We start from the raw sequence: 54,968 nt of genomic DNA on the forward strand, positions 1-54,968 counted from the left end.
CTGACGCAGCAGGTGCTCATTGGTGCGCAGTGCTTCCTCGGTCGCCTTGCGGGCCGTGATGTCCTGCACCACGGCGATGAGGTAGTCGGGCTCGCCGGCTTCGGTGCGCACCAGCGACAGCGTGAGGTGGACCCACACGGTGTGGCCGCGCTTGTGGATGTAGCGCTTCTCGAAGCTGTAGTGCGTGATCTCGCCATCCAGCGTGCGCTGGAGCTGATTCATGTCCAGTGCGAGATCTTGCGGGTGTGTGAAATCGCGGAAGTGCATGCCCAGCATTTCCGCCTTGGTGTAGCCCACGATGTCGCAATAAGTCTGGTTGACACGGATCCAGCGGCCGTCGATGTGGCTGTGGGTCATCCCGGTGGCGCCTTGCTCGAATGTGTCTTCCAGCTTGCGCTTGCTCTCTTCCAGCAGCTTCGAGGCACCGCGCAGGTCGCGGTTGCGGCGCTGCATGAGCGCAATGGAGCCCACCACCACGATCTGCGTGATCAGGTGCCACAGGTTGAGCCAGAAGGCCTCGACCGGGTTCTCAATGGAAAAACTGAAATAGGGCCGGACCAGCAGGAAGTTGATCAGCACCATGCCGACCGCGGTGCTGAACATGCCCACGCGGAACCCGCCATAGAGCGCGGAAACGGCAGCCGCCAGAGAAAGGGTGATGAAGCGCCCACCCGACTCGGCAGGTGCCAGTTCCATCCTCAGCCAGGCCGCCAGGAGGGTGACCAGCAGAGCGACCGTGTATCGGTTCAGTGCGCTGCGCCGCTCCGGCTGCCAGTCCACCAGCTTCTGCCAGTAGCGGTGAGCCGGGGACCCCGTAGGGGCAGAGGTGGTCATGGGGCGTGGACGGGGTGAGACAGATGGGTGGAGTTGGAAGACGTTATACCGGATGACCTCGTGGGCGTGTCAGGGCCTGCAACAGCGAGTCGATGGCGTTGGCTGTTTCCTGCGGTTTTTCCATCGGGAAGAGATGGCTGCCTTCGACCATGGCCAGCCGCTCGGGATGGTCGCGGCCCACGAGCCGCAGCGTCATGGCCATGCCCACCTGCTTCATTTCCAGCGAGCGCGTACCGCCAATGAAGCCCACCGGGCAGCCCAGTGGGTGGCGGCGCAGCAGGCTGTCCAGGTTGTGAGGCAGGGTGTTGTAGATCGAGGTCTCGATGTCGCGATCGAAACCCAGTACGCGCTGCGACTGGCCACTTGAATCGGTGTGGTCGTGCGTGCCGTGGTGGATGTAGTCGTGCAGCACCTGCGGGTCCCAGTCGGCAAATGCCCGTTTGGAGACGAAGTAAGCGTGCGCAGCGGCGCTGTCGGGCCAGGCATTGCGTCGGCGCCGGCTGACCTTGCCCGGGGTGATGGAGCCCACGAGCTGCGTGCGTTTGACGACTTCCAGCGCACGGGCACGCCAGCCACCCAGCACGGGAGAGTCGATCAGCACCACGCCGCGCACCGCGTGGCCACCCAGGCGAGGATGGCGCGCGGCACACATGAGGCTGAGAAAGCCACCGAGCGAATGCCCCACCAGCCAGGCTCCCTCGCCGTGGCGTTCGATCTCGGGCGCCGCGAAGTCGGCGAGCTGTTGCACCAGGAATGGCCAGTTGCTGGTGACGGGGTAGCGCGGGTCGTGGCCGAAGCGGTCCACTGCGCGAACGGCATGGCCCCGTGCGCGAAGCGACCTGAACAACACGCCGTACGTGCTGGCGGGAAAGCTGTTGGCGTGCGAGAAGACGATCAGGGACACGCGCGCGCCCTCAGATCAGCTTTTCGCGCGCATTCGTGATCTTCTTCAGCGGCTGGCTGCGCGGCGTGCTGCACAGCAGGGGCACTTCGGTGTGGGCGCCGTCCCAGGTCGGGTCTTCGATGCTGTCGAACACTTCGCGCAGCTTCTGGCCCCAGGTGCTGTGCACCATGCGGAAGTAGGGGTTGTTGTCGTCGATGCAGGTGATCTTGTCGGACTGCAGGCGGTTCACTTCATAGACCGCCATGTCCAGCGGAAGGCCCACCGAGAGGTTGGACTTGAGCGTGGAATCCATGGAGACCAGCACGCACTTGGCCGCTTCGTCCAGCGGCGTCTCGGGCGTGATGACGCGGTCGAGCACGGGTTTGCCATATTTGGATTCGCCAATCTGGAAGAACGGCGTCTCCGACGTGGCCTCGATGAAGTTGCCGGCCGAATACACCTGGAACAGCCGCATGCCTTCACCCTGCACCTGGCCGCCGAAGATCATGGACACGTTGAACTCCACGCCGGCACGCTGCAGCGAGTCTCCGTCGCGTTCGTACACGTGGCGCACCGCTGAGCCGAGCACGCGCGCGGCATCGAACATGCTCTTCGCGTTCCAGATCGTGATGGGTTCGCCGCCATCGGCATCTTCCAGCTGCTCGACCTGCAAGATCTCGCGCACCGATTGAGACACGCTCAGGTTGCCGGCCGAGAGCAGGCACATGAAACGGTCGCCCGGTTTTTCATAGACGATCATCTTGCGGAAGGTGCTGATCTGGTCGAGGCCCGCGTTGGTGCGGGAATCCGACAGGAAGACCATGCCGGCATTGAGTTTCACGGCGACGCAGTAGGTCATGATGGCTTGCTCAGTTTCTTGAGTGTGTAGAGCTGTTCCAGCGCCTCGCGCGGGGTCAGGGAGTCGGGGTCGATCGCCTGCAGGGCGGCCTGCAGCGGGTGTGTCTCGGGCTCCAGTGTGGCAGGTGGCGGCGCGAACAGGTCCACCTGGCTGCGGCTTTCCTCGCTCTGGGCCTCCAGCGCGGCCAGGGCGTGGCGCGCATGCTGCACCACGCCGGCCGGCACACCGGCCAGGCGCGCCACCTGGATGCCGTAGCTGCGGCTCGCGGGACCGGGTTCGATCTGGTGCAGGAACACAATACCGCCCGATCTGCCACCGGCCTCGGCCGCGCTCACGTGCACGTTCACCGCCGCGTGGTGGCTGGCGGGGAACTCGGTGAGTTCGAAGTAGTGGGTGGCGAACAGCGTGAAGGCGCGCGACTTGTCGTGCAGGTGCGTGGCGATGCCGCCGGCCAGCGCCAGGCCGTCGAAGGTGGAGGTGCCGCGTCCGATCTCGTCCATGAGCACCAGGCTCTCGGGCGTGGCGGCGTGCAGGATCTGCGCGGCCTCGGTCATCTCCACCATGAAGGTGGACTGCGCATTGGCCAGGTCGTCGGCCGCGCCGATGCGGGTGTGGATGGCGTCGATGGGACCCAGGCGGCACTCGGCGGCCGGGACACAACTGCCCATGCTGGCCAGCAGCACGATCACCGCGACCTGCCGCATGTAGGTGCTCTTGCCGCCCATGTTGGGGCCGGTGATCACCTGCATGCGCTGCCTGGGGCCGAGCACGGTGTCGTTGGCGATGAAGCTGCCACCGCTGGTCTCGTTCAGGCGCGCTTCCACCACCGGGTGGCGCCCGCCGCGAATGTGGATGCAGGGCTCGGGCACGAACTGGGGCTCGCACCAGTTCAGCGTGAGCGCGCGTTCGGTGAGGGCGCACAGCGCGTCCAGCGCGGCCATGGCCCGGGCCAGTTGCGTGAGCGGAGCCACGAAATCCTGCAAGCGATCGAGCAGTTGTTCGTACAGCCATTTCTCACGCGCCAGGGCGCGGTCCTGGGCCGAGAGCGCCTTGTCCTCGAACGCCTTGAGCTCGGGTGTGATGAAACGCTCGGCGTTCTTCAGCGTCTGGCGACGGCGGTAGTCGTCCGGCACCTTGGCCGCCTGGCCCTGCGTGACTTCGATGTAGAAGCCGTGCACCTTGTTGAACTGCACGCGCAGGTTGGCGATGCCGGTGCGCGCGCGCTCGCGCTGCTCCAGCTCCACCAGGAAACCGTCGCAGTTGTTCTGGATGCCGCGCAGCTCGTCGAGCTCGGCATCGAAGCCATCAGCAATCACGCCGCCGTCGCGCACCAGGGCAGCGGGTTCGGCCAGCAACGCGGCGCGCAACAGGTCGGCGCAGCCCGCAGGCGGCGTCAGGTGCTGGGCTATGCCTTGCAGCAACGCGCTGGCGGGTTGATCTCCCAGCTGCCGTGCCAGTTGCTGCGCGCGCTCCAGCGTCTGTCCCAGGCCCACCAGTTCGCGCGGTTTCACCTGGCGCAGCGCGGTGCGCGCGGTGATGCGTTCGACGTCGCTGGCGCCCTTGAGCGACTGGCGCAGGCTCTGCCAGAGGCCACCGCGCAGCGCGCCGATGGCGGCCAGCCGATCGCGCGCCTGGGCACGGTCGCGCCGGGGTTCCAGCAGCCACTGGCGCAGCGCGCGGCTGCCCATGCCGGTGCAGCACACATCCAGCAGCGAGAACAGCGTGGGGCTGGTCTCGCCGCGCAGCGTCTGGGTGAGTTCGAGGTTGCGCCGCGTGTTGGCCGGCAGATCGATGCGCTCGCCGCTGCGCGCCACCTGCAGGCTGCGAACGTGGGTGAGGGTGCGACCCTGGGTGTGCTCGGCGTACTGCAGCAGCGCAGCGGCGGCGGCATGGGCATCGGGCAGATCCTGCGCATCCCAACCAGCCAGGCTCGCGGCCTGAAGTTGTTCCAGCAGCTTGCGCTGGCCCAGGCCGGCGTCAAAGGCCCAGGCCGGGCGCAGCACCGCCACCAGTCGCACGCCGTTGCCGCTGCTCTGGCTGGCCAGCGTCTGCACCGCGCGCTCGAACGCGGGCGTGGCTTCGGCGCTGTAGAGCAGTTCGCCCGGGCCGATGCGTGCCACCCAGTCGGCCAGTTCGTCGCTCGCGCACTGCGCCAGAAACACAATGCCCTGCGTGACCGACATCCAGGCCAGGCCGCAACCGGTGCGCGCACCTGGGTGCACGGCCATCAGCAGCGCCTCGGTCTTGTCGGAGAGCAGCTCGCTGTCGGTCAGCGTGCCGGGCGTGACCACGCGCACGACCTTGCGCTCCACCGGTCCCTTGGCGGTGGCCACGTCGCCCACCTGTTCGCAGATGGCCACCGATTCGCCGAGCTTGATCAGGCGCGCGAGGTAGGTATCGACCGAGTGAAAGGGCACGCCGGCCATGACCACCGGCCGGCCGGCCGACTGGCCACGCTGCGTGAGCGTGATGTCGAGCAGGCGCGCCGCCTTTTCCGCATCGGCGTAGAACAGCTCGTAGAAATCGCCCATGCGGTAGAACAGCAGCGTGTCCGGGTGATCCGCCTTGAGGGCGTGATACTGCTGCATCATGGGCGTGTGCGGGGACAGGCCGGCGGCGGCGGCGCTGTCTGAAAAATCGTGTTTCATCAATGACTTGGGTGAAGCGCGATATCTTAGGTGAAGGACGTTCCGGTGATCGAAGACAAGGGTTCCGACGGCAACAGGCGGGTGCCGTCCAGCCAGCCATGACCGCGCCGTGCCGCCATCTGGTCGTGGTGCTGGGCGACCAGCTCAACCGCGACGCCAGCGCCTTCGATGGCTTCGACGCGGCCCTGGACCGCGTGTGGATGTGCGAGGCCAGCGAGGAGAGCACGCATGTGTGGAGCAGTCAGCAGCGCATCGTGCAGTTCCTCGCTGCCATGCGCCATTTCGCTGCGGCGCTGCGCACCGAGGGTGTTCCGGTCGACTACGAGGAACTGTGCGAAGGCGGTTTGGGGGACGCGCTCGCTCAGGCCATGGTGCGGTGGCGTCCACGGCGGGTGCGCCTCACACAGCCTGGCGACTGGCGCGTGCTGCAGGCGCTGCGTGCGGCGGTGGGCAGCACGCCGCTGGACCTGCTGGAGGACCGCCACTTTCTCTGCAGCAACGCGCGCTTCGCGGCCCACGTGCGCGGGAAGAGGTCGTTGCGCATGGAGTTCTTCTACCGGGAGATGCGGCGGGATCACGGCATCCTCATGGAAGGGCAGCAACCTTGCGGTGGCGCATGGAACTTCGACACCGACAACCGCGAGGCCTTCGGGCCGAACGGGCCGGGCTTTCTGCCGCCGCCCTCCCGCTTCGAACTCGACCACATCACTCAGCAGGTGATCGAGCTGGTGGGTGTGAGGTTCAACGCCCATCCGGGCCAGGCCTCGCCGTTTGGCTGGCCCGTCACGCGTGAGCAGGCCTTGCTGGCGCTGCAGGCCTTCATCGACGAGCGCCTGGAACATTTCGGTCGCTGGCAGGACGCCATGTGGACCGGTGAGCCCTGGCTCTACCACGCGCACCTGGCCTCGGCGATGAACCTGAAGCTGCTCGATCCGCGCGAGGTGATCGCTGCGGCCGAATCGGCGTGGCGCGAAGGGCGTGTGCCGCTGGCCTCGGCCGAAGGCTTCATTCGCCAGATCCTGGGGTGGCGCGAGTACGTTCATGGCATCTACTGGCTGAAGATGCCTGACTACGCCGAGGTGAACGCGCTGGACGCGCACCACGATCTGCCGGCGTGGTACTGGACGGGTGACACGCCCATGCGTTGCCTGGCGGATGCGATCGGACAGACGCTGCGGCACGGCTACGCGCACCACATCCAGCGCCTGATGGTGACGGGGCTGTTCGCCCTGATGTACGGGGTGGAGCCCCGGCAGGTGCATGGCTGGTACCTGAGCGTGTATGTCGACGCGGTGGAGTGGGTGGAGCTGCCCAACACGCTGGGCATGAGCCAGTACGCCGATGGTGGCCTGCTGGCGAGCAAGCCCTACATCGCCAGTGGGCGTTACATCGAGCGCATGAGCGACCACTGCAGGGGCTGCCGCTTTGATCCGGGCCAGCGCACGGGCGATCTTGCCTGCCCTTTCACCACGCTGTATTGGGATTTCCTCATTCGGCACGGTTCGCGTTTCGCCAACCACCCCAGACTGGCACTGCAGGTGAAGAACCTCGCGCGCATCGACCCGCAGGAGCGCAGCGCGATACTGGCGCGGGCCGTCGAGGTTCGAAGCGACCGGATTGTCTGAACTGAATTCAATCTGCCTTCAGGAACTCACGCAACACCCCGGCCGCCTGTTGCATCAGCAGGTAGTTCTCGGCTGACAGGTCGCGTTCGACCAGGTCGAAGTGACACAGCGTGCCCACGAGTTGTCCGCGCTCGTCGCTCACCGGAACGCCGTGGTAGGCCACCATCACGCCCTGGTAGGGATGGCCGTCGAGGCGGCCATCCTGGCCCGAATTCCGGGTGAGGAAACTGCCGTCTCGCAGCACGAACTGGCAGAGGCTCACGTCCAGGGGCACTTCGGCCAGGTACTCTGGCCGGACTTCACCAGCCTTGTCGTACAGACCGATGTTCTTCAATCGGGCGTCCTGAAGGCGGTACACGGCGGTGTAGCGGTGCTCGATGCGCTGGTTGAGATACTTCAGGCCACCGTCGATGCCGGCCTCGCTGAGCGCGGCGCGCAACTGGTCCAGGGGGGCGGTGAGCGTGGAAGAGGCCATGGTGTCGGGCTGGAGATTGGCGTGGGAAGCCCTGGAGAATACCCGTAGTGGCAGATTCCGGTGGACGCCGGCCGTGCCGCTGCATCTGCCCCTGGGGCCGGTTCGGCCCGCGGGCATTCAGTTCATGCGCAAGACGATGTTTCCGAGCAGCTTGCCCAGTTGCCGGGTGTCTTTTTCGCTGAGGCTCACGGCCAGGGCGTCGTGGAACTCGGAAGCCCGCTGGGAAAGGCGTCCGAACAGTTCGAGCCCGACGTCGGTGATGAACACCAGCACCCGGCGGCTGTCCTGCTCGTCGACGATGCGCTGAACCAGACCCGCCGCCACCATGCGGTCGATGAGCTTGGTCATCGTGGGGGGATTCATGCCCAGCAGCGTGGCCAGCTCTCCAATGGGCCTGCCGTTCTCGTCGGACAGCTTGTCCAGCACACGCCACTGCTCGGCGGACGCACCCACCTCCGACAAGGCCTTGTCCAGACCGCGGGCCAGGCGTCGGTGCGCCTGTTCAAGCAGCAGGGTGATGTCGATGGAGGACGGCATGGCGTTTCAGGGGCACAAGGGTTTTCCATATTCTAGATTTAGTTGCCGCGGAAATCAATTGAACCTACACTGACCCGGACATTCTTCAATGCCTCATGTTGAGCAGCCCTTCAATAACCGGAAGCTTTGCGGCCCCGTACCAGTTTGGCCAGCGCGTCAAAAGGGGAGGCCAGCAAAGGGCTTCGGCGTGGCGCGACGGTGACCGCACGTTCTCGGTGGGCCTGTTCGTGCCGATGTCGGGGGTGGCTGGTATCTGGGGGCCTTCGGCCATTGCGTGCGCCACGCTGGCGTCGGAAGAAATCAACCGGTTCGGTGGCCTGATCGGGCGCGAGATCTCGCTCAAGTGCTTCGATGCGTCCGACGAGGTGGAAGACATCTCGGACATGACCCGCGAGGTCGTGGAGAGCGGCAGCATCGACGTCATCGTGGGCATGCACACCAGTTCCGTGCGGCGCTCCGTGATCGAAGGTTGCCGGGGTCGTCTGCCCTACATCTACACGGCGTTGCACGAAGGCGGCGAGGGTTCCAACGGTGTGTTCACGCTGGGCGAAACTCCCGAGCGGCAGTTGCGCCCGGCCATTGAGATGTTCGTTTCGGAAAGGCACGCGAGGCGCTGGATGTTCGTGGGCAACGACTACCAGTGGCCCTGGATCTCGCACCGGCTGGCACGGCGGTATGTGCATGAGGCCGGTGGCACCGTGCTGTCGGACACCTACGTGCCCTTCAACGTGGGGGACTTCAGCGAGATCCTCGAGCGGATCGAACGGGAAAAGCCGCAGGCGGTGCTGCTTTCGCTCGTGGGGCAGGACGCCATCGACTTCAACCGTGCCTTCGGGCATGCGGGACTGGCGTCGCGAACGCTGCGCCTGTCGTGCGCGATCGAGGAGAACATGCTCCTGGCGATCGGCGATCGCAACACCGAGGACCTGTTCGTGTGCTCGGGTTACTTCGGCGCCCTCGGCGATGACGCCAACATGGGTTTCAAGGAGCGTTACCACCAACGCTTCGGCCAACGCGCGCCCACCCTGAATTCGCTGGGTCAGTCGACCTATGAGGGCGTGCACTTTGCAGCGGCGCTGGCCGCGCGCGCGTCGCAGCGCCAGGGCGCCGGCCTGATCGAGTATGGGGGCGTGCGGGGGATCGACTGGCGTGGCAATGCCAACGTCACGTATCCCGTGCACCTCGCCCAGGTCGACGGCCATTTCTTCCACGTGGTCAGAACCTTCTAGGGCCCGTCGGCCTGCTGAAAGACACCCCGGGTAAGTACCGAGGATTTTATTTCCACGGAAAGTAATAATTATTTCCGTGGAAAGTAAATTCCTGGTTGCGTCAGATTTTCGGGGGTGTGTGTGGCTCTTCTTGCTTGGATCGTTCTCGCCATCGTCTGCGTTGTCCTGGGCATCGCGTTTCTTCAGCGCTTCTACCGCAAATCCACGCGAGACACGGCGTTGTTGCGAACGGGTGCCGGCGGGCAGAAGGTCGCGCTGGACGGCGGCTTCTTCGCGCTGCCCATCCTGCACCGCGTGGATGAAATCAACATGCGCTCGCACCGCATCCTGGTCCAGCGCGAGGCCGAAGGCAGCCTGCTGACGGCCGACAAGTTGCGGGTGGACGTCCGTGTGGAGTTCCGGGTGCGCGTGGCACCCGAGCCTGCGGGCGTCGCCGCCGCCGCGCAGACCTTTGGCGCGCGGGTTCTCCGTTCGGAAGAACTGTCCCGCATGCTGGAGGGCCGGTTTGCCGATGTGGTGCAGACGCACTCGGCGGTGCGAACGCTGGATGAATTCCATGAGAAGCGCGGCGAGTACGTGGATGCGGTGCGGCGTTCGCTGAGCGAGGAACTGGCCGCCAATGGCTTGATGCTGGAGTCGGTGGCGCTGGTGCACTTCGACCAGACACCGTTCTCGTCGCTGAACGAGAACAACGTGTTCAACGCGGTCGGCATGCGCCGGCTCGCGGAGATCGTGGCCGACAACAAGAAGCGACGGGCCCAGACCGAATCCGACTCGGAGATCGCGGTGGCGCAGACGCAATTGCTCACCACCAAGCGGCGCATCGAGCTGTCGCTGGAGCAGGAGGAAGCACAGACCAGCCAGCGCCAGGCCATCGAAACCAGCCGCACCCGCGCGGAGGCCGAGATCGCGAAGACCCGCGAGGTTTCGCAACTCTCGGTGGAGCGTGCGCGCCTGGAGCGGGAACGGGAACTGGCCGAGACGCAGATCCAGAAGGACAAAGGACTCGACCAGGCCCGGCTGGAGGCCAGGCTTGCGCTGGAGGTCCAGCGTGTGAACCAGGCCATCGAACTCACGCACCACCTGCAGGCGGAGGCATTGGCCTCGATCGAGGAAGAGCAGGCCAAGACGCGGCTGGTGCTGGCGCAGGAGATGGGTCAGACCGAGCGCGAGCAGGCCGTGCAGCAGCGCCTGCAGGCCCTGGCAGTAGCGCGTGTCGAGCAGGACGCGCAGGTCAGTGCCTTGCGCGTGAAGTCGGAGGCGGAGCGCGTGGTCGAGATGGCTCAGGCCGAAGCGCACGCGCTGCAACTGCGCGCCAAGGGTCAGGAGTTCAGCGCCATGGCCGAGGCGGCCGGCGTGTCGGCCCGCGTGGCCGCCGACAACCACCAGAGCGCAGAGCTCATGCAATACAAGGTCGAGCTCGCCCGCCTGAAGGCGCTGCCGGAGCTGGCCGAGAAGATGGCCAAACCGCTGGAGAAGATCGAATCCATCCGCATCCACCACCTGTCCGGCCTGGGGGGCGGCCATGCCGGCGTGTCAGGCGCAGGCCAGGGTCCGATGGACGCGATCTACGACATGGCGTTGAACCTGCCGGTCCTCAAGAAGCTGGGGGAAGCGCTGGGTGCCGATCTCGACATGAACGTTCCGCAACTGGCGCGAGCCGAAGCCGATCACGCCCGCGCTTCGCTCGAGCACCAGAAGGTGCACGCCACCCACAGTCCCTCTTCCATCACCACCCACAAGGAGTAATGCCATGACCGCCACCCGTCGCGACCTGTTGATCAAGGGTTCCCTGTTGTCCGCCGCTGCGGCGCTGGGCCCGCGTGCCTGGGCCGCCGATCCCATCAAGCTGGGCAGCCTGCTCGACACCTCGGGCAACTTCGATGCCTATGGCAAGCCCATGGACATGGCGACCGACCTCGCCATCGAGGAGATCAACAAGGCCGGCGGCCTGCTGGGCCGTCAGGTGCGCAAGGTGGGCTACGACACGCAGTCCAACATGGCGATGTACACCAAGTTCGCGCAACAGGTCACCCGGCAGGACAAGGTGGACGTGGTGATCGGCGGGATTCTCTCGGCCTCGCGCGAGGCGATCCGCCCCTTGCTCAACCGCGAGAAGGTGCTGTATGTCTACACCCCGTTGTACGAAGGGGGTGTGTGCGACGGCAACACCTTCCTGACCGGTATCACACCGGCGCAACAGGCCGAAGTGCTGGTGCCGTTTGCCATGAAGAAGTGGGGCAAGAAGGCTTACATCCTGGCCGCCGACTACAACTACGGCCAGTACATGGCGAAGTGGTTCCAGAAGTTCCTCGCGGAGAACGGCGGCTCGGCGGCTGGCGTCGAGTTCTTCCCGCTGGACGTGGCCGACTTCAATTCGACCATCGCGAAGATCCAGCAGGCCAAGCCGGACTTCGTGCTCAGTGCACTCGTGGGTGGGGCGCACATGTCCTTCTACCGCCAGTGGGCCGCAGCGGGCATGAAGGCCAAGATTCCCATGGCCTCGTCGACACTGGGCGTGGGCAACGAGCACCAGGTGCTGACCGCGACCGAAGGCGATGGCATCCTGGTGGCCTACAACTACTCGACCGAACTGCAGAACCCCGCCAACAAGGCTTTCCTGGAGAGCTGGGGTCGCAAGTACAACGGCAACACCAAGGCCATCCACGAGCTGGCCGCGTCGCACTACCAGGGCATCAGGCTCTGGGCCGAGGGCGTGAAGAAGGCGGGCAGCCTGTCGCGCGACAAGGTGGCCGCCGCGATGGCCTCCGGCCTCGCGATCGATGCGCCGTCCGGCAAGGTCACGGTGGACCCGCAGACCCACCACGTCACGCTCGACGTGCATGTGATGGAGATGCGCAACCAGCAGCTCAAGGTGGTCCAGTCGTTCTCGCAGCGTGGACCGCGCGAAACCCAGGCGGTCTGCGACCTGAGGAAGAACCCGAAGTCGAGCACCCAGCACGAGATCAAGCTGTAGCCGGCGCGCCGCCCCGTCACCTGCTTTGCGTGCGGGCTCCGCAGGGGCCCGCACGAGCCTCATCCATTCCACGGACGCCATGGACTTCTTCCTCGTCAGTCTCTTCGAGCTTGCCTACATGGTGTCGACGTTGGCCCTGGCGTCGGCCGGGCTGGCACTGATCTTCGGCCTGATGAGGGTCATCAACCTCGCGCACGGGGAATTCATCGTGCTGGGAGGCTACGCGACGATCGTGGCTTTGAAGCTGGGTTGCAACGTGTGGGTGGCGATGCTGGTGGTGGCGCCCCTGGCGGTGGGGGTCTTCGGTCTGCTGGTCGAGCGGATCGTCATCCGCTGGCTGTATGGCCGCACGATCGACACCATGCTCGCCACCTGGGGGCTATCGCTCGCGATTTCGGGAATCCTGTCGACCACTTTCGGTGCGACCACATCGGGTGTTCCCAACCCGCTCGGTCCGGTGGTCATCGGCCAGTTCACCGTGGGCGGGTACAGCCTGTTCGTGATCTTCGTTGCCGTGGTCCTGCTGGTCCTGCTCTACCTCGTGTTGCGGTTCACGCGGGCCGGTCTGGTCGTGCGCGGAGCGATGCAGTCGGCCGAGGTCTCGGCTTCGCTGGGCCATTCGCCCAAGCGGATCTACATGGTCACCTTCGTGGTGGGCAGCATGGTGTCTGGCCTGGCTGGCGGCGTGCTGGCGCCGTTGGTGGCGCTCACGCCCACGGCGGGTGGCCAGTTCATCGCCAAGGCCTTCATCACGGTGATCACAGGGGGCGCCTCCGTGGTGGCCGGCACCGCTTCGGCCAGTGCGCTGCTGGGCACCGTGACCAAGGTGTTCGAAACCTTCGCCACCCCCGTGGTGGGCGAGATGGCCCTGCTGCTGGCGGCCGTGGTCATCCTGCGCCTGTTGCCGCAGGGCATCACCTCGCGCTGGTTCAAGGGGGCCGCATGAAAAGGCCGCAGACCCCGCAGGCCCGGCGGCGCGTGGTACGCGTCTCGGGTGCAGCGCCATCGCGCATTCCCTCGAGCTGGTGGACCGGCTTTGCACTGACGCTTCTGCTCATGGCCCTGGCCCCGCTGGTGGTCAGCGAATACACGCTCACGCTGCTGGTGGTCTTTGCCATCCTGGCGCTGTCCCTGGCGTTCGTGTGGGGGGTGGGGGGCATCCTGTGTTTTGGCCAGGCCGCCTTCTACGGGCTGGGTGCCTACGCGTATGCGGTGTCCGCCATCAACCTGGGCGAGTCCACCGGTGCGGTGGTGCTGGCGGTGCTCATCGCCGGTGCGGCCGCGATGGCGCTGGGCGCCATGATGTTCTACGGCCGCATCGGTGACGTCTACCTGGGTGTCATCACCCTGGTCGCCACGCTGCTGCTGTTCAAGTACGCCAACAGCACGGCGGGTGAGGCCTACGCCATCGGGTCGGCCCGTCTGGGGGGATTCAACGGCATCCCGGGGTTTCCACCGCTGAACGTGCCGGGCGATCCGTCGTCGCCCATCACCGGGCTCGGCCTGTACTACGTGGCCGCCGTGTGCCTGCTGGCGGTGTGGCTGCTGTTACGCTGGCTGTGTGCGCGCAGCTTCGGTCGACTGCTCAGCGGCATCCGGGAAAACGAGTTGCGGGCCGAACTGCTGGGCTACGACGTGCGATGGGCCAAGACGCTGGCGTTCGGGCTCGGGGGCGCGGTGGCGGGCCTGGCCGGGACGCTCTATGCGTGCTGGGCCGAGATCGTGACCCCCGAGGTGTTCTCGCTGGGTGTGTCGGCCGAAGTGATCATCTGGGTGCTGGTCGGCGGCCTCGGGACCTTGTGGGGACCGATGTTCGGCGCCGTGTTGCTGGGCGCGCTCAAGGGCTTGCTCGGCGGCCAGCAACTGATCGACAACACCGTCGTCATGGGCCTGCTGCTGGTGCTGGTGGTCTTGTTCCTGCCCAGCGGCCTGCTGCCTTCGGTGACGCGCCTCTGGAAGGCCCGTCGGTCGGCGCCAGCCCGCAAGGAGCACCAGGAATGACGCCCGTCACGGTGGTGGAAGCCACGGGTGTCGTGATGCGCTTTGGCGGTGTCACGGCGGTCGATGGCGCGTCCATGAAGCTCCGGCGCCACGAGTTGCGCTGCCTCATCGGGCCGAACGGTGCCGGCAAGTCAACTTTCTTCAAATGCCTGAGCGGGCAGCTCACGCCCACAGAAGGCGAAATCTTGCTCAACGGCGAGTCCACCGCCGGGCTCCAGGTGCACGAGGTGTCGCGCCGGGGCGTGGGTGTGAAGACCCAGGTGCCCAACCTGATGAACGGCCTCAGCGTGCACGAGAACCTCTGGCTCTCCGCGCGCTCGGTGGGCACGCGCACGCGCGCCGAGGTATCGGCGCGCGTCGACGCACTGATCGAGCAACTGGGCCTGGGTCCGCACGTCTGGACGCCGGCAGGTGCACTCGCCCACGGGCAGCGGCAGATCGTCGAGCTCGGCGTGGTTCTGGCGCCCGACCCCTGGCTGGTGCTGCTGGACGAGCCAGCAGGGGGCCTCACGCGCGATGAAGTCGACCGCATGGCCGAGCTCGTGAAGGACCTCACCGCCACGGCCACGGTGGTGGTGGTCGAGCACGACATGAGCTTCGTGAGCGCGATTGCCCAGACGGTGACCGCTTTTCACCAGGGAAAGATCCTGGCCCAGGGGACAGCCGCCGAGGTGCTGGCAGACGAGCAGGTCCGGGACGTCTATCTCGGCAAGCAACATGGGGTGCACAAATGAATTCGACCGTCACGGACCAGGAGGTGTCTGCGCTCGAGGTGAGTGGTGTGCAGGCCGGCTATGGGGCGATGACCGTGCTGCGCGGGCTCAGCCTGCACATCGGCAAGGGAGAGATCGTGGGCGTGCTCGGTGCCAACGGCATGGGCAAGAGCACCTTGATGAAAGCGCTTGCTGGCGTGATTCCCCTGCAGGGCGGCGTGGTCCGCGCCGACGGCGTGGAGATCAATGCCCTGGAACCCCATTCGCGTTCGCGCATGGGCATCAGCTATGTGCAGCAGGGTCGCGGCATCCTGGGCACGCTGACGGCCCGGGAAAACCTGAGCATGGCGTGGTCCCGCGCGCTCGGGGAGCAGGAAGACGCCGCGATCAACCGGGTGCTTGCGCTCTTTCCCCGTTTGCAGCGCCTGCTCGATCGTCGGGGTGGCGCGCTCTCGGGTGGCGAGCAGCAGTTGCTGGCGCTGGCGCGTGCCCTGGTGTCCCAGCCCTGGCTGCTGTTGCTGGACGAACCCACCGAAGGCATCCAGCCCAACATCATCGGCGAGATGGCGCAGACCCTGGTGCGGCTGCGCGATGAAGAGGGCATCTCGATCCTCGTGGCCGAGCAGAACCTCGACTTCATCCTGGACTGCGCCGACCGGGTGCTGGTGCTGGAGAAGGGCGCCATCGTCCATGAATACACCGAGTCGGAACTGCGGTCGTCGCAGGCGCTCGAGCAACTGCTGGGCTGGGGCGCGGCCCGTTCGACCCGCGGTGCCCAGCCAGCGGGTCGTGCGCCACTCCAACCCGGTCCTTCCCCATCCACGGCAGCGCCCATGCGCTCGCCCACACATCCCCCCCACAAGGAGAACACCATGGCATTGCGCCGCCCGAGCATGGACCAGATGCGGGAACTGGCCCGCAGCCTGCACATGAACATGCCCGACTCGGAACTGGGCCAGTACCTCGAGCAGATGGAGCCCAACTTCCTGGCGTACGAACGCGTCGACCAGCTGCCGGATTTCCTGCCGGAGGTGGCCTATTCCCGCACGCCCGGGCGACGCCCGACGGCCGAAGAGAACCCGATGAACGCCTGGTACATCAAGACCGACATCCGCGGCGCCGATAGCGGGTCGTTGCGCGGCCAGAAGGTGGTGCTCAAGGACAACATCGCCCTGGCTGGCGTGCCGATGATGAACGGCGCTTCCACCCTGGAGGGCTACGTGCCGGAGATGGACGCCACGGTGGTGCGGCGCATCCTGGACGCCGGCGGCACCATCGCCGGCAAGGCGCACTGCGAGTACTTCTGTCTCTCGGGCGGCAGCCACACCAACGCCACCGGCCCGGTGCACAACCCCTGGCGCACGGGCTACATCGCCGGCGGCTCTTCCTCGGGCTGTGGCGCACTGGTCGGGGCCGGGGAGATCGGCATGGCGATCGGGGGCGACCAGGGGGGGTCGGTGCGGATACCGTCGGCCTTCTCCGGCTGCTACGGCATGAAGGCCACGCACGGGCTGGTTCCCTACACCGGCGCCATGCCGATCGAGGCGACGATCGACCACCTGGGTCCCATGACCGGCAACGTCGCGGACAACGCCCTGCTGCTGGAAGTGATTGCCGGCGAGGACGGGCTGGACCCCCGCCAGCACGCTTCGCCCAAAGTGCGCTACACCGACGCGCTGTCCCGTGGCGTGAACGGCCTGCGCATCGGTCTCTTGCGCGAGGGCTTCGGTCAGGTCGGTGCCACGCCTGGCGTGGATGCCAAGGTTCGCGCGGTGGGCGAGGTGCTGGCGCGCATGGGCGCACGGGTGGAGGAGGTCAGCGTGCCCATGCACCTGGACGGACCGGCCATCTGGAACCCGATCGCCCTGGAGGGCCTGCAGGCGCAGATGATGCACGGCAACGGCATGGGGTTCAACTGGAAGGGCATGTACATGGTCAGCCTGCTGGACAAGCACGCCGGCTGGCGCGCGCGCGCCGACGAGTTGTCGCCCTCGCTGAAGGTGTCCATGTTCGTGGGCGAGTGGTTCCTGCGCCACCACCGTGGGCACTTCTATGCCAAGGCTCAGAACCTGTCGCGGCAACTGCGCCAGGCTTACGACAGCGTGCTCGAACAGTTCGATCTTCTGCTGATGCCCACCGTTCCCATGACGGCGCAGCCGATACCGCAGCCCGGCGCGCCCATCGCGGAGATCATCGGCCGCGCATTCGAGATGGTTGGCAACACCTCACCGTTCAGCTCGACCGGCCATCCCGCCATGAGCGTCCCGTGTGGCCTGGTTGGCGGGCTTCCGGTCGGCGCCATGTTCGTGGCCAGGCACTGGAACGAAGCCACCATCTACCAGGCTGCTGCTGCCTACGAGCGGGCAGGGGACTGGAGGACGTTTTGAGCAGCAACCCCTTCTCCAGCTTCACCGGCGGTGCTTCGATTTCGCAGCGGCCGCTGGCCGGCCTGTCCCATGTGAAAGGCGCCACGCAGCCCGAACTCTCCCGGCTCACCATTGGCGAGCTGTTGGACCAGGCGGTGGCATCCCATGCGGACCGCGAGGCGTTCGTGTTTCTGGAGCACCAGGTGCGCTGGACCTGGAGCGAGTTCCGCCGCGAAGTGGACCGGGTGGCTGCAGGCCTGCTGAGCCTGGGCGTGGAACGCGGCGACCGGGTCGGCATCTGGTCGCCCAACCGGCCCGAATGGGTGCTGGTGCAGTTCGCCACGGCGCGCATCGGGGCCATCATGGTGAACATCAATCCCGCCTACCGCGTGGCCGAACTCGAGTACGCCCTGGGTCAGGTCGGCGTCAAGGTGCTGCTGTGCGCCGAGGTCTTCAAGTCCAGCAACTACCTCGACATGCTGCGCAGCATTGCACCTGAAATGGCGCAGGCTGCGCCCGGGCGCCTGCGGCTGGCGCGACTGCCCGCCCTGGAAGCGGTGGTGCAGTTCGCAAGCGTGCCGCACCCGGGCACGCTCACCTTCGAGCAACTGGGCAAGCTGGCCGGACCCGCCCAGCTCGCGCGTGTGGTTGCGGTGAGCGCCGGGCAGCGGTGCGACGACCCCATCAACATCCAGTTCACCAGCGGCACGACGGGAAACCCCAAGGGCGCCACGCTGACGCATTTCAACGTGGTCAACAACGCCCGCTTTGTGGCCCACGCGATGCGACTCGGCTCGCAGGATCGCCTGTGCGTGCCGGTGCCGCTCTACCACTGCTTCGGCATGGTGCTGGGGGTACTGGCCTGCACGGCCACGGCCAGTTGCCTGGTGTTTCCCGGCGAAGCGTTCGACCCCGCAGCCACGCTGGCTGCCGTGTCCACCGAGCGCTGCACCGCGTTGCATGGGGTGCCGACCATGTTCGTGGCGATGCTCGGCGTGCCCGGCTTCCAGGACTTCGACCTGGCCTCCCTGCGCACCGGGATCATGGCGGGCGCACCGTGCCCGATCGAAACGATGAAGCAGGTCGTCACGCGCATGCACATGCCCGAAGTCACCATCGCCTACGGCATGACCGAGACCTCGCCGGTCTCGTTCCAAAGTGCCACCGACGACTCGCTGGAACACCGGGTCACGACGGTGGGCCGCATCCAGCCGCATCTGGAGGTGAAGATCGTCGATGACTCGGGCCAGGAAGTGCCCGTGGGCGAAACCGGAGAACTGTGGACCCGGGGCTACTCCGTCATGCGCGGCTACTGGGGCGACGACGCGAGGACCCGCGAAGCCATCGTGGACGGCTGGATGCGCACCGGCGACCTGGCCACGATCGATGCCTCGGGCTACTGCAACATCGTGGGCCGGCTCAAGGACATGCTCATCCGTGGCGGGGAGAACATCTACCCCCGCGAGATCGAGGAGTTCCTGTACCGGCATCCCGCGGTCCAGGAGGTGCAGGTGTTTGGGGTGCCCGACCCCCGCTACGGCGAGGAGATCTGTGCGTGGGTGGTTCGCAAGCCGGGTACGATGTTGGCGGAAGAAGACCTGAGGACGTTCTGCCGCACGCAGATCGCCCACTACAAAGTTCCCCGCTACATCCGGTTCGTGGACAGCCTGCCCATGACCGTGACGGGCAAGGCGCAGAAGTTCGTGATGCGCAAGGCCATGCTCGATGAGCTGGGGTTGTCCGAGGTGGCCACCGCCTGATGCCCTGTTCTGCTGCAACCCCATCGACATGACCCAAGAGAACCCAACCTTCGAACAAGCCCGACAACTCCTGCTTCAACTGCGCGGCCAGCAGCCCGAGGCCGCGGAGCGCTTCCAGTGGCCGCAGCTCACCACCTTCAACTGGGCGCTGGACCATTTCGACGCGTTGGCGCAAGGCAACGGCGCGCCCGCGCTGTGGATCACCGAGGCCGACGGCGGCGAACAGCGCTTCAGCTTCGCCGACATGGCGGCGCGCTCCAACCAGGTGGCGAACTTCCTGCGCGGGCTCGGTGTGCGCCGTGGCGACCGCATCCTGCTGATGCTGGGCAACGAGGTCGCGCTGTGGGACACCATGCTCGCGGCGATCAAGCTGGGCGCGGTGCTCATCCCCGCCACCGCGCTGCTCACACCCGAAGACCTGCGCGACCGGCTGCAGCGCGGCGAGGTGCGGCACGTGGTGGTGGCCGCCGCGCAGACGGACAAGTTCGCCGCCTTGCCCGGGGATTTCACGCGCATCGCCGTCGGCGCCGCCACGCAGGGCTGGCACGATCTGGCGCAGGCGCTCACGCAGCCTGCCGCCTTCACGCCCGATGGCCCCACGCAGGCCACCGACCCGATGCTGCTGTACTTCACCTCGGGCACCACCGCGCAGCCCAAGCTGGTGCTGCACACGCACCAGAGCTATCCGGTGGGGCACCTGTCCACCATGTTCTGGCTCGGCCTGAAGGCTGGCGACATTCACCTCAACATCTCATCGCCCGGCTGGGCCAAGCACGCCTGGAGCTGTTTCTTCGCGCCCTGGAACGCGGGGGCCTGCGTGTTCATCCACAACACGCCGCGCTTCAGCGCAGCCGCGTTGCTGGAGGTGCTGGCCCGCTGCCGCGTGACCAGCCTGTGCGCGCCGCCCACGGTGTGGCGCATGCTGATCCAGGAAGACCTGGGCGCGTGGCGCGGGCGCCTGGGCTTGCGCGAACTCATTGGCGCGGGCGAGCCGCTCAACCCCGAGATCATCGAGCAGGTGCAGCAGGCCTGGGGCTTGCCGCTGCGCGATGGCTACGGACAGACCGAGACCACCGCGCAGATCGGCAACGTCGCGGGCCAGCGGCTCAAGCCCGGTTCCATGGGCCGGCCCCTGCCGGGCTACCGCATCCGCCTGCTCGATGCGGACGGCCACGAGGCCGACGAGGGCGAGGTCTGCATCGACCTCTCGCACCGTCCGCTTGGCCTGATGGTGGGCTACCTCGACAGCCCCGAGAAGACCGCCGAGGTCATGCGCGATGGGCACTACCACACGGGCGACACTGCCGCGCGCGATGCCGACGGTTACCTCACCTTCGTAGGCCGCGCGGACGACGTTTTCAAGGCCTCGGGCTACCGCATCAGCCCGTTCGAGCTGGAGAGCGCGCTGATCGAACACGAGGCCGTGACCGAAGTGGCCGTGGTGCCCGCGCCCGACCCGATCCGCGGCGTGGTGCCCAAGGCTTATCTCTTGCTGGCCGCCGGTGCCACCCCCGGGCCCGAACTCGCGCGCGACATCCTCGGCTTCGCGCGCGAGCACCTGGCCGCCTACAAGCGTGTGCGCCGCATTGAATTCGTGAGCGAGCTGCCCAAGACCATCTCCGGCAAGATCCGCCGCGTGCAGTTGCGTGCCCAGGAGGTGGAGCGCGATGGCGCCGGGCGCCGTGGCGAGATGGAGTTCCGCGACGACGACTTCCCCGAACTCAGGCAAGGCGGTAGTGCCTGATGCCGGTTGAGGTCAAGGCCCCGTGCTGACACTCACCTGGCCCGTGGTGGCCGCCGTTCTGGTGGGCGCCTTGCTGCATGCCGCCTGGAACGCACTCGTCAAGAGCAGCGGCGACAAGGCGCTGGACACCGCGCTGCTGCATCTGGTGGGTTCAGCGGTGGCGCTGCCGGTGTTGTTGATGACGGGCCTGCCCGGTCCGGCCAGCCTGCCTTTCATTGCGGCGTCGGTGGTCATCCACATTGGCTACTACGTGGCCCTGGTCGGCGCGTACCAGCATGGTGAACTCGGGCTGACTTACCCGATCATGCGTGGCTTTGCACCGCTGCTCGTGGCCCTGGCCAGCGGCAGCCTGCTGGGGGAATCGCCCAGCGTGACGGCCTGGGCCGGCGTCATCGGCATCACCACCGGTGTGGCCCTGGTGGGGCTGGCCCACCCGGGTGAAGCGCTGCACCATCGCAAGGCACTGCTCTATGCCTTTGCCAACGCCGGAATCATCGCCCTGTACACGGTGGTCGACGGGCTGGGCGTGCGTGCCGAGGTGGCATCGGGGGGCAACGCCTTGCGCTACGTGTTGCTGCTGTTCGTGCTCAACGGCATCTGCTATCCGCTGATGGTGTGGTGGCGGCGCCCCGCCGCCGGGCGCGCCGAGATGCTTGGCTACGCCCGGCGGCGGTGGCCCATGGCGGCCTTGGGCGCTGTGGCTTCCATTGGCTCCTACGCCATCGCGCTCTGGGCCATGACGCGAGCGCCGGTGGCCAGCGTGGCCGCACTGCGCGAGACATCGGTGCTGTTCGCCGCCGTGATGGGCACGCTGCTGCTGAAAGAGAAGTTCGGCATGCAGCGCGCCATTGGCACGGCGGTGATCGTCGCCGGCGTGATGGCCTTGCGACTGGGCTGAGCGCCGGATCAGCGCCGGATCAGCGCCGGATCAGCGCCGGGGTGGCGGCGTGGTCGGCTCCACCTTCACCTTGAGTTCCCGCGCGGCTTCCAAGTGCTGGTGCAGGTGGGGCAGGTGCCTTGTGGCAAACGCCTTGATCTCCGGGTCGCGGGCTTCATTGGCGGCCTTCTCGAAGAGGCGGATCGTGTCCTGGTGGGCCTCCACGCCCATCTGGATCACGTAACGCCGGTCAAAGCTCTCGTCGGCCATGCCGCCGATCACCATTTCCTTGCCCTTCTGGAGCATCGAGGGCTCGGTGGGCGGCTTGTAGTTGCGGGCCATGGCGAGGGTGACCAGTTCTTCGCCGATGCGGGTGTGGTCTTCGATCACTCGCTGGGCAAATGCCTGCACCTGCGGATTGCGTGCCTTGGTCAGCGCCAGGCGGCCCGCCGACAGTTCGGCATGTCCATTCTGCGCGGCCTGTTCCAGGAAGGCCTGGTCTTGCCGGGCGAGCGTGTCGGCCATGGCGTGGCCGCCCAACATCAGGGCGACGACCAGGCTGGCTTGTTGCAGGGTGCGTTTTTTCATGAAGATTCTCCTTGTGACACGGATGTTTCAAGGGCAAATCCAGTGCCTGCCTTGAATTAGCCGCCCGGTGGGCACGGCATTTGCCGGCATCGTCACAGGAGATCGCCATGCACCGAACGTCCCGAAACCTGGTTTTCTTGCTGACCACCCTCGGGTTCCTGGCGCTGTTCTGCGCACCAGGAAGGCGGGAGCGGCGCGCTGCGCCAGCACCGGAGCCCGGCTTTCTGCTGGCTTCTGTGGCGGGGAAGAGGATCCGGGCGCTGCCGTCGATTCACCTGCGCCGCCGCGCTGGGTCCGCAGGAGTTGATTCCTTTGCGGGCTGCGCCTCGGGACGTTGCCCGCCCGCGCCCGGCACGTAGCGCTTGCGTTGCGCCGCGTCAAGACCCGGTGATGCGCGCATGTCGGTGTCCACCTGGCCGGCCTCCAGGTCCTTGCTGGCCTGTTTCATTCCGGCATCGGGCGCAGGCGCTGTGTTGCGCGTCGACTGATCGCGCTCATGCGGCAGTTCCAGGTGCTCGTCTTCGGACTGCGGCGGTGGTGAACCGGGTGCACGCGGTGAGCGGTCCACGGGATGGCGGGGGGCGGGGTGATCTGCACGATCGGGACGTTGTCTTGCCATGGTGTTTCCTGATGAGGGTTCTCTATCCGGGCAAGGCGCGTGCCTGTCCAGCGGGCACGTGCCTTGCCGCAGCTCCAGTGCCCTCAACAAGTACTCAAGGAGCTGCCATGAACCGAGAACCATTCCTGCAGATGCATGCCCACGTGCCGGAAGTGCCCCAACCTGCACCGCCGATTCCGCCCCCCTATCCCGAGACACCGCCTGGCCGGCCGACCGAGTTGCCGCCGGATATTCAGGAACCGGGCACGCCAGGGAGGGAAACGCCTCCCGAGGGAGATCCACCTTTCAAGCCCAATCCGGTGGTCACGCTGCACTGAAGTCATCCCACGAGGCAGATCACACGCGGCAGATTGTTGGTCCGGATAAAAATGGCATCATGGGCGCCGCCGCGCGCGGCCACGCTAACAGCGCGCCCACAGGAAACACACATCGATGACCCATGCCTTGATCGTGGACGACGACGTCGACGCCGCAGCCATGCTAAGCGAGCTCATTGCATTGCAGGGTTTGACCGTCGCCACCGCCAATTCCTTGCGCGATGCGCGCAAGCAGCTCGCCCTTCAGACCCCCGACCTGGTGCTCCTCGACCTGCGCCTGCCCGACGGCAGCGGCATGGATCTGTTCTCCGACCCGGAGCTGCTGGCCGATTCGGAGGTGGTGCTGATGACCGGGCACGCCAGCCTGGAGACCTCCATCCTGGCGTTGCGCCTGGGTGCGGTGGACTACCTCGTCAAGCCTGTCACGCTCAAGCACCTGCAAGGGGTGCTTTCGCGAGTCACCAAGCCCGCGGTGCTCAAGGCCGAGGTGGCGGGCCTCACCGCCAACCTGGCCAGCACCGGCAATTTCGGACAGCTCTGGGGCCGCTCGGCCTGCATGCTGCGCGTGTACGAACAGATCAGCCGCGTGGCGGGTTCGGGTGTCACCGTGTTCATCACGGGTGAGAGTGGCACCGGCAAGGAGGTGGTGGCGCAGACCATCCACGAGCTCAGCCGCCGGCGCAAGATGCCTTTTCTGGGCGTCAACTGCGGCGCCATTTCGCCCAACCTGATCGAGAGCGAGATCTTCGGACACGAAAAGGGCAGCTTCACCGGCGCGGACCGCCAGCACCAGGGCTTCTTCGAGCGCGCGGCCGGCGGCACGCTGTTCCTCGACGAGATCACCGAGATGCCGCTGGACCTGCAGGTGAAACTGCTGCGTGTGCTGGAGACCGGGCGCTTCATGCGCGTGGGCGCGGCGCAGAGCCAGGAAACCGATGTGCGCATCATTGCCGCCACCAACCGTTCCCCCATGCAGGCCGTGGCCGATGGCCACCTGCGCGTGGATCTGATGTACCGCCTCAACGTGTTCCCCATCGAAATGCCACCGCTGCGGGAGCGGCTGTCGGATGTTCCGCTGCTCGCTGGCCGTTTCCTGCGCCTGATCGGCGAACAGGAGGGCAAGGAGAAGAGTTTCACGCCAGCGGCTCTGGAGCAACTCAGTGCCTACCACTGGCCGGGCAACGTGCGCGAACTTCGCAATGCCGTGCAGCGCGCCTACGTGATGGCGTCAGGAAGCACCATCGACACGCAGTGGTTGCCGCACCCTTCGGGCTGGTCGCCGCCGCAGCAGATCGACAGCTTGGACGCCGCGCCGCCCGTGGCGCGAAGCGTGGAGCCCGGGGTGGTCCACGCGCAGGCCGAGGCTCCGCGCGAGTCTGTGGTGGTTCCCATCGGCATTTCGCTGGCAGAGGCAGAGCAGAAGATCATCCTGGCCACGCTGGAGCACTACGGGCGGCAGAAGGAACGCACCGCTGCTGCACTGGGGATCAGTCTGAAAACGCTGTACAACCGGCTCAAACAGTACGCGGCTGACGACAAGCCTTGAGAAAGGGGTGGCACGCCGATTGCCCCTGCAAGGCGGCGGGCCGGTATCACGCTCTTGGCGGGATGGGGCCCATGCCCATCGCTCAACACCCCTTCAGGAGATTCCCAATGGCCAACACCAGCACCCACCCCTCATCCATCGACGCGCGGGGCGCGAGCACGCCTGACGCCAATGAGATCGTCTCTCGCGTGGCCCAGGGCGCTCATGAGACCGTGGATCGCCTTGCTGAAAAAGCGGCCCCTGCGGCGCAGAAGCTGGAGTCGACCGTCGCACACGCCAGCGAAGCCCTGCACAACCAGGTGAATCGCGCGCGCGAACTCGGCGACGAATGGACAGACAACCTGCGCGGCACGGTGCGTGAGCATCCGCTGACCTCGGTGGGGGTGGCGCTCGCCATCGGCATGCTGTTTGCGCGACTGACCCGCTGAAGGTGCGCCTTCCTGCGCCCCCCTTCAGGAGACTCCCATGAGCGAGACCCGACCGTGCGCCTTGCTGTGCTCCTCCATCAGTGGCGGCAACGACGTCAGGCAGGCCACACCTCCGTCGCCACCGGCGCCGCCTGAAGACGAGAGCGCGGACCCGGTGGGAGATGGTCACAGCGACGCCGAACTGGCGGAGCGAAAAAAGCCGTCCTCGGGGAATCCCGTCCCGAAACCCGCCTGACATCAAGAAAAGACCCGCCTGGAGCGGGTCTTTCCATGGGTGTCCGGAAGGATCAGTCTGCCGTGGCCCGGTACTGGTTGCGCAGGTTGCGGATCTGGTCGTGGTTGCGTTTGACGCCGGCCAGTTGTGCCTCGACCATGGCGCGCACTTCCACCGGCAGGTCCTCCTTCAGGGCTTCGCGGTAGCGATCCAGGGCCGTGTCTTCACCGCGCTCGGTTTCCTCCAGCATGGCCAGATCGGTGTAGCCCGAGAGCGTGCCTTTCACGGCAACCCAGCCTCTGTGCACCGTGCCACTCGCGGTTCCGCTGTCCTCCGGCTTGCCGCCCAGGCGAACGACCAGCGTCTGCAGTTCGGCCGCTGCGGCGCGACAGTCTTGTGAGCGCGCCAGAAACAGGTCCTTGATCTGCGGATCGGCAGCGTGGTCTGCGCTGGCCTTGAAACCGTACTCACCATCCTTGCAGGTTTCGATGAGGTTGTTCAGTGTCTTGATGGTGTCTTTGTCTTTCATGGCGTTCCTTCTTGAAAGTGGATGGGACGCCGGCCCCGGCGAACTTTCCTGTCCACCGCTTCCGACCTCTTCAAAGGGCACACGGCGTACCCGACACCGTCGAGCGTTTTTCAAGAGGGGGCGCGGTAGGGGTGTCGGGGTGCTGCAATATTTACCGCAAGGGGTTCGCAACGAGAAACGGTGGCTGCCCGACCCCCTCGGGGGTCAGGCACCCGGTTTGCCAAGAGCATGCGCTGCTTTCCATTTCTGGCGCAGTTTTTCTCAACTCCAACCAGGACTAGCCCATGAACCGCTCCCTTCATCACCTCAAGACGTGGCCGGTGGCCGCCATCGCCATGGCCGTGGCCTGCTCGGTTTCTGCCCAGACGCCACCACCGGGCAACGACAGTTCCACCACCACCATTGCGCAGGCGGGTGGATCCACGACGGCAACCACCCCGACGACCGGGCCGCGCATGTCCGGCGAAGGCGGCTATTCGCTCATCCCTTACTCCTCACGCGGCTACATCGGCATCAACGCCGGGCGCCCGGACTACGATCTCGATTGCGGGCTCGGTGGCTTCAACTGCTCGGACAGCAGCACCTCGTTCAACCTGTACACCGGTGGCATGTTCAATGACTACCTGGGTGCCGAGGTCGGCTACGTGAACCTGGGCAAGATGCGCCGCGGCGGCGGCACCAGCAAGGCGCACGGCATCAACCTCAGCCTGGTCGGCAAGCTTCCGCTGGGCGCATTCAATGTGTTTGGCAAGCTCGGTACCACCTACGGTCGAACCGAAGTGTCGGCCAGCGCGCTTTCCGGTATTTCCACCGGCAGGGCCAGTGGCTGGGCGGGTTCCTATGGCGCAGGCGTCGGCTACGACCTGACCCCGAACTCTTCCATCGTGCTCGAATGGGCCCGCTACGACATGCGCTTTGCCGGCGTGGGCAAGCGCGAGGTGAACACCACCAGCCTGGGCTATGTGCACCGCTTCTGAAGCACCTGCCTGAAAGCAAAAAAGGGATGTTGAAATGTTCAACATCCCTTTTTTTGGGCCTGAGTTGCTGGCGGCGTTCAGGGGGTGGAGAATGCGCCACCGCATCCCTTTCCCTCATCACGAAATCATGCCCGCAGCTTCGCTCCTCCCGGATCCGGGCTCGACCCCCGGCTCTGGCCTCTGCATGCTCATTGCCGACGACGATCGCGATTCCGCCGAGTCTCTGGTGCTGCTCATGGAACTCCATGGTCACACGGTTCACCTGGCTCACGATGGAGAAGAAGCCCTGGCTGTGGCGCAACGCATCCGGCCGCAGGTGTCCATCCTCGACATCGGCATGCCCCAGCTTGACGGACACTCGGTGGCACGCCGCATTCGCGAGTCGCTGCCCGGCATGCCGATGCTGATCGTTGCGCTCACCGGCCGCGAGCTGCCCGAGGACCGCCAGCGTTCAGCGGAAGCTGGTTTTGACCACCATTTCATCAAACCCCTCATCCTGAGCGAACTGCATCGATACATCCAGCGCTGGCGAGATGGCGATGGCGCGGGACTTCCCCCGAAAGGTTGATCGTCATGTCTGTCCTGCAGACCATCTGGACCACGCTGCAAGGGGAGTTCTCGGACCTTGCAGAAGTGGAACGCATCACGCGTGCCACCTGGCGCATGGGTGAGGCGCTCGTACTGGGTGCCCTGATTGGGTGGGACCGCGAGCGGCGCGATGCGGAAGCCGGTCTTCGCACGCACATGCTGGTCTCACTGGGTGCAGCACTTTTTGTGCTGATCTCGCGGGAGACCGGCATGGACGACGACCAGCTCAGCCGTGTGGTGCAGGGGCTGGTCTCGGGCATTGGGTTCCTGGGCGCGGGTGCTGTGCTCAAGGACCAGGAGGAAGGCCGCATCCATGGCCTGACCACCGCAGCCAGTATCTGGGCCACGGCGGGTGTGGGCATGGCCGCTGGCATGGGTCACACGGGCATCGCGATGCTTGCCACGTTCTTCATTCTCATCGTGTTGGTGTGGCTTCGTCGGTTGGGTCGCTCCATTCGCCGCCGGCAGGAAGCCGAGTCGACACCGCAGCGCGATAGATGAGGCACCCCGTTGTTCAAGGGCAGAATGGTCGTCTCTTTGACTGAAGGTGCCCGATGCCCGCCCATGGAAATCCTTTCGCCGCACTGGCCGACCAGCTCACCGATCGACGTGACGCCATCCTGAACGCATGGCGGCGTGCGGTGTCGGCCGACACCTCGCTGACCAGTGGAGATGCCTTGCCGCACGCCCAGCTCAACGACCATATTCCAGCGGTGCTGGAGGGCTTTGAAGCGCATCTTCGCTCGGAGTCCAGCGAGGCAGAGCGCCTGGGCGATGCAGCCGCACACGGCCTGCACCGCTGGCAGCAGGGTTTTGGCCTGTCCGAAGTGGTCCGCGAGCTGGGCCGGCTCAACGAATGTGTGGTGAGCGAACTCGAGTCGCTGGCCGCAGGGCCACCCGTGCACGCGCCAGAGGTCATGGCGCGCGCGCGCCTGGCCTGGGCGCAGGTCTACAGCGTGGCCGTGGGGGCCAGCACCAACCAGTACTTCAAGTTGCAACAGATCGAGGCCACGGCCTACACCCGTAGCCTTGAGCAAGGCCTGGAGACCCTGCGCCGGATGGAGCAACAGCGTGCCCAGCTCTGGCAGGAGGCCGCCCACGACCTGCGGGGTAACCTGGGGGTCGTCAGCAATGCCACCCAGGGGTTGGGAACGCCGAACGCCGATCCGGCGGTCCGTGAGACATTCCTTCGCCTGCTCGGCAAGAACGTGAAGGCGCTGCACCACCTTCTGGACGATGTCACCACCCTCGCGCGACTACAGAGCGGACAGGAGGAGCGCCACATCGAGCGCGTGGACGTTGCGCCCCTGTTTCGCGAGCTGTGGGAATCGCTGGAAGGGCATGCGCAGCAAAAGGGCTTGACCTTCAAGCTCAACGGGCACACGCCTTTCGAGGTGCGCTCCGATGCGGTGAAGTTGTACCGCATCGCACAGAATCTCCTGCTCAACGCGATCCGCTACACGCACAAGGGCGGGCTTGAACTTTCGTGGTCGGACTGCGGCGCCGAGGATCCCGATCGATGGATGCTGGTGGTGAGCGACACCGGTCCGGGCATCGGGAACGGCGGGTCCTCCGAATTGAAGAATGCGCTGGAGGTGGCCACGCAGCATGCGGACCAGGTGGCCTTCGACTCGAAGGAAGACAAGGTCACCCACATCGAGGAGGAGGACGCGGGCGTACCGGAGCCCGGCGCCACGCCGCAGACGGACCGGCACGGCGAGGGCATCGGCCTGTCCATTGTCAAGCGCCTGTGCGAATTGCTCGATGCCACCGTGCAGGTGGAATCCAGTGTGTCGGGCACGCGGTTCGAAATTCTCTTTCCGCGCGCGTACGACTGAGAAGGCAGAACGGGCACACCCCTTGCCAATGAAGTTTGGCGTCAGCCGCTCAACGAATCTTCGGTGGGTGCAACGGACGTTGAACATTCATTGACACCAGGAGCCAACATGTCCCACTCTTTCATTCGCACCACCACTTCCACCGCCTGCGGGCTGGTGCTCGTTCTTGCCAGCGGCATGGCGTTTGCACAGCCCAGCGGTTCCGGCCCTTCGACAACCACACCGACCTCTCCAGGCACGCCCTCCACAGCGCCGATGACACCTCCTGCCTCGGGCATGGGTTCGGGTACCACCTCGCCCTCGACGATGCCCTCGACCACTGCGCCGTCGACCACGCAGTCCACGACGCCCGGCACAAGCGGCACCACCGATGGCACCATGCGCGCACCGCGCGCTGACCGCAACTGAGCGTGCTGCCGAGCCGACCGGATGAGGCCGTGCCCTCGTCCGGTCACTTCAGCATGGTCGACAAGGGGCGCGTCTCGGGCAGGATGTAGATCGACCCTTTGCCAGGTGCGAACAGAGGCTCGATGACGTCGTTGTAAAAGCCCTCAGGCACGTTGATGCAACCGTAGGAGATGCGGTTGTCGCCGGGGTCGTGGGTGGCCAGTCGCTCCAGCCTTCTTTCGCTGGTGTTCGCCGAGCGCACGCGGTGCAATGACACCGCGGCGTCGTAGTCAACCCAGTAGATGCTCTCACCCTTCGCATTCTTTCCTGGCTCCATGTGAAATCGGCCTGCGGGTGTGGTGCGCTCGTGCGGCTGGATGGAAGCGATCGGTTTGTCACCGATGCCGGGTACCGAGTCGTCTCCTCTAGCCAGGCCGAGCAGCACCGGTGTGGCGCCCGCCAGGCGTGCCTGGGCATCGAATACCCACGCGTGGGCAAGGCGTTTGTCCAGCACGACAAAAGGCTGTCCCGCCAGTTGTCGCTGCTGCTGCACCCATGCCACGGTGTCGCGGGCACCCGCGGAGAGAGGCACGGTCTGAGCGCCGAGCGTCCCGCTGCCGGCTGCCACGATCCAGGCCATCAGGGCGACGCGCGGACCGGTGCGCTTCATGGCGTTGTTTCTTCCACGGCCGCAGGCACCGCGCTGCGGCGGCGGGCGCCGCGTGGCGCCTTGTGGGCGATGACCCGGTGCACCAGGTGCAGCTTTCTCACCGCGGGTTGTGACAGCACGAAGGGGTAGATGTCCATCACACCCATGCTGCGCGAGATCTCGTTCAAGGCCACCGTGAGCTTCATCCAGTGATTGAGCCAGCTCAGAAAGCGCGCGTTGGTGTGCTCATCCCCTTCGCCTTCTTCCAGCACCGAAGGGCCAAAGGGCTCCCCCGCGAGTTCCACGCGGTTGCCCCGAATGCCGAAGCCGCGCGCTGTGCCCAGGGTGTCTCGCATGTGAAGGTAGTGGGCCCAGGTCTCAGCCCAGTCTTCCCAGGGATGGCAACTGGCGTAGGCGCTGACGTGGCGCGTGCTCCAGTCGGCCGGCGCCCCCCGGTCGTAATGCGTCTGCAGCGCCTGCTGGTAGTCGGCCCGCTCGTCTCCGAAGACCCTGCGGAAGGGTTCCAGCCAGGGCGAGTCTTCCACCAGGCGCTGCCAGAAGTAGTGCCCTGATTCGTGGCGGAGATGGCCCAGCAGTGTGCGGTAGGGCTCGCGCAGTTGCGTGCGGCGCTGTTCGCGTGTGGCATCGTCTGCCTCCTGTGCGTCCAACGTGATCACGCCATCTTCGTGCCCGGTGACGACCGGGGGGGCGCCTGGCAGGCTGACCAGGATGTCGAACGCCAGTCCGCGCACCGGGTCTTCTGCTTTTGGCACGAGCGGCAGGCGCAAAGCCAGCAGCGAGGATGCCAGGCGCCGCTTGGCCAGTTCGATGCGCCCCCACCACCCGGCGTGTTCTGGCGTGCCGAGATCGGGCAGGGTGCGCGTGAGGCGGCAGCACAGGCAGAGTTCGGGCGCCGGCTCTTCCGGTGATTCGACGGGAATCAACCAGTTGCAGGCCGCGGCCGTCGCGAGGTTCACGCAACGGCGGTAGAGGCGTGTTCGTGTGGCGCTTTCCACGCTGCGCCAGAGGCCCGGACTCTCGGCCGGCTCCAGGGGCAGCAGCTTGCCGCGCAGGGCGTCGTAGCCCAGCGGTTTCATGCAGGCCAGGCAGACGCTGTTGCGAAAGAAGATGGGTTGTTGGCAGACGCAAGTGAAAGCGCGGTTCATGGGCGGGATTTTCCTCCGTTCGGGTTTTGCGGTCGGTGCGGGCGTTCTGCTGGCATGTGCTGTGCCTGCCTCGGCGTTCACGGCTGCCCGTGGCACCTGCCGGGCATGTGGATTGCCGTTGCAAGCGTGGATCCGCTTGACAGCAGTTGTTCAACCCTGTGAGGAGCCATTCCATGATCAATTTTCTTCTGTGGCTCGTGGCCGGTGGGGTGCTGGGCACGATGGCCAACTTCGTCATGCTCACCCACGGCAGTCATGGCCTCTTTGCCAGTTCGATCGTGGGCAGCTTCGGTGCGGCACTCGGGGGCTGGTTCCTGTCGCCCATGGTGGGCCTGGCTGACATCAGCCAGCGCGAGTTCAGCGGGGGCGCGCTTCTGGCCGCCCTGGTGGGCGCCATCGTGCTGCTGTCCTTCTTCAATGTGTTTCGCCCGGGCCCTGCGCGATGAACCGATTCAAGGATGCCGCCGCCACTTCACCCCAGGGTGAGCGCCCGCCTGCGTCACTGGGCGCGTTGTTCGGAGGCTTGCTCGGCGAGTTGCCAGGCCTCGTCAGCGACCGCGTGGAGCTGCTGTCTCTGGAACTGCAGCGCGCGGGCCTGTCCCTGCTGCACATCGCATGCCTGGGCGTGGCGCTGACGGTGCTGGGCCTGGCGGGCTGGCTGATCGTGTGGGCGCTGGTGCTGATCGGCCTCGTGGCGGCCGGTTTGTCGTGGGCGGTTGCACTGGGCGTTGCGCTGCTGGTCCATGGGGCACTGGGTGGGTGGGCGGTGAATCGCATCCGCCGTTTGCTCCCCACGCTCGGATTGCCAGCCACCCGCCGCCAGCTGATGTTCAGGGCCCCGATGCCGTTCGAAGAAGCACCTGATGAAGAACCCCATGTCCCCCACACCGCACACTGAGTCGTCGCCCGCTCCAGAAATGAGTGGCCTGCCGGAGGGCATGGATGCTCTGGCTTTCGAGATCGCGCGGGTGGAACGCCGTCTGATCGCGCGAGAAGTGGGCATCCAGAACCGTTTGCAGGCCATCCGGCAAGGAGCGCGGTCTGCGATTCGACCCCGGCGATCCATGGTGCCTTGGGCTGGCGTGCTGTTGATGCTGTGGCCTCTGCTGCCGCGTTTTCTTCGGCCCCGTTTGAGCCCCGCCTCGACCATCACCCTGCTCGGCATGGCTGCGCCGGTGGCCAGGCGCCTGATGACGAACCATCCCCCAGGTCCCGCCACTGTGCCGCATCTGGACCTGGTGCGCTACATGGGACAGTGGCATGAAGTGGCCTGCCTTTCGTGTCGCCGTGAGTCCGCCGGCACGGGGCTGTCCACTACCCATCTGGCGCTGGCTTTGCAGCCGGATGGAAAGCACTGGATCACCGTACGCCACCAGGCGCCTTCGCTCACAGGCCGCGTGCGTGAATCCCATGGCGTGGCGCGCGTCGTGCCCGGCAGCGGGGGAGCCCGCTGGAAGCACAGTGGTCTGCCGGGCTGGATGCGCTGGTGGCCAGGCGCGTGGGACGACCATTGGGTCCTGCATGTCGACGCCGACTACACCGAGGCGCTGGTGGGTGAGCCGGGACGGCGCCATCTCCGGGTGTTGTCGCGAGATGGCGTCATGGCGCCAGCGCGTTTGCAATCCTTGCTCGATCTGGCGCAAGCACAGGGCTACGACATCCAGGGAATGCATTCGCGCCCGTTCGCCTTGCGCTGAATTTCGGCAGTATTTGCAGCAAGACTTGCTCTCTCTCCCTTGCTGTCGGCATGCGCGCCACGCATCTGCGCATTTTTTGACCTCCAGAACGGTTCGGAAGGAGCGCGCGTGCCCCTGGAAGTGGGCATGTGTGTGGATTTGTGTCCGCATCGCTGATGCGGCACGGCCTGTGCATTGAAGTGGGTTTGAGGCAATCGCGATGTGCGGTCAGACCTCTTCAATGTCCTGGAGGAGATCGACATGATGCAGATGGAAGCGCGAACCGAGCAGCGCCAGAACCAGACCCTTTCACCCCGGCTCCAGCACGCCGTTCGTTTGCTGCAGATGTCGTCGCTGGACTTCGGCACCGTGGTGCGCGATGTGCTGGGCCGAAATCCTTTTCTGGAGAGCGAAGAGGGCATGGAGGACGAAGAGGCCGACCTCGCGCAAGCTGGTGACGACAGGGTCGAGCGGGCCGACGACATCGATGACGGCGACAGCATGGAAGGTGCCCACGAAGCTGACCGCGAACTCTGGCTCGGCGATGGCTTCGCACCTTCACGGCAGTCCCACGACGGCGATGTGTCCGCACTGGATTTCATGGTGGCAGAGAGTTCCCTGAACGCACACCTGCACGTTCAGCTCAGCACCTTGCCCTTGTGCCCGCGCGACCTGGCCCTTGCACGCGCCGTGGTCGAGTCGCTCGACGACGATGGCTATCTTCGGACGCCCCTGTGCGAGCTGCTCGACTGGGCAGGCCTCGAGCCGGCTGCCTCACTGGAAGAAATGCAGATTGCCTTGAAGCTGGTGCAATCGCTGGAGCCAGCCGGTGTCGGCGCTCGCGATGTCGCCGAGTGCCTGGCGCTGCAACTGGGCAGCATCGAATGCCCGCGCCAGCGCTCGATGGCGAGCACGATCGTGTTGCGGCATCTGGACAGTCTGGCCGCGCGCGATGTGCCTGCCCTCGCGCGCGCGCTCGGCGAGTCGGTAGCCGATATCGAAGCCGTGTGCGATCGGATTCGCCGCCTCGATCCCCGACCCGGCTGGCGTCTCTCGCCCTCCAGAGTGAACTACATCGTGCCCGATGTGATCGTGAAGAAAGACCGGGGTGCGTGGAGCGCGAGGCTCAATTCCACCATCGTTCCCAGGGTGCGGATCAATGAAGACTACGCCCGCCTGTTTCAGCAGCACCGTTGCGCCGAGCACGCCGAAATGGGCGCGCATCTGCAGGAAGCTCGCTGGACCCTGCGCAACGTCGAGCAGCGTTTTTCGACCATCCTGGACGTTTCCCAGGCCATCGTGAGGCGCCAGCGCCACTTCTTCGAGTACGGCGCCATGGCGATGAAACCGTTGGGCCTGAAGGAGATTGCCGACGAGGTGGGTGTCCACGAATCGACCGTGTCACGCGTCACCAACAACAAGTACATGGCCACGCCCAGCGGTGTGTACGAACTCAAGCATTTCTTTTCCCGTGCCATGGTCAGCGCGAATGGCAAGGCCTGCTCCGGCACCGCCATCCGGGGCCTGATCCACGACATCATCGAATCGGAATCGGCGGACAGTCCGCTGTCCGACGCGCAGATCACCCGTCAGCTCGCCCAGCAGGGCCTGACTGTGGCCCGGCGCACGGTCACGAAGTACCGCCAGATGCTGCGCATCGAGCCGGTGGACCGGCGGCGTCGCCACGACTAGGGCCTGTGTGAACAGCCGCTAGCGCAGTTCACCGGGCCGCGAGGCCTGAAACTCCTCGTAGGACTCGCCGATCAACCGCACCAGGTCTTGCGGGTCCACGGGTTTGAGCAGGTGGTGGTCGAAACCGGCGGCCTGGGCTGCTTCCAGGTCGGAAGCCTGTCCCCAACCAGTGATGGCGACCAGATGGATGCCCTGCGTGGTCATGCCCGCGCGGAGCTGGCGGGCCACTTCGTAGCCGTCCAGTTTGGGCATGCCGATGTCGAGCAGGGCGATGTCCGGCACGTGCTCGCGGGCCGTGTCCACGGCGGCTGCGCCGTCGTGAACCACGTCGACCGTGTGACCGTTCGCGATCAGGATCTCGGCGAAGCTTTCCGTGAGGTCGACGTTGTCGTCGGCGATGAGGATGTGCAGAGGCCGCAACGCCGGCAGGCGCGTGGAGACCGGTGCAGGGCTCGCGGTGCTCTCCGGCCCGTCCTTCTGGAGCAGTGGCAGGCGAACCGTGAAGCAGGAACCCTGGTTCAGCCCCTCGCTGCTCATGGTCAGGACACCGTTGTGCAGCAGGATGATCTGCCGCGCCAGGGTGAGTCCCACGCCCAGGCCCGCGTTGCCGCGCTGCAGTGTCTTGTCGGCCTGTTCGAACAGGTCGAAGATGCGCTCCTGCATCTCCGGCTCCACGCCGATGCCGGTGTCGGCAATGGACACTTCCACCCATGGGCCGCGCTCGGCCAGTGTGATGTCCACGCGGCCGCCTCGCAAGGTGTAGCGACAGGCGTTGCTCAGCAGGTTGGAAAATACCTGCGTGAGGCGAATGGCGTCGCCATGCACGTGCAGCGACACGGGAGGCAACTGGAGCGAGAGTGCCAGGCCCTGCTGGGTGGCGAGCGCCTGCGCGCCTTCGATGATGGTCTTGAGCAGCTCGCCGACGTTCAGCGTTTCGTTGTCCAGCGAGAGCTTGCCCGTGGTGACGCGCGAGGCATCCAGCAGGTCGTTGACCAGGCGCACGATGTGGCGAAGCTGGCGCTCCAGCACCACGAGCGCCTTGTCGCGAGTCTGCGCTGAGGCCTCAGGCATCTGCAGCAGCGCGACCGCACTCGTCATGGGCGAGAGCGGGTTGCGCAATTCGTGCGCGAGCGTGGCCAGGAACTCGTCTTTCTGTCGATCGGCCTGGCGCAACTCCTGCTCGACGCCCTGGCGTGTGACCATCTCGTGTTCCAGCTCCGAGGTGCGTGTCTCGCATTCCGACAGCATGCGGTTGAACGCATCGACCAGCACGCCCACATCCTTGTAGTCGGTGGCCGGTGCACGCAACGACCAGTTGTGGCTGCCGATCACGTCGCGCGCCACCTCGGTCATCTTCTCCAGCGGCGCGGTGATGCGGCGCTGCAGGTGCACGAAGAGGTAAAACGCGGCGGTCAGGCTGACCGCGCCCACAGCCAGAACGATCAGGGCGAAAGCCGCCAGGCGCTGCCACACTTCGTGCTCTGCCTTGAGGTAGAGCAGGCCCAGCCACTCGCCATCGCGTTCGATGGCCTGCGTCATCTCCAGCGTCGAGCCACTGTAGCGTGGCCCCCAGGTCGGGACGCCCGGCGGCACGCGCGCGAGGAGCGCGCCGCCGGAGGGGGTGTGCGAAGCAATCAGGGCGCCGTCGAGGCCGTAGACGGCGGCCGCTCGAATGCGCGGCTGGTTGCGCAGCAGGGCAAGGTTGTCGCGCGCGACCTTGGCGTCGCGGAACTCCACCGCGGCGGCGGTGGATCGGGCAATCAGGTCGGCCTGCGCACGCAGGTCGGCAATGGCCGCACTGCGGTAGACGGAGAGTTCGTAGGTGATGAGTGCGCCCGCGCTGAGCAGGATCGCCAGGAACGTCGTGAGCATCGCGGCGCGCGTGAGTTGCTGGCGCAGCGAGGTGGTTTTCACCGTTGGCCTCCCACGACGCGATCGGCCACTTCCAGCAGGCGCACACTCAGCTTGACGCCGACTTCAGCGGCCGCCGGAATGGAGGCCTCGAAGCGCATGCGCTGGTCGACCTGGATCAAGCCCAGCGTGGCACCACGCGCCACACCATCGGGAGCGTTGGTGGCCAGCACCACATCACGGGCCTTCGAGGCAGCAATCCAGTCCGACAGGCGATCCCAGGCCTCCCGACCGATGTAGGCCAGATGCACACCGCTGAGTTGTTCAGGTCGTTGTACCGGCTGCACCTGCACCGGCCGACCCTGAACGACTTTGCCTGCGAGCGTGCGCGACAGGGTTGCCAGCGTCTGGTCGGCACCGGCGATGCCCACCACGATGGCAGAAGTCGGCAGCGCAAAGGCGCCTGAAGGCCATTCGATGTAACCGATGAACCTCTGCAAATGAAGGGCCTCCTGCTCCTCGGCATTGAAATCGCTGGCGTGCACCAGTGAAGTCGTGAGCGCCACGCTCAACATGCCCACCATGAGCGATGCAACCCGCCGCCAGGGGGGTCGAGGGAAAGAGGGCAAACGCCGTGCCAGCCACATGTTGATTTCTCCCGATTCGATTCGTCCGGTCGAGATATAGGCCAAAAGCATGCAATCGGCATGAGCTGGCTCGCTTCCGGCCGTGGTGCGAGTTGCGGACCCGGAACAAGCGGGCACTTTAGCAGCCATATCGCCGGCTTTATGTCAGAACTGTCCGGCACAATTTGTGCGTCTCCCATCCCTCACTCCAACCACCGAGCGCGCATGGCCGAAGCTGTTCCCGCCGCCCAACCCGATCCGGTGGGTGCCACGACATCCATGCTTCCTGACTTGCCCCTGCCTTTCGAGGCAATGTTCATGGCTTCGCCAATCGCGGCCTCCGTGTCACGCCTGAGCGATGGCCGTCTGGTGGCCGTCAATGACGCCTGGGTGGTGCTTACCGGCACGCGGCGCGAGGATGCCATTGGCCGCACGACGGTGGAGATCGGCCACTGGCCCAGCGACGACGAGCGCGACCGCTATGTGGGCCAGCTGCCATCGGCCGATCCCTTGCACTACTTGCGCCTGCGTGACGGTATCAAGCACCGGGTTCGCTTGCATACCACGGTGCTGGAGGCGCTGCCCGAGCCTCTGGCGCTGGTGTACCTCACCGAGGCCACACGCGAGTACGAGGCCGAGGAAGCCCGCGCCCAGAGCGAGGCCGCGCTGCGCCGTGCCAATGTGGAGCTTCAGCAGCAGGTGGAGTTGCATGCCGCGATCGAGAAGACGGCGGGCGTGGGGCACTGGACCAACGCCGAGAACGACGACGAGGTGGTCTGGTCGCTCGGGCTCTACGAGATTGCGGGCATCGAACCGAAAAACCGCATCCGTCGCAACGAAGGGCGCGGCGGTATTCACCCCGACGACAAGCCGGCCTGGCTGGCCGCACGCGCCGCGCTGGACGGTCGCGAAGTGGAGTTCCGCTGGATGCGGCCGGATGGCCAGCAGCGCTGGTTTCGCACCCGGATTGGTCAGACCACCGTGGCCGGCAATCCGCAGACCGACTTTGGTGTGGTGCAGGACATCACGGCCGAGCGCGAGGCGACCGAGCGCCTGGCCGAGCAATTCAAGCTGCTGCAGAACATCGCGGCCCGGGTGCCCGGCATGATGTACCAGGCGCGCCGGCTGCCCGATGGCCGCAGCGTGATCACCTATGTGAACGACGCGGCGCGCGAGATGCTGGAGGTGGAGCCTCTGGCGCTGCAGAGCGACGCACGCATTCTTTTCGAACGGGTGCACGCGGACGACCGTCCATCCGTGATCCAGTCGCTGGAGATTTCCGCGCGGCATCTCACATCGTGGCGCCAGACCTACCGCGTTCAACTGCCCAGCGGCACCATCCGCTGGTACAGGGTGGAGGCGGTGCCGCGGGCCGAGTCCGACGGCTCGGTGGTCTGGCATGGCTTCACCACCGATGTGACGCAGGCCCGCATGGCGGACCAGAAGCTCGAGCGCCAGCACCGCATGCTCGAAGCCGTGCGGCTGGCGCAGGCGGTCTACATCGAGGCCGACGACAAGCGCCGCGCCTTCGAAGGACTCCTGACGGCCTTCCTGAGCGTGACCGGCAGCACGTACGGTTTCGTGGGGGAAGTGCTCTACGACGGACAGGACCAGCCTTACCTGAGGACGCACGCCATCACCAACATCGCGTGGGACGAGATGTCGCGGCGCATGTACGAGGACCAGATGGATGCCGGCATGGCGTTTCGCAACCTGCACACGCTGTTCGGCCACGCGATGGTGACCGGTGAGCCGGTGATCGCCAACGATCCGCGCCACGATCCGCGCGCCGGAGGAACGCCTGAAGGCCACTCACCCATGCATGCGTTTCTCGGCATCCCCCTGTCGGTGGGTGATCGCCTGGTCGCCATGGTCGGACTGGCCAACCAGCCCGAGGGCTACAGCAGCGAGGACATCGATTTTCTGCAACCCCTGCTGGGTGCGGTGCGCCAACTGGTGCTGGCCTGGCGCGGCCATGCCGAACGCCGACGGACACGCCAGGACCTGGAGGCCACCAGCCGCCTGCTGGCCGAGAAGAGCGCCGCGTTGCAGGTCACGCTGGACAGCATCAGCCAGGGCCTGACCAAGGTCGATGCCAGCGGCCGCATCCTGATCTACAACCAGCGCGTGCTCGAGTTGCTGGACCTGCCAGAGGAACTGCTGCGCGGGCGGCCGTCCAGCGAAGACATCGTGAAGTTCCAGCGCGAGCGAGGCGACTTTGGCGACGGCATGCGACTCGTGGAGCCCGAGGCGCACAGCTACCTGAGCCAGCCCGGTGACGTGGAGTCGCCTGGCAACTACTGGCGCAAGACGCGCGATGGTCGCACGCTGGACATCCGCTCGCGCCCGCTGCCCGATGGCGGGCTGGTGCGCACCTTTACCGACGTGAGTTCCTACTTCGAGGCGCAGGAAGCCCTGCGCGAGCAGCGCCAGCGCCTGGCCTGGGTGCTGGAGGCCACGCGACCGGGCATTTGGGAGACCAACCTGGCCGAAAACACGCTCACGGTGAATGAACGCTGGGCCGAGATGCTGGGCTACACCTTGCATGAACTGCAGCCCATGCGCTACGAGTCCTGGGAGGCGCTGGTGCACCCGGAAGACTTGCGGCGTGCGGACGAGATCCGCGATGGACATCTGGAGGGCCGCCTGCCGTACTACGAGTGCGACATCCGCATGCGCCACAAGCAGGGCCATTGGGTGTGGATCAACACACGCGGGCGCGTTCACCAGCGCGATGACCAGGACCGTGCGCTCTTCATGTCGGGCACGCACATCGACATCTCGGAACGCGTGGCCGCACAGGAGCAGGTGCGCGCGCTCAACGCCAGCCTGGAGCAGCGCGTGAGCGAGCGCACCGCGGCGCTCGAGCGTTCCATGCGCGACATGGAGGCCATCTCGTACTCCATCGCGCACGACCTGCGCGCGCCGCTTCGCTCGGTCAATGGCTTCGCGGCCATCGTGCGAGAGGAGGAGGCCGAACGCCTGAGCGCCAGCGGGCGGGAGATGTTCGAGCGCATCGTCCGCTCAGCGCGAAACATGGGCCAGATGCTGACCGACATGCTGGAACTGCTTCGCGTGGTGCGTGTGGAGCTGGACGCCGTGCCGGTGGACATGCTCGAGCTGGCGCATTCGGTTGCAGAGGTGCTCTCGCCCTCGATGCCACAGGCCCGCATCGATGTCGGCGCGCTGCCACACGCGCTGGGCGACGCGACCTTGCTGCGCCAGGTGTTCTCCAATCTGATGGACAACGCACTGAAGTACTCGCGTCACCAGCCGATTCCTCACCTGGTGACGGGCTTCGATGCCATCCAGCGCGCTTACTTTGTGCGCGACAACGGCATGGGCTTTGACATGGCACACACCGAGAAGCTGTTCGGCCTGTTCCAGCGCCTGCATCCGGGCAGCGAGGTGCCGGGCATGGGCGTGGGGTTGGCGATCGTGGCGCGCATCATCGAGCGCCATGGCGGCCGCATCTGGGCCGAGTCGGCGCCCGGCAAGGGCGCGACCTTCTTCTTCCAGTTACCTCAGGCCTGAGGCTCGGCGTCGTCTCCGGCTGCATCTGCGGCCGCTGCTTCGCGCGCAGCGTCTTTCCTGGCCTGGCGCACCGCCGCCTTGTCACCTGCGCTGGCGAACTTGCTGTATTTGCCCGTCAGGCCCACGAGCTGACCATAGATCTTGGGGTTGGCGGCCAGGCATTCCTTCTGTTCCAGGAAGTCGGACTCACCGGTGAAGTTGCCGATCAGGCCACCGGCCTCGGTGACGAGCAACGCACCAGCGGCCACATCCCAGGGCGAGAGACCCATCTCGAAGAAACCGTCGGTGAAGCCGGCCGCCACATAGGCCAGGTCCAGCGCGGCCGAACCCGGGCGGCGCAGGCCGGCCACGCGCGGCATCACGTCGCCAAACAGCTGCAGGTAAGTCTGGAAGGAGTCGCCCGGGCGGAAGGGGAAGCCGGTGGAGAGCAGGCAATCGCGCAGCGTGGTGCGCTTGGCCACGCGCACGCGGCGGTCGTTCATGTAAGCGCCGCGCCCGCGCGTGGCGCAGAAAAGGTCGTTGCGCGAGGGGTCGTAAACGACGGCCTGTTCGATCCGGTTGCCCACCATGAGCGCGATGCTCACGCAGTAGACCGGGAAGCCGTGAATGAAATTGGTGGTGCCGTCCAGCGGATCGATGATCCAGACATGGTCTGCGCCGCCGTGTTTGCCCGGGCGTCTGCCCGATTCCTCGGCCCAGATGGCGTGGTCGGGATAGGCGGTGAGCAGGGTGTCGATGATGGCGGCCTCGGCGGCCTGGTCGACCTCGGTCACGAAATCGTTGGTCTGTTTGACCGAGACCCGGACCGACTCCACGTCCAGCGCGGCGCGGTTGATGAGGGTGCCAGCGGTGCGTGCGGCCTTGATGGCCACGTTGAGCATGGGGTGGAGTGTGGACGACATGAATTGTGGACCTCGGCGCACCGCAAAGGCGGGCGCAACAGGGATGAGCGGGAGGGAAGGCCCGGCGATGCGGGCGGCGACAATAGCCGGGATTTTACCGTCCCAGGCCTTTGCAGCATGCGCACCCGTTTTGTCCTCATCCAGACCAGCCACGCCGGCAATGTGGGCGGCGTGGCCCGAGCCATGAAGGTCATGGGTTTCGACGACCTCGTGCTGGTGCAGCCGCGTTGGGCCAATGTGCTGCGCCGCGAGGAAACCATCCAGCGCGCGAGCGGCGCCAACGACGTGCTGGCCAAGGCCCGCATCGTCGACACCCTGGACGAGGCGCTGGACGGCATGAGCCACCTGTGCGCCACCGCCATGACCCCGCGCGACTTCGGTCCACCCACGCGCGCGCCGCGCGAGCATTTCACCGGCCTGATGGCGGCGGGCGATCCGCCCGAGGGCGTGGCCTTCCTGTTCGGCTCCGAACGCTTCGGCATGCGCAACGAGGACGTCTACCGTTGCCACGTGGCGCTCTCCATTCCCACGGCGCCCGATTTCGGCTCGCTCAATCTGGCCGCAGCGGTTCAACTGATTGCCTACGACTGGCGCCAGGCGCTGGGCGGTTTTGATGCGCCAGCGGTGTTGCCCGAGCGACCGCAAGCGGATGCCCGGGCCTTGTCCGGCATGCTGGAGCATCTGGAGCAGGCGCTGGTGGCGGTGGACTTCCTGGATCCTGCCGCGCCCAAGAAACTCATGCCCCGCCTCAACCAGCTTTTCAACCGAGCCGCGCCCAGCGAAGAGGAAATCCACATTCTTCGAGGTGTCGCCAAGGCCATGCTGCAGGCCGCCGAGCGCGGCAAGGGCTAGACTCTGCGCCATGTTTGCCCGCCTTCGCTCCGACATCCAGTGCATCCTTGACCGCGACCCGGCCGCACGCGGTACCTGGGAGGTGATCACCTGCTATCCCGGATTGCACGCGGTGTGGTTGCACCGGCCGGCGCACTGGTGCTGGACGCACGGCCTCAAATGGCCGGGGCGCTTCATCTCGCACCTCTCGCGCTGTTTCACCGGCATCGAGATCCATCCCGGTGCCAAGCTGGGTGAGCGCGTGTTCTTCGACCACGCGATGGGCGTGGTGGTGGGCGAAACCGCCGAGATCGGCGACGGCTGCACCATCTACCAGGGCGTCACGCTGGGCGGCACTTCGCTCTACAAGGGCACCAAGCGCCATCCCACCCTGGGCAAGGATGTGGTGGTGAGCGCTGGCGCCAAGGTGCTGGGCGGATTCCTGGTGGGCGATGGCGCCAAGATCGGCAGCAACGCGGTGGTGATCAAGCCGGTGCCGGCCGGTGCCACGGCTGTCGGCATCCCCGCGCGCATCATTCCCAGCAAGACCGGCGAGAGCGCCGATGTGACCGAACAGGGCCAGAAGTTCCAGGCCTACGGCATCACGCAGGAAGACGACCCGCTGTCGCAGGCCATGCGCGGCCTGATCGACAGCACCGCCAGCCAGGAACACCAGATCGCGCTGTTGTGGCAGGCGATCGAGAAACTGGCCGGTCCACGCGATGGGGATTGCGTGCCGAGCGATGCGGCGCGCGAAGAGTGCTTCGAGGCCGAGAAGCTGAACCAGCTCGTGGGGAAGTAGGGCTCAGTGGTGATGGCCGTGCGCGCCATGCGCGTGGCCGTGGGCAATCTCTTCCGCTGAGGCTGCTTTCACATCGATCACGTTCAGCGTGAACGTGATGTCTTCCCCCGCCAGCGGGTGGTTGCCGTCGAGCAGCACCTTGTCCCCCTTGATCTTGGTCACCGTGAAGATCTGGCGGCGTCCCTGCTCGTCGCTGCCTTCGAGCTGGCCACCCACTTTCACACCGGGCGGGAAGTCCTTCTTCGAGATGCTGGTCACCAGGCTCTCGTCGCGCTCGCCAAACGCCAGCGAAGGTTGCAGCTTCACAGTGGTGTTGAAGCCCTTTTCCTGACCTTCGAGGGCCATCTCGACGCCCGGCAGCGTATTGCCATAGCCGCCGTGCAGGTAGGCGCGCGGCTCCTTGCCGTCTTCGAGCACTTTGCCGCTGGAGTCCACGGCGCGGAAGGTGAGGGTGACGATGGTGTCTTTGGTGATCTTCATGGCGTTCTCTGGAAGGAAAGGTTCAGCGCACGGGGCGCACGGCGGACTTCGGGCGGAAGGCCTTGCAGACTTCGTCGTTCGTCTCGAGATAGGGCCCACCGATCAGGTCGATGCAGTAGGGCACGGCGGCAAAGATGCCGTTGATGCGCTGGGTGCCGTCGGCATTCTTCAAGCCTTCCAGCGTCTCGGCAATCGCCTTGGGCTGGCCAGGCAGGTTGATGATGAGGCTCTGGCCGCGCACCACCGCGACCTGGCGCGAGAGAATGGCCGTGGGCACGAAGGCCAGGCTGATCTGGCGCATCTGCTCGCCAAAGCCGGGCATCTCCTTGTGCGCCACGGCCAGCGTGGCCTCCGGCGTCACGTCGCGCAGGGCGGGGCCGGTGCCACCGGTGGTCAACACCAGCGAGCAACCCGCATCCACCAGCTCGACCAGCGTGGCGCTGATGCGCTCGGTCTCGTCGGGAATCAGGCGCGGTTCGAAGGTGATGGGGTTCTTCAACGCGCGCGTGAGCCAGTCCTGCAGGGCGGGCAAGCCCTTGTCTTCATAGACACCGCTGCTGGCGCGGTCGCTGATGGAGACGATGCCGATGCGCACCGGATCGGCTGAGGCGCTGGATGGGTGGTCGGTCATGGTTGTTCGTCGTCGTCTTCGGAGGCACCGGCTTCGTCGCTGCCATCCTGGTTCAAGGCGGCCTTCACCGCCTGGAAGATCTCGCGGTAGGCTTTGCCGTGGCGCACAGCCTCGCCGGGGCGCTCCTGAGCCTGGGTGGTCTGCGCGTCCTTGCGTGCCTGGCGGATCAGTGCGCGCAGGTGTTGCGCGTCGGCGCCTGGGTCCAACTGCAGCCAGTGTGTGAGCGCTTCGTCGTCGGCGATCAACCGGTCGCGCCATTGCTCGGCCTGGTGCAATGAAAGCGTGCTCTTGGCGGAACCCTTGTTCTGCTCGTCGAGCGCGGCTTCCACTGCGGCGAGCGTGTCTTCGTCCACGCCACGCATGAGCTTGCCGATGTACTGCATCTGGCGGCGGCGACCTTCGAAATTGGTGATGCGCCTGGCCTCGGCCACCGCGTCCTGGAGTTTCTCGGAGAGATCGAGTTTCTGCATCAGATCCGCGCGCAGGGTGAGCAGGCTCTCGCCCAGCTGCTGCAGACGGTCGCTGTATTTCTTCAGGTCGGTCTTGCTCATCTCCGCCGAACCCTTGAGCTCGCGCTTGAGCTCCTGGTCCAGCTCGCTGCCGAGGGCGACGAACTGGCCACGGACGAAATAGCCTTTGGTGGGTTTGCGGGACATGTGGATCGTGAAATGGGCATCTGCGCGGATGGCAGCGGCCAGGAGGAGCGGCAAGTATCATAGCCGTCGACATGAAAAACCCCTCCCAAGCCCCCGGTTCCGGCCCCGCCGCCGACCCCAGCACCCCCCTCACCGGTTTCCAGTACGCCCGCAGCCAGTTCGAGGAACTGATCGACCTAGCGCTTTCGCACGCGAAACAACTCGGCGCGGTCGACGCCGCGGCCGAGGTCTCTGAAGGTGCCGGGCTCAGTGTTTCGGTGCGCAAGGGTGAGCTGGAGAACGTGGAACGCAACCGCGACAAATCGCTGGGCGTCACGGTCTACCTGGGCCAGAAGCGTGGCAACGCCTCCACCTCGGATTTCTCCGCCGCCGCCGTCCGCCAGACGGTGCAGGCCGCCTACGACATTGCCCGCTTCACCGCCGAAGACCCCATGGCTGGCCTGCCCGATGCGGTGGACGTGGCCGATGCGTACACCGACCTGGATCTGTTCCACCCGTGGTCGATCAACTCGGAAGAAGCCGCGCGCATTGCGCTTGCATGCGAAGCGGCGGCGTTCGCCACCAGCAGAAAGATCAACAACAGCGAAGGCGCCGGTGTGTCGGCACAGCAGTCGCACTTCTTCGCAGCGCACCTGCGTGGCGGCGAACGCGGCAAGCCCGGCATCTTCAGCGGTGGCTACGCCAGTTCGCGCCACAGCCTTTCGGTGGCGCCCATTGCCGGCAAGGGCGCCAACATGCAGCGCGACTACTGGTACAGCTCCATGCGCGCGCCGCAAGATCTGGCCACGCCCGAGGCGGTGGGACGCTACGCGGCAGAGCGAACACTCGCGCGCCTGAATGGCCGCAAGATCGCCACCACCGAATGCCCGGTGCTGTTCGAGTCGCCCCTGGCCGCTGGTCTGCTGGGCAGCTATGTGCAGGCCACCAGCGGCGGCGCGCTCTACCGCAACACCACCTTCCTGCACGACAGCCTGGGCAAGCGCGTGCTGGCGAAGCACCTCGACATCGCGGAAGACCCGCACGTGCGCAACGGCAAGGGCAGTTCGCCTTTCGACGACGAGGGCGTGCGCACCACGAAGCGCAAGGTGGTGTCGGCCGGGCGCGTGCAGGGCTACTTTCTGTCCACCTATTCGGCGCGCAAGCTCGGCATGCGCACCACCGGCAATGCCGGTGGCTCGCACAACCTCAAGCTCACCAGTCGCCTCACGCAGCCGGGCGACGACCTGCGCGCCATGTTCCGGAAACTGGGGCGCGGCCTTTTCGTCACCGAACTCATGGGCCAGGGCGTGAACTACGTGACGGGCGACTACTCGCGCGGGGCTTCCGGCTTCTGGGTGGAGAACGGCGAGATTGCCTACCCGGTGCACGAGATCACCATTGCCGGCAACCTGAAAGACATGCTGCTGGGCATCGAGGCGGTGGGTGCGGATGCCTACAACTACGGTGCAAAAACCACCGGTTCCATCCTCGTCAACCGGATGAAGGTTGCCGGAAGTTGACAGCCCCCACGCTCCACCGCTGCGCGGGTCGCTGCCCCCCGTGGGGGCTGGGCCGCCTTGGGAGCGGCCCGGCGTCGGCCAGATGCTCACGCGCATAGATTTCGATGCGCCCCGAAGCCTTGGCCCTGCTCGCCGCCGCCTGCTGGGCCGTGGCGGCGCTGTTCTCGGCCCCGGCTTCGCAGCGCCTGGGGGCGTTCACCTTCAGCCGCTGGCGCATGCTGTTCGCCAGCCTCATTCTCTGGAGCATTGCCCTGGTCACTGGTGGCTGGCGCAGCCTGGATGCATCGGCCTTCGGCCTGCTCGCGGTTTCCGGCCTGATCGGCATCTTCATCGGCGACACCGCGCTCTTTGCCTGCATGAACCGCCTGGGGCCACGTCGCTCGGGCGTGTTGTTCGCCACGCACGCGCTGTTCTCGGCGGTGCTGGCCTGGCTCTTTCTCGGCGAAAGCCTCTGGGGTTGGGCATTGATGGGCAGCGGCCTGCTGGTGGGCGGCGTGATGCTCGCCATCGTCTGGGGCCGGCGGGGCGACGAGCAGCACGGCTGGGAGCAGACGCGAGGTCGGCTGGCGGTGGGCGTCGCGCTGGGACTGCTTGCAGCGCTTTGTCAGTCGGTTGCCACGCTCATGCTCAAACCGCTCATGACCACCGGTATTGATGCGGTGGCCGGCTCAGCCATGCGCATGAGCATGGCCCTGCTGGCTCATGGGTTGCTGCTGGCCACCGGCTGGGCCGGTGCCCGTTCGCTGGCGCCGATGCGCTGGAAGGATGCCGCCCTGATCTTCGGCAGCGCGGCCGTGGCCATGGCACTGGGCATGACGCTGATCCTGCAGGCCATGAAGCATGGGCAGGCGGGTCTGGTGGCCGTGCTGTCGTCCGTCACGCCGATCCTGATCCTGCCGGTGCTGTGGATCGTTTACCGGCGGCGTCCGGCGGCCGGCGCCTGGCTGGGGGCGGTGCTGGCGGTGGCAGGCACCGCGCTCATCCTTTCCTAGCCCGCAAGAGCCGCCTTGACGGCAGCAGAGACCTGCCCCATGTCGGCCTTGCCCGCCAGACGCGATTTCACCGCGCCCATCACCTTGCCCATGTCGCCAGGGCCTGCCGCACCAAGCTCGGCCACGATGGCTTTCACTTCGGCGGCCACCTCGTCGGCCGACAGGCGTGCCGGCAGGTAGCCCTGGAGCACTTTCATCTCGGCAGCTTCCTTGTCCACCAGATCCTGGCGCGCGGCCTTGGTGAAGGCTTCGATGCTGTCCTTGCGCTGCTTGACCAGCTTGTCCACGATGGCAATCACCATGGTGTCGTCCAGTTCCACGCGCTCGTCCACTTCCTTCTGCTTCATGGCGGCGGTGAGCAGGCGGATGGTGCCCAGGCGCTCGCTGTCCTTGGCGCGCATGGCGGCCTTCATGTCTTCGGTGATCTGTTCCTTGAGGCTCATGGGAAGCTCCTGATTGAGAAAGAGGCGTCAACAAAAAAGCCCGCTTGAGCGTCCTCCAGCGGGCTTTGGGGCAGCCAGGCAAAGAGCCCGGCGGCGCTGGTTCAGTACAGCTTCTTGGGCAACTGCATGGAGCGCACACGCTTGTAGTGGCGCTTGACGGCCGCTGCCTTCTTGCGCTTGCGCTCGGCGGTGGGCTTTTCGTAGAACTCGCGGGCGCGCAGATCGGTCAGCAGGCCGAGCTTTTCGATGGTGCGCTTGAAACGGCGCAGGGCGACGTCGAAGGGCTCGTTGTCTTTAACACGGATGGTCGTCATGGGCGAAAGATGTCCAGAATGCGCGGAAAGAGGATGGTCGGGAAGATCGGGCCCGAGCGTCGTTTCCGCAAAATGTCCCGTCATTAACTAGTATTGGCCGACGGGGATTTGCCAGCAAAGCCAAGCATTATAGCCATTTCGCCATAGTCGGCAAGCCAGGGCCTGCGGCGCCCGTCGACCCATCCCGGCTGCTGGCGTGCATTCTGGAGCGCAACCGACATGAACCATCCCGACCTCCTGGTCAGTCTTTCCAACGGCATTCTGAGCGTCATGTTCAATCGACCGAAAAAGCTCAATGCGATCAACAACGGCATGGCACGGAGTCTGCTGCAGGTGATCAAAGGTGCTGCCGCCGATGCCAGCGTGCGCGTGCTGTTGTTGCGCGGGGCCGGTCGTGCCTTCTGCGCGGGTCGCGATGTGGGTGCACCGCCCACCGAAAACGACCTCGTGCTGGTGCAGGGCGTCGCCCAGGCACTGGTGTCGTTGCCCAAACCCGTCGTTGTCGCCGTGCACGGCTGGACGCTGGGGGCCGGGCTGGAATGGATGCTCGACTGCGATGTGGTGATCGCGGCAAGCACCACCCGATTCCGTTTGCCGGAAGCCTCGCTCGGCGTCTTCGTCACCGGCGGTCTCACTGCCACACTCACCGCCAGCGCTGGCCTCATGCGGGCCAAGTCGTTGATGTTGCTGGGCGACGAATTCAGTGCATCGCAGGCGCATGCCTGGGGCCTCGTTTCAGATGTGGTCGAGGCAGGCGAGCTGGAGGCCGCCGCGCAACGAATCTGCGAACGCCTGGCGTCTCTCTCGCCAGAGGTGAGCAGCCAATTCAAGAAGGTGCTGAACGAAGTGGGCATGGGTGCATTCACGCAGGCGATTTCCCTGGAGAACGCGGCCCAGTGTTCACTGGGTGCCCACTGAAGACGCGGCGCCCTGGTTGAAGGTGCCGGCGACCAGCTCGGTGAAGGTGCGTTGCTCGCGCAGGATGAAGCGCTGGCGGCGTGCAGTCTCGAAGTTCGCTCGTCCTTCGTCGTCGGCACGCAGGCGTGTGCGGTAGGCCTCGTAGGCTGCCAGGCTGTCGAACGCGATCAGGCCCCAGGCCTCGTCATTGGTGCCTTCACTGGGCAGGAAATAACCAATCAGGTGGCCGCCGCAACGCGGGATGATGCGGCCCCAGTTTTCGGCGTAAGTGCGGAAGGCCTCGACCTGGAAGGGGTCGAGCTCGTAGCGGATGAAACAGGTGATGGTCATGCGGGGTTTTCCTCAAGGGTGGGGTGGGCAAGGGATGTGCGCGGCCTGGCGTCCGCTCCACAGGAGCGCCAGCGCCAGCAGTTGCAGGGCCGCCGCAGCGCCGAAGAACAGGGCCGTGCCCTGGCCGGCGGCCAGCAGCAGGGCAAACGCCATGGGGGCCAGCGCATACAGGGCCTGTGAGAGCGCCACGATGAGCGCGACCACGCGGGCCACGTCTTGCGCGGCGAAATCGGTTTGCACCACCAGCGGTGGCAGCGAAGTGGTGTTGCCGATGCCGGCGCCGAACAGCACGATGCCGGCCCATAACAGCGGCCCGTGACCGGGCGCGGCCAGTAGCACGAGTGAGCCGGCCATCTGCGCAGCCCAGCTTGCGCAGGCCACGCCGCGCCGGTCGGCCGCGAACGGCATGGACCACGCGGACAGTGTGCGCCCGCCGATGGCGCAGGCCGTGGCCAGCGCCATCGCCCAGCCGGCGCCCTGCGGTCCCAGGCGTGGCGAGAGCAGCGAGTACAGGTGCGTGAGGAGACCAATCTGGGCAAACAGCGCCAGTGCCATGGCCGCCGCCAGCGTCTGGAAGCGGCGGTTGGTCCACAGGGTGTGTCCGGGCAGCGGGGGCCAGGAGGGCGGCAGCGACGCACGGTGACTGGGTGCGCCGGGGGGCTTGCCATCGGGCGACTGGCCCAGTGCGGGGGGCGTGACGGCCAGCGCGTGGCGGACCAACCACCCTACGACGGCCACCATGCACACGCCCACGGCCCATGCCGCCTGGGCAAAGCCCATGTGCGCGATCAAGGTGCCCCACAAGGGCGAGAACACCACGCCACCGATGCTGGCGCCGTTGTAGGCCCGTGAGAGGGCGGCGGGGCGGTGGTGCGTGAACCAGGGCGAAACCATGGCGTTGATGCCGGCTGCGCCGAGGGGGACCCAGCCACCGCCGCTGAGCAAGGCCGCGGCGAACAACTGCCAGGGCTGGCTGGCGTGGGCCCAACCGGCCACGCCCAGTGCCAGGGCCACTGCGCCCGTCAGTGTGGTTGCTGGAATGCCCCAGCGGGTGTGCATGCGCGGCAGGCAGGCCACGACGACGGCGCCCCAGAGAAAGTGCGCGGTCACCGCCCCCGACACCAAGGCCAGCGGCCAGCCTGTGCGCGAAACCACGGCGTACAGAAAGATGGGCGGGCCATAGAACCCCACGCCCCAGCCGAACAGGGCCAGCACGAAGGCGGCGCGTACCACGACGGTGCCGTGAAAGGCGCTGGCGGCAGGGGCGATCGGGCGGGTCCACATCGTCAGCATGGTGTTCCGCGCCGCCGCCGCGATGCTTCGTCGTGGAGCGAAGCATCGCGGCTCGCGCATGCCGCACACTCGGGCCATGAACACCAACCGCATCGCGCACGTCGCCGCGCTCGTCGGCGAGCCCACGCGCACAGCCATGCTGATGGCGCTGATGGATGGGCGGGCGTTGACCGCGCGCGAGCTGGCCGATGCGGCGCGCATCACGCCCGCCACCGCCAGCCGCCACCTCGCCTTGCTGGTGGAAGCTTCGCTGCTGAGCGTGGCGCACCAAGGCCGGCATCGCTATCACCGCCTGGCCTCGCCAGAAGTGGCCCGCGTGCTGGAAGGCCTGATGCAGCTGTCCACGCTGGCTCCACCGGTGGTGGGCCCGCGCAACGCTTCACTGCGCACCGCGCGCACCTGCTACGACCATCTGGCCGGCCGGCTGGGCGTGGCCATTGCCGGTCATTTGCTGGACGCAGGCGCGGTGGTGTTCGATGATGAGGCTCTCACGGCACACGTCACCGACGGCGTGCCTGCGGCCCTGCAGGGCCTGGGGCTGGAGACAGGCTTCGCGCTGGCCGGCAATCCCCACAAGCGCCCGCCGTGCCGTCCTTGCCTGGACTGGAGTGAACGGCGCATGCACCTGGCGGGTCGACTGGGCGCGCTGATCTGCCACCACTGTCTGGAGCGGGGCTGGTTGCTGCGCGGGCAGGGCACGCGCGCACTCACCATCACCCCGCCGGGTGCACTGGCCCTGCGCGACTGGATGGGCACCGCGCGCTGGCGCAGCGTGCTCGGGGACTAAGGGGCGGGCAGGGCCTGCGCACAGGCGTGGGCACTGGCCCAGGCCCACTGGAAGTTGTAGCCACCCAGCCAGCCGGTCACATCCACCACTTCGCCAATGAAGTACAGCCCGGGCTGCTTCGACTCCATCGTCTGCGACGAGAGGTCTCGCGTGTCCACTCCGCCGAGCGTGACTTCCGCCTTGCGGTAGCCCTCGGTGCCGGTGGGGGTGATTTCCCAGCGCGAGAGGCGCTCGGCCAGCCGGGCCAGGGCTTTGTCGGACGCTTCGGCCACCGGGCGCTGCCAGTCGGTGTCCTGCTGCACCCAGGCTTCGGCCAGGCGGCTGGGCACCAGCGCGGCGAGTTCGTTGGCCAGCAGCTTGCGCGACGTCGCCTTGGCGCGTGCGAGCGCTGCGGGCAGTTCGATGTCGGGCGCCAGATCGAGGCGAATCGGTGTGCCTTCACGCCAGTAGCTGGAAATCTGCAGCACCGCTGGCCCGGAGAGACCCCGGTGCGTGAACAGCAGGTCTTCCAGAAAAACCATGCGGGATTTCTTTTCACCCGTTTCGATGCGCACAGGCAAGGAGAGACCCGACAGGCCGGCGTACGGTGCCCAGCCGTCGCCATCGAAGGTCATGGGCACCAGGCCTGGGCGCGTTTCCACCAACCGCAGACCGAACTGCTTCGCAATGCGGTAGCCGAAGTCGGTGGCGCCGATCTTGGGGATGGACAGGCCACCGGTGGCCACCACCACCGTGCGGCTGTGCACGGTGCCTTGATCGGTGTCGAGCTCGTAAATGCCATCACCGGCCCAGCGCACGGCCTTCACGCCGCAAGGCTGCCAGCGTTGCACGCCGCCCGTCTCGCACTCGCGCAGCAGCATCTGGATCAGGTCTTCGGCCGAGCGGTCACAGAAAAGCTGACCCTTGTGCTTTTCGTGAAAGGCGATGCCGTGGCGCTGCACGAGCTCGATGAAATCGGCCGGTGTGTAGCGCGAGAGGGCGGAGCGGCAGAAGTGCGGGTTCGCACCGAGAAAGTGCTTGTGCGGCGCCTGTGGGTCGAGCTCGCGGTTGGTGAAGTTGGCCCGCCCGCCGCCCGAGATGCGGACCTTCTCGGCCACTTTCTCGCTGTGGTCGAGCACCAGCACGCGCAGGCCGCGTTGCCCGGCGATGCCGGCACAGAACAGGCCAGCCGCGCCCGCGCCGATCACCACGGCGTCCCAGGTATCGCTCACCCGTCAACCCTTCCAGGTAAACGGAAAGGCGAGCTGGCGCAGGAAGCCCTTGGGCACATAGTCGCCCAGCACACCGTAGCGCTCGGGCCACATCTTCGGACTGTTGACCGCGGTGCCGAAGAGGTGGTCGAGGAAGGCGTAGTGGGCGGCGTAGTTCTTGTCCAGCGCTTCCTGGTCCTGGCTGTGGTGCCAATGATGGAAGTTGGGCGTGACGATGAGGTAGCGCAGCGGACCCAGGCGCACGCTCACGTTGGCGTGGTTGAACACGGCCTGGAAGCCCACCACGATGATGTAGGCATCGATCACTTCCTTGGAGAAACCCAGCAGGTAGATTGGCCCGAGCACCAGGGTGCGCGTGATGATGGTCTCCAGGATGTGCTGGCGCGAGCCGGCCATCCAGTCCATGTGCTTGGTGCTGTGGTGCACGGCGTGCAGGCGCCAGAGCAGCGGCACCTCGTGGTAGGCGCGGTGAGTCCAGTACTGGGCGAGGTCGGCCACCAGAATGATCAGCGGCAGCGCGGCCCAGAACGGAAGTGCCGCGATCCAGCCACGCACGCCTTCGACGGGCACCCAGCCAAAGATGTTGTGCACCAGCAGGTTGGTGGCCAGCAGCATGAAGCCGATCACCATGTGGTTGACGATGAAGTGGTGGAAGTCGGTCTGCCACTCGGGGCGGAACACCGGCTGGTCCTTGCGCAGGGCGAACAGCTTCTCGATGAAGATGAAGATCAGCGCCGAACCCAGCAGGTCCAGGATGAACCAGTCCATGCCGATGTAGGGGGTGTGGTCGGGGAAGTTCGGGTCCACCTCGACCTGGTGTCCACCCAGCAGTGCGCTGAGCACCACCAGCGCAAACGCAAACGCCGAGAGCCAGCGCGCGCGGTTGAACAGCACGTTCACCAGGCTCAGGCCACCCGCGATCACCAGCGCCACGAACAGCAGGTTGCGCATGAACGCCACGTCGTACTGCTTGCGAAGCTCGGGCGTGGTGAGGTACTGCGGAAAGTGAAAGGCCATCACGCCCAGAAAACACAGGATGGCCAGTGTGAGCGCGATGACGCCGGTGACCAGTCCGCGGCCCGGTCGCAATGCGCCGTGGCCCTCGGTGAAATCGTTCAGTTTCTTGAGCATGCCGCTCGCTCCCCCAAGGCGCCGAAGGGCGCACGGTTGCGGGAGTGTAGCGGTGCTCAGGCGGTGCGCGCGATGGCCTCGGGGGCGTGCAGCGCGGCAATGCCGCTGACCACATCGCCCACCACGATCACGGCGGGACTGCCCAGGCCTTCGCGCTCGATGGTGGCGCGCAGTTGCCCCAGGCTGGTGACGGCATGCCTTTGTTGGGGCAGCGTGGCATGCTGGATCACGGCCAGCGGCGTGTCGGCCGACAGCCCGGTGAGCAGGTCCTGCTGGATCTGCGCGGCGCTGGAAACGCCCATGTAGATCACCAGCGTGAGCTTCGCATCGCGCGCGGTCGCGGCCAGCGCCTGCCAGTCGGTGCCCTTGTCGCCGGGTTTGGCGTGGCCGGTGACGAACACCACGCCGTGCGCGTGCTCGCGGTGCGTGAGCGGCACGCCCAATGAGGTGAGGCCCGCAAGACCTGCGGTGATGCCGTTGACCACCTGCACCTCGATGCCGGCTTCACGCAGGTGTTCCACCTCTTCGCCCCCGCGCCCGAAGATGAACGGGTCGCCGCCCTTGAGCCGCACCACCACCTCGCCCTCGCGTGCGGCCATGACCATGAGCTTTTCGATGAAGGCCTGCGGCGTGCTCTTGCAGCCACCGCGCTTGCCCACGTGCACGATGCGAGCGCTCGGGCGGGCGTGGGCCAGCACCGCATCGCTCACCAGGTCATCGACCAGCAGCACGGTGGCTGCGGCAATGGCCTTGACGGCCTTGAGCGTGAGCAACTCGGGGTCGCCCGGGCCGGCGCCGACGAGCGAGACGGTGCCGGGCAGGAATTCAGACGGCGATGGCATGGGCTGCGGATTCATGGTGTTGAAGCTCTTGCAAGATGTGTTCCACCTGCAAGGCGATGGGCGTGGGCACGGGCTGCGAGCCCTCGAGCACCGCGCGAATGTAAGCAGCTGTTTGCACCGCGTCGGTGGAAGGCAGCGAAGGCAGGTGGGCCA

Annotated in this window: 56 protein-coding genes (2 of these 56 only partly in view); 30 read left to right on the top strand and 26 right to left on the bottom strand. The window is 66.3% G+C overall.

Translation table 11 applies throughout. The features are described 5' to 3' along the window. The 4 genes in view from ACTIF6_RS10475 to mutS are tightly spaced (at most 43 nt apart) and all read right to left on the bottom strand, a layout consistent with a single transcriptional unit that may run on beyond the window. On the bottom strand, positions 1-834 hold the 5' end (the start) of the coding sequence (locus tag ACTIF6_RS10475; RefSeq protein WP_439587917.1) for a PAS domain S-box protein. It extends 1,074 nt beyond the left edge of the window; the window shows 834 of its 1,908 coding nt (coding positions 1-834); the start codon lies at positions 832-834; its stop codon lies off the left edge, out of view. A 43-nt stretch (positions 835-877) separates the two neighbouring features. Beyond that, complete coding sequence (locus ACTIF6_RS10480) at positions 878-1,738, bottom strand: alpha/beta hydrolase (protein WP_439587918.1); 861 nt, start codon at positions 1,736-1,738, stop codon at positions 878-880. A 10-nt stretch (positions 1,739-1,748) separates the two neighbouring features. Then, positions 1,749-2,576: a peptidase gene (locus tag ACTIF6_RS10485; RefSeq protein ID WP_439587919.1), complete on the bottom strand. Its 828-nt coding sequence runs from the start codon at positions 2,574-2,576 to the stop codon at positions 1,749-1,751. After that, the gene (mutS, locus tag ACTIF6_RS10490) at positions 2,573-5,224 is read right to left on the bottom strand and encodes a DNA mismatch repair protein MutS (protein ID WP_439587920.1); all 2,652 of its coding nucleotides are present in this window, start codon (positions 5,222-5,224) and stop codon (positions 2,573-2,575) included. Before mutS ends, ACTIF6_RS10485 begins: the two co-directional genes overlap by 4 nt. Positions 5,225-5,322: 98 nt before the next feature. On the opposite strand from mutS, the gene ACTIF6_RS10495 reads away from it, so the two are divergent. Further along, entirely contained in the window at positions 5,323-6,849 is a 1,527-nt protein-coding gene (locus tag ACTIF6_RS10495; RefSeq protein WP_439587921.1) for a cryptochrome/photolyase family protein, read from the top strand. A gap of 7 nt (positions 6,850-6,856) precedes the next feature. Here the strand turns inward: ACTIF6_RS10495 and ACTIF6_RS10500 are convergent, their stop codons facing one another. Further along, the gene (locus ACTIF6_RS10500; protein WP_439587922.1) at positions 6,857-7,324 is read right to left on the bottom strand and encodes a guanylate cyclase; all 468 of its coding nucleotides are present in this window, start codon (positions 7,322-7,324) and stop codon (positions 6,857-6,859) included. A gap of 117 nt (positions 7,325-7,441) precedes the next feature. Next, positions 7,442-7,861 carry a MarR family winged helix-turn-helix transcriptional regulator gene (locus tag ACTIF6_RS10505; protein ID WP_439587923.1) on the bottom strand — a complete coding sequence of 140 codons (420 nt, stop codon included), beginning with the start codon at positions 7,859-7,861 and terminating at the stop codon, positions 7,442-7,444. A 95-nt stretch (positions 7,862-7,956) separates the two neighbouring features. On the opposite strand from ACTIF6_RS10505, the gene ACTIF6_RS10510 reads away from it, so the two are divergent. The 10 genes from ACTIF6_RS10510 (at position 7,957) to ACTIF6_RS10555 (ending at position 21,549) form a co-directional block, all read left to right on the top strand. Further along, entirely contained in the window at positions 7,957-9,090 is a 1,134-nt protein-coding gene (locus ACTIF6_RS10510) for a substrate-binding domain-containing protein (RefSeq protein ID WP_439587924.1), read from the top strand. A 120-nt stretch (positions 9,091-9,210) separates the two neighbouring features. Next, on the top strand, positions 9,211-10,839 hold the full coding sequence (locus ACTIF6_RS10515) for a flotillin family protein (RefSeq protein WP_439587925.1): 1,629 nt from the start codon (positions 9,211-9,213) through the stop codon (positions 10,837-10,839). 4 nt (positions 10,840-10,843) lie between these two features. Next, positions 10,844-12,067: an urea ABC transporter substrate-binding protein gene (locus ACTIF6_RS10520; protein ID WP_439587926.1), complete on the top strand. Its 1,224-nt coding sequence runs from the start codon at positions 10,844-10,846 to the stop codon at positions 12,065-12,067. A gap of 79 nt (positions 12,068-12,146) precedes the next feature. Next, entirely contained in the window at positions 12,147-13,013 is an 867-nt protein-coding gene (locus ACTIF6_RS10525; RefSeq protein ID WP_439587927.1) for an ABC transporter permease subunit, read from the top strand. Continuing rightward, positions 13,010-14,068, top strand: a complete 1,059-nt coding sequence (locus ACTIF6_RS10530; protein ID WP_439587928.1) for a branched-chain amino acid ABC transporter permease — start codon at positions 13,010-13,012, stop codon at positions 14,066-14,068. Before ACTIF6_RS10525 ends, ACTIF6_RS10530 begins: the two co-directional genes overlap by 4 nt. Continuing rightward, entirely contained in the window at positions 14,065-14,802 is a 738-nt protein-coding gene (locus ACTIF6_RS10535) for an ABC transporter ATP-binding protein (RefSeq protein WP_439587929.1), read from the top strand. The genes ACTIF6_RS10530 and ACTIF6_RS10535 overlap by 4 nt, the downstream gene beginning before the upstream one ends. Then, entirely contained in the window at positions 14,799-17,168 is a 2,370-nt protein-coding gene (locus ACTIF6_RS10540; protein ID WP_439587930.1) for an amidase, read from the top strand. The genes ACTIF6_RS10535 and ACTIF6_RS10540 overlap by 4 nt, the downstream gene beginning before the upstream one ends. Next, positions 17,165-18,907: an AMP-binding protein gene (locus ACTIF6_RS10545; RefSeq protein ID WP_439587931.1), complete on the top strand. Its 1,743-nt coding sequence runs from the start codon at positions 17,165-17,167 to the stop codon at positions 18,905-18,907. The genes ACTIF6_RS10540 and ACTIF6_RS10545 overlap by 4 nt, the downstream gene beginning before the upstream one ends. A gap of 28 nt (positions 18,908-18,935) precedes the next feature. After that, positions 18,936-20,651, top strand: coding sequence for an AMP-binding protein (locus ACTIF6_RS10550; RefSeq protein ID WP_439587932.1), 1,716 nt, complete (start codon positions 18,936-18,938; stop codon positions 20,649-20,651). Positions 20,652-20,673: 22 nt separating this feature from the next. Next, positions 20,674-21,549 (top strand): EamA family transporter, encoded by an 876-nt coding sequence (locus ACTIF6_RS10555; protein WP_439587933.1) that lies wholly within the window; start codon positions 20,674-20,676, stop codon positions 21,547-21,549. Positions 21,550-21,579: 30 nt separating this feature from the next. Here ACTIF6_RS10555 and ACTIF6_RS10560 read toward each other — a convergent pair whose 3' ends face one another. Together ACTIF6_RS10560 and ACTIF6_RS10565 are read right to left on the bottom strand one after the other, a co-directional pair. Continuing rightward, entirely contained in the window at positions 21,580-22,116 is a 537-nt protein-coding gene (locus ACTIF6_RS10560) for a DUF4142 domain-containing protein (protein ID WP_439587934.1), read from the bottom strand. A gap of 271 nt (positions 22,117-22,387) precedes the next feature. Continuing rightward, positions 22,388-22,735: a hypothetical protein gene (locus ACTIF6_RS10565; RefSeq protein ID WP_439587935.1), complete on the bottom strand. Its 348-nt coding sequence runs from the start codon at positions 22,733-22,735 to the stop codon at positions 22,388-22,390. Between the two features lie 107 nt (positions 22,736-22,842). Here ACTIF6_RS10565 and ACTIF6_RS10570 point away from each other — a divergent pair, with 107 nt between their 5' ends. The 4 genes from ACTIF6_RS10570 (at position 22,843) to ACTIF6_RS10585 (ending at position 25,261) form a co-directional block, all read left to right on the top strand. Further along, positions 22,843-23,052, top strand: coding sequence for a hypothetical protein (locus ACTIF6_RS10570; protein WP_439587936.1), 210 nt, complete (start codon positions 22,843-22,845; stop codon positions 23,050-23,052). A gap of 115 nt (positions 23,053-23,167) precedes the next feature. Next, positions 23,168-24,598 (top strand): sigma-54-dependent transcriptional regulator, encoded by a 1,431-nt coding sequence (locus ACTIF6_RS10575; protein ID WP_439587937.1) that lies wholly within the window; start codon positions 23,168-23,170, stop codon positions 24,596-24,598. A gap of 107 nt (positions 24,599-24,705) precedes the next feature. Further along, positions 24,706-25,026 carry a DUF883 family protein gene (locus tag ACTIF6_RS10580; RefSeq protein WP_439587938.1) on the top strand — a complete coding sequence of 107 codons (321 nt, stop codon included), beginning with the start codon at positions 24,706-24,708 and terminating at the stop codon, positions 25,024-25,026. A 37-nt stretch (positions 25,027-25,063) separates the two neighbouring features. Further along, on the top strand, positions 25,064-25,261 hold the full coding sequence (locus tag ACTIF6_RS10585) for a hypothetical protein (RefSeq protein WP_439587939.1): 198 nt from the start codon (positions 25,064-25,066) through the stop codon (positions 25,259-25,261). A gap of 52 nt (positions 25,262-25,313) precedes the next feature. On the opposite strand, the gene ACTIF6_RS10590 is transcribed toward ACTIF6_RS10585, so the two are convergent. Beyond that, entirely contained in the window at positions 25,314-25,769 is a 456-nt protein-coding gene (locus ACTIF6_RS10590) for a PA2169 family four-helix-bundle protein (protein WP_439587940.1), read from the bottom strand. A gap of 284 nt (positions 25,770-26,053) precedes the next feature. Here ACTIF6_RS10590 and ACTIF6_RS10595 point away from each other — a divergent pair, with 284 nt between their 5' ends. The 4 genes from ACTIF6_RS10595 (at position 26,054) to ACTIF6_RS10610 (ending at position 29,172) form a co-directional block, all read left to right on the top strand. Further along, positions 26,054-26,746, top strand: a complete 693-nt coding sequence (locus tag ACTIF6_RS10595; protein ID WP_439587941.1) for an outer membrane beta-barrel protein — start codon at positions 26,054-26,056, stop codon at positions 26,744-26,746. A gap of 127 nt (positions 26,747-26,873) precedes the next feature. Next, positions 26,874-27,314, top strand: coding sequence for a response regulator (locus ACTIF6_RS10600; protein ID WP_439587942.1), 441 nt, complete (start codon positions 26,874-26,876; stop codon positions 27,312-27,314). 5 nt (positions 27,315-27,319) lie between these two features. Then, positions 27,320-27,835, top strand: coding sequence for an MgtC/SapB family protein (locus ACTIF6_RS10605; protein WP_439587943.1), 516 nt, complete (start codon positions 27,320-27,322; stop codon positions 27,833-27,835). A 53-nt stretch (positions 27,836-27,888) separates the two neighbouring features. Then, complete coding sequence (locus tag ACTIF6_RS10610; protein ID WP_439587944.1) at positions 27,889-29,172, top strand: sensor histidine kinase; 1,284 nt, start codon at positions 27,889-27,891, stop codon at positions 29,170-29,172. Between the two features lie 41 nt (positions 29,173-29,213). Here ACTIF6_RS10610 and ACTIF6_RS10615 read toward each other — a convergent pair whose 3' ends face one another. The 3 genes from ACTIF6_RS10615 to ACTIF6_RS10625 all read right to left on the bottom strand — a co-directional run bounded on the left by ACTIF6_RS10615 (position 29,214) and on the right by ACTIF6_RS10625 (position 31,374). Further along, entirely contained in the window at positions 29,214-29,552 is a 339-nt protein-coding gene (locus ACTIF6_RS10615; protein ID WP_439587945.1) for a hypothetical protein, read from the bottom strand. Between the two features lie 71 nt (positions 29,553-29,623). Further along, a complete protein-coding gene (locus tag ACTIF6_RS10620; RefSeq protein WP_439587946.1) occupies positions 29,624-30,229 on the bottom strand; it encodes a L,D-transpeptidase in 606 nt (201 codons plus the stop codon). Next, positions 30,226-31,374, bottom strand: coding sequence for a zinc-binding metallopeptidase family protein (locus ACTIF6_RS10625; protein WP_439587947.1), 1,149 nt, complete (start codon positions 31,372-31,374; stop codon positions 30,226-30,228). Before ACTIF6_RS10625 ends, ACTIF6_RS10620 begins: the two co-directional genes overlap by 4 nt. A gap of 173 nt (positions 31,375-31,547) precedes the next feature. Between ACTIF6_RS10625 and ACTIF6_RS10630 the strand changes: the two genes are divergently transcribed. The 4 genes from ACTIF6_RS10630 to rpoN all read left to right on the top strand — a co-directional run bounded on the left by ACTIF6_RS10630 (position 31,548) and on the right by rpoN (position 34,742). Next, complete coding sequence (locus ACTIF6_RS10630) at positions 31,548-31,820, top strand: GlsB/YeaQ/YmgE family stress response membrane protein (RefSeq protein WP_439587948.1); 273 nt, start codon at positions 31,548-31,550, stop codon at positions 31,818-31,820. Further along, complete coding sequence (locus tag ACTIF6_RS10635) at positions 31,817-32,272, top strand: phage holin family protein (RefSeq protein ID WP_439587949.1); 456 nt, start codon at positions 31,817-31,819, stop codon at positions 32,270-32,272. Before ACTIF6_RS10630 ends, ACTIF6_RS10635 begins: the two co-directional genes overlap by 4 nt. Beyond that, the gene (locus ACTIF6_RS10640) at positions 32,250-33,071 is read left to right on the top strand and encodes a lipocalin family protein (RefSeq protein ID WP_439587950.1); all 822 of its coding nucleotides are present in this window, start codon (positions 32,250-32,252) and stop codon (positions 33,069-33,071) included. Before ACTIF6_RS10635 ends, ACTIF6_RS10640 begins: the two co-directional genes overlap by 23 nt. Positions 33,072-33,311: 240 nt before the next feature. Continuing rightward, entirely contained in the window at positions 33,312-34,742 is a 1,431-nt protein-coding gene (gene rpoN, locus ACTIF6_RS10645) for an RNA polymerase factor sigma-54 (protein ID WP_439587951.1), read from the top strand. Positions 34,743-34,760: 18 nt separating this feature from the next. On the opposite strand, the gene ACTIF6_RS10650 is transcribed toward rpoN, so the two are convergent. Both ACTIF6_RS10650 and ACTIF6_RS10655 read right to left on the bottom strand, forming a co-directional pair. Continuing rightward, positions 34,761-36,656 (bottom strand): ATP-binding protein, encoded by a 1,896-nt coding sequence (locus tag ACTIF6_RS10650; RefSeq protein WP_439587952.1) that lies wholly within the window; start codon positions 36,654-36,656, stop codon positions 34,761-34,763. Continuing rightward, positions 36,653-37,177, bottom strand: a complete 525-nt coding sequence (locus ACTIF6_RS10655; protein WP_439587953.1) for a YfiR family protein — start codon at positions 37,175-37,177, stop codon at positions 36,653-36,655. Before ACTIF6_RS10655 ends, ACTIF6_RS10650 begins: the two co-directional genes overlap by 4 nt. A 360-nt stretch (positions 37,178-37,537) precedes the next feature. Between ACTIF6_RS10655 and ACTIF6_RS10660 the strand changes: the two genes are divergently transcribed. Next, positions 37,538-40,753 (top strand): PAS domain-containing protein, encoded by a 3,216-nt coding sequence (locus ACTIF6_RS10660; protein ID WP_439587954.1) that lies wholly within the window; start codon positions 37,538-37,540, stop codon positions 40,751-40,753. Here ACTIF6_RS10660 and ACTIF6_RS10665 read toward each other — a convergent pair. Further along, a complete protein-coding gene (locus tag ACTIF6_RS10665) occupies positions 40,744-41,655 on the bottom strand; it encodes an inositol monophosphatase family protein (RefSeq protein WP_439587955.1) in 912 nt (303 codons plus the stop codon). The two genes, ACTIF6_RS10660 and ACTIF6_RS10665, sit on opposite strands and share 10 nt — an antisense overlap. 117 nt (positions 41,656-41,772) lie before the next feature. On the opposite strand from ACTIF6_RS10665, the gene ACTIF6_RS10670 reads away from it, so the two are divergent. Next, positions 41,773-42,507, top strand: coding sequence for an RNA methyltransferase (locus ACTIF6_RS10670; RefSeq protein ID WP_439587956.1), 735 nt, complete (start codon positions 41,773-41,775; stop codon positions 42,505-42,507). A 10-nt stretch (positions 42,508-42,517) separates the two neighbouring features. Beyond that, positions 42,518-43,288: a serine O-acetyltransferase gene (gene cysE / locus ACTIF6_RS10675; protein WP_439587957.1), complete on the top strand. Its 771-nt coding sequence runs from the start codon at positions 42,518-42,520 to the stop codon at positions 43,286-43,288. Positions 43,289-43,291: 3 nt separating this feature from the next. Here the strand turns inward: cysE and ACTIF6_RS10680 are convergent, their stop codons facing one another. Genes ACTIF6_RS10680 through yjgA form a run of 3 tightly spaced genes read right to left on the bottom strand, consistent with a single transcriptional unit; the run spans position 43,292 to position 45,055 of the window. Continuing rightward, a complete protein-coding gene (locus tag ACTIF6_RS10680; protein ID WP_439587958.1) occupies positions 43,292-43,768 on the bottom strand; it encodes an FKBP-type peptidyl-prolyl cis-trans isomerase in 477 nt (158 codons plus the stop codon). Between the two features lie 22 nt (positions 43,769-43,790). Further along, a complete protein-coding gene (gene mog, locus ACTIF6_RS10685; RefSeq protein WP_439587959.1) occupies positions 43,791-44,399 on the bottom strand; it encodes a molybdopterin adenylyltransferase in 609 nt (202 codons plus the stop codon). Then, positions 44,396-45,055 carry a ribosome biogenesis factor YjgA gene (gene yjgA / locus ACTIF6_RS10690; RefSeq protein WP_439587960.1) on the bottom strand — a complete coding sequence of 220 codons (660 nt, stop codon included), beginning with the start codon at positions 45,053-45,055 and terminating at the stop codon, positions 44,396-44,398. Before yjgA ends, mog begins: the two co-directional genes overlap by 4 nt. 71 nt (positions 45,056-45,126) lie before the next feature. On the opposite strand from yjgA, the gene pmbA reads away from it, so the two are divergent. Then, positions 45,127-46,554 (top strand): metalloprotease PmbA, encoded by a 1,428-nt coding sequence (pmbA, locus tag ACTIF6_RS10695; protein ID WP_439587961.1) that lies wholly within the window; start codon positions 45,127-45,129, stop codon positions 46,552-46,554. A 104-nt stretch (positions 46,555-46,658) separates the two neighbouring features. Next, positions 46,659-47,546 (top strand): DMT family transporter, encoded by an 888-nt coding sequence (locus ACTIF6_RS10700; RefSeq protein ID WP_439587962.1) that lies wholly within the window; start codon positions 46,659-46,661, stop codon positions 47,544-47,546. Here ACTIF6_RS10700 and ACTIF6_RS10705 read toward each other — a convergent pair. After that, complete coding sequence (locus ACTIF6_RS10705; protein ID WP_439587963.1) at positions 47,543-47,989, bottom strand: GatB/YqeY domain-containing protein; 447 nt, start codon at positions 47,987-47,989, stop codon at positions 47,543-47,545. The genes ACTIF6_RS10700 and ACTIF6_RS10705 overlap by 4 nt on opposite strands. A gap of 101 nt (positions 47,990-48,090) precedes the next feature. Next, complete coding sequence (rpsU, locus tag ACTIF6_RS10710; RefSeq protein ID WP_056273869.1) at positions 48,091-48,303, bottom strand: 30S ribosomal protein S21; 213 nt, start codon at positions 48,301-48,303, stop codon at positions 48,091-48,093. A gap of 219 nt (positions 48,304-48,522) precedes the next feature. Here rpsU and ACTIF6_RS10715 point away from each other — a divergent pair, with 219 nt between their 5' ends. Then, entirely contained in the window at positions 48,523-49,221 is a 699-nt protein-coding gene (locus ACTIF6_RS10715; protein WP_439587964.1) for an enoyl-CoA hydratase/isomerase family protein, read from the top strand. Here the strand turns inward: ACTIF6_RS10715 and ACTIF6_RS10720 are convergent. Continuing rightward, positions 49,204-49,551, bottom strand: a complete 348-nt coding sequence (locus ACTIF6_RS10720) for an NIPSNAP family protein (RefSeq protein ID WP_439587965.1) — start codon at positions 49,549-49,551, stop codon at positions 49,204-49,206. The genes ACTIF6_RS10715 and ACTIF6_RS10720 overlap by 18 nt on opposite strands. A 12-nt stretch (positions 49,552-49,563) precedes the next feature. Then, complete coding sequence (locus ACTIF6_RS10725) at positions 49,564-50,835, bottom strand: MFS transporter (protein WP_439588033.1); 1,272 nt, start codon at positions 50,833-50,835, stop codon at positions 49,564-49,566. An 85-nt stretch (positions 50,836-50,920) separates the two neighbouring features. On the opposite strand from ACTIF6_RS10725, the gene ACTIF6_RS10730 reads away from it, so the two are divergent. Next, on the top strand, positions 50,921-51,631 hold the full coding sequence (locus ACTIF6_RS10730; RefSeq protein ID WP_439587966.1) for an ArsR/SmtB family transcription factor: 711 nt from the start codon (positions 50,921-50,923) through the stop codon (positions 51,629-51,631). On the opposite strand, the gene ACTIF6_RS10735 is transcribed toward ACTIF6_RS10730, so the two are convergent. The 4 genes in view from ACTIF6_RS10735 to ybiB are tightly spaced (at most 56 nt apart) and all read right to left on the bottom strand, a layout consistent with a single transcriptional unit that may run on beyond the window. Then, entirely contained in the window at positions 51,628-52,842 is a 1,215-nt protein-coding gene (locus ACTIF6_RS10735) for an NAD(P)/FAD-dependent oxidoreductase (RefSeq protein ID WP_439587967.1), read from the bottom strand. The genes ACTIF6_RS10730 and ACTIF6_RS10735 overlap by 4 nt on opposite strands. A 3-nt stretch (positions 52,843-52,845) precedes the next feature. Then, positions 52,846-53,973, bottom strand: a complete 1,128-nt coding sequence (locus tag ACTIF6_RS10740) for a sterol desaturase family protein (protein ID WP_439587968.1) — start codon at positions 53,971-53,973, stop codon at positions 52,846-52,848. Positions 53,974-54,029: 56 nt separating this feature from the next. Continuing rightward, positions 54,030-54,815, bottom strand: a complete 786-nt coding sequence (gene cobA, locus ACTIF6_RS10745; RefSeq protein WP_439587969.1) for a uroporphyrinogen-III C-methyltransferase — start codon at positions 54,813-54,815, stop codon at positions 54,030-54,032. Then, positions 54,799-54,968: the final stretch of a DNA-binding protein YbiB gene (gene ybiB, locus ACTIF6_RS10750; RefSeq protein WP_439588034.1), read on the bottom strand. 760 nt of this gene lie beyond the right edge of the window; the window shows 170 of its 930 coding nt (coding positions 761-930); the start codon falls outside the window, past its right edge; its stop codon occupies positions 54,799-54,801. Before ybiB ends, cobA begins: the two co-directional genes overlap by 17 nt.

The organism is Hydrogenophaga sp. (genome assembly GCF_051860785.1).
Lineage (GTDB): Bacteria > Pseudomonadota > Gammaproteobacteria > Burkholderiales > Burkholderiaceae_C > Hydrogenophaga.

Bases quoted from the DNA above. Each gene is read 5' to 3' on its own strand.
- ACTIF6_RS10715 (WP_439587964.1), top strand. From the start codon at position 48,523: ATGAACCATCCCGACCTCCTGGTCAGTCTTTCCAACGGCATTCTGAGC.
- ACTIF6_RS10520 (WP_439587926.1), top strand. From the start codon at position 10,844: ATGACCGCCACCCGTCGCGACCTGTTGATCAAGGGTTCCCTGTTGTCC.
- ACTIF6_RS10625 (WP_439587947.1), bottom strand. From the start codon at position 31,374: ATGAACCGCGCTTTCACTTGCGTCTGCCAACAACCCATCTTCTTTCGC.
- ACTIF6_RS10535 (WP_439587929.1), top strand. From the start codon at position 14,065: ATGACGCCCGTCACGGTGGTGGAAGCCACGGGTGTCGTGATGCGCTTT.
- ACTIF6_RS10720 (WP_439587965.1), bottom strand. From the start codon at position 49,551: ATGACCATCACCTGTTTCATCCGCTACGAGCTCGACCCCTTCCAGGTC.
- ACTIF6_RS10510 (WP_439587924.1), top strand. From the start codon at position 7,957: ATGTTGAGCAGCCCTTCAATAACCGGAAGCTTTGCGGCCCCGTACCAG.
- ACTIF6_RS10590 (WP_439587940.1), bottom strand. From the start codon at position 25,769: ATGAAAGACAAAGACACCATCAAGACACTGAACAACCTCATCGAAACC.
- ACTIF6_RS10560 (WP_439587934.1), bottom strand. From the start codon at position 22,116: ATGAAAAAACGCACCCTGCAACAAGCCAGCCTGGTCGTCGCCCTGATG.
- pmbA (WP_439587961.1), top strand. From the start codon at position 45,127: ATGAAAAACCCCTCCCAAGCCCCCGGTTCCGGCCCCGCCGCCGACCCC.
- ACTIF6_RS10570 (WP_439587936.1), top strand. From the start codon at position 22,843: ATGAACCGAGAACCATTCCTGCAGATGCATGCCCACGTGCCGGAAGTG.
- rpsU (WP_056273869.1), bottom strand. From the start codon at position 48,303: ATGACGACCATCCGTGTTAAAGACAACGAGCCCTTCGACGTCGCCCTG.
- ACTIF6_RS10615 (WP_439587945.1), bottom strand. From the start codon at position 29,552: ATGGTGCCATCGGTGGTGCCGCTTGTGCCGGGCGTCGTGGACTGCGTG.
- cobA (WP_439587969.1), bottom strand. From the start codon at position 54,815: ATGCCATCGCCGTCTGAATTCCTGCCCGGCACCGTCTCGCTCGTCGGC.
- ACTIF6_RS10505 (WP_439587923.1), bottom strand. From the start codon at position 7,861: ATGCCGTCCTCCATCGACATCACCCTGCTGCTTGAACAGGCGCACCGA.
- ACTIF6_RS10595 (WP_439587941.1), top strand. From the start codon at position 26,054: ATGAACCGCTCCCTTCATCACCTCAAGACGTGGCCGGTGGCCGCCATC.
- ACTIF6_RS10585 (WP_439587939.1), top strand. From the start codon at position 25,064: ATGAGCGAGACCCGACCGTGCGCCTTGCTGTGCTCCTCCATCAGTGGC.
- ACTIF6_RS10565 (WP_439587935.1), bottom strand. From the start codon at position 22,735: ATGGCAAGACAACGTCCCGATCGTGCAGATCACCCCGCCCCCCGCCAT.
- ACTIF6_RS10665 (WP_439587955.1), bottom strand. From the start codon at position 41,655: ATGTCGTCCACACTCCACCCCATGCTCAACGTGGCCATCAAGGCCGCA.
- ACTIF6_RS10635 (WP_439587949.1), top strand. From the start codon at position 31,817: ATGAACCGATTCAAGGATGCCGCCGCCACTTCACCCCAGGGTGAGCGC.
- ACTIF6_RS10730 (WP_439587966.1), top strand. From the start codon at position 50,921: ATGAACACCAACCGCATCGCGCACGTCGCCGCGCTCGTCGGCGAGCCC.
- ACTIF6_RS10525 (WP_439587927.1), top strand. From the start codon at position 12,147: ATGGACTTCTTCCTCGTCAGTCTCTTCGAGCTTGCCTACATGGTGTCG.
- ACTIF6_RS10550 (WP_439587932.1), top strand. From the start codon at position 18,936: ATGACCCAAGAGAACCCAACCTTCGAACAAGCCCGACAACTCCTGCTT.
- rpoN (WP_439587951.1), top strand. From the start codon at position 33,312: ATGATGCAGATGGAAGCGCGAACCGAGCAGCGCCAGAACCAGACCCTT.
- ACTIF6_RS10605 (WP_439587943.1), top strand. From the start codon at position 27,320: ATGTCTGTCCTGCAGACCATCTGGACCACGCTGCAAGGGGAGTTCTCG.
- mog (WP_439587959.1), bottom strand. From the start codon at position 44,399: ATGACCGACCACCCATCCAGCGCCTCAGCCGATCCGGTGCGCATCGGC.
- ACTIF6_RS10655 (WP_439587953.1), bottom strand. From the start codon at position 37,177: ATGGTGGGCATGTTGAGCGTGGCGCTCACGACTTCACTGGTGCACGCC.
- ACTIF6_RS10700 (WP_439587962.1), top strand. From the start codon at position 46,659: ATGCGCCCCGAAGCCTTGGCCCTGCTCGCCGCCGCCTGCTGGGCCGTG.
- yjgA (WP_439587960.1), bottom strand. From the start codon at position 45,055: ATGTCCCGCAAACCCACCAAAGGCTATTTCGTCCGTGGCCAGTTCGTC.
- ACTIF6_RS10610 (WP_439587944.1), top strand. From the start codon at position 27,889: ATGCCCGCCCATGGAAATCCTTTCGCCGCACTGGCCGACCAGCTCACC.
- ACTIF6_RS10630 (WP_439587948.1), top strand. From the start codon at position 31,548: ATGATCAATTTTCTTCTGTGGCTCGTGGCCGGTGGGGTGCTGGGCACG.
- ACTIF6_RS10500 (WP_439587922.1), bottom strand. From the start codon at position 7,324: ATGGCCTCTTCCACGCTCACCGCCCCCCTGGACCAGTTGCGCGCCGCG.
- ACTIF6_RS10575 (WP_439587937.1), top strand. From the start codon at position 23,168: ATGACCCATGCCTTGATCGTGGACGACGACGTCGACGCCGCAGCCATG.
- ACTIF6_RS10530 (WP_439587928.1), top strand. From the start codon at position 13,010: ATGAAAAGGCCGCAGACCCCGCAGGCCCGGCGGCGCGTGGTACGCGTC.
- cysE (WP_439587957.1), top strand. From the start codon at position 42,518: ATGTTTGCCCGCCTTCGCTCCGACATCCAGTGCATCCTTGACCGCGAC.
- ACTIF6_RS10485 (WP_439587919.1), bottom strand. From the start codon at position 2,576: ATGACCTACTGCGTCGCCGTGAAACTCAATGCCGGCATGGTCTTCCTG.
- ACTIF6_RS10670 (WP_439587956.1), top strand. From the start codon at position 41,773: ATGCGCACCCGTTTTGTCCTCATCCAGACCAGCCACGCCGGCAATGTG.
- ACTIF6_RS10495 (WP_439587921.1), top strand. From the start codon at position 5,323: ATGACCGCGCCGTGCCGCCATCTGGTCGTGGTGCTGGGCGACCAGCTC.
- ACTIF6_RS10540 (WP_439587930.1), top strand. From the start codon at position 14,799: ATGAATTCGACCGTCACGGACCAGGAGGTGTCTGCGCTCGAGGTGAGT.
- ACTIF6_RS10580 (WP_439587938.1), top strand. From the start codon at position 24,706: ATGGCCAACACCAGCACCCACCCCTCATCCATCGACGCGCGGGGCGCG.
- ACTIF6_RS10680 (WP_439587958.1), bottom strand. From the start codon at position 43,768: ATGAAGATCACCAAAGACACCATCGTCACCCTCACCTTCCGCGCCGTG.
- ACTIF6_RS10660 (WP_439587954.1), top strand. From the start codon at position 37,538: ATGGCTTCGCCAATCGCGGCCTCCGTGTCACGCCTGAGCGATGGCCGT.
- ACTIF6_RS10600 (WP_439587942.1), top strand. From the start codon at position 26,874: ATGCCCGCAGCTTCGCTCCTCCCGGATCCGGGCTCGACCCCCGGCTCT.
- ACTIF6_RS10705 (WP_439587963.1), bottom strand. From the start codon at position 47,989: ATGAGCCTCAAGGAACAGATCACCGAAGACATGAAGGCCGCCATGCGC.
- ACTIF6_RS10620 (WP_439587946.1), bottom strand. From the start codon at position 30,229: ATGAAGCGCACCGGTCCGCGCGTCGCCCTGATGGCCTGGATCGTGGCA.
- ACTIF6_RS10740 (WP_439587968.1), bottom strand. From the start codon at position 53,973: ATGCTCAAGAAACTGAACGATTTCACCGAGGGCCACGGCGCATTGCGA.
- ACTIF6_RS10725 (WP_439588033.1), bottom strand. From the start codon at position 50,835: ATGTGGACCCGCCCGATCGCCCCTGCCGCCAGCGCCTTTCACGGCACC.
- mutS (WP_439587920.1), bottom strand. From the start codon at position 5,224: ATGAAACACGATTTTTCAGACAGCGCCGCCGCCGCCGGCCTGTCCCCG.
- ACTIF6_RS10640 (WP_439587950.1), top strand. From the start codon at position 32,250: ATGTCCCCCACACCGCACACTGAGTCGTCGCCCGCTCCAGAAATGAGT.